Source organism: Trichocoleus sp. DQ-A3, from assembly GCF_039961975.1.
Classification (GTDB): Bacteria; Cyanobacteriota; Cyanobacteriia; order Cyanobacteriales; family FACHB-T130; genus FACHB-T130.
In genome coordinates, this window is sequence record NZ_JAMPKC010000014.1 from 57,672 (window position 1) to 115,342 (window position 57,671).

Here is a 57,671-nt window from a genome sequence, read left to right on the forward strand (position 1 = left end):
GAGGTCTGTATTTTCTTGCGGGACCAACAACGCTGGATCGAACGCGCTCGCATCGTTGACATTGAAGGAGATTTAGTCACGCTCCGCTATGAAACCGAAGAAGAAGATGAAGCTTGTTCTTGGGAAGAAATGGTTCGCCTCGAAAGCATTGGTGCTGTGACACAAAAGCTGGCTTCAGTGCCCAGAGGCAATGCTGAACCGCTTGTCTCTGACGATTGTCCGGAAGCCGAACAAATTCGTCCGCGTTTCCCCGACTCGAATCCAGACTAAGGAATTAAAAATGCAAAATCAAAAATTAGAAATGGGGGATGCTTCATTTTTAATTTTTGATTTGATTTCTTATCTTTTTCAATCTTCGAGGCTTTCTAGGTCGTCATCTGAAGGGGTTGGAGGCGGATGCGCCGGTTCAAAAACTGGACAGTATCCTTCAGGTGTCACCTTAAATCCATACAGGGGCGAGTCCTGATTCCAACAGCGCTGCCCCCGTTGGTGTAGGCAGTTGCCGCAGCACTCAACATTCATGGGGACTCTGGCGTCGCTGCTTTGGCTTAAAAGTTCTCGTTGGGATAATCCGCGCAATACCAGTTCCTCACCCTGCCATCGGGCTTCCACTAAACCAGTATCAGCAAAGTGTTGCCAACGGGGATCGGCAGCGATCGCCTCCGGTAGGGTGATGGTAACGACCGTTCCCAGTTCCGTCAGCTCCCCTTCGTAACTGGTTTCGGGTGCCGCCGGTTGCACAAACGTCTCGCCAATCGGGAGTTCTACCAGCGTCCCAGCCGGTGGAGAATGCAAGTGGTAACGGTTGTGCAACTCCTCCAACCCGGTCAAATCAGCCAGGTAGGTGGGAGAGGCATGAACAAAAATTACGTGCTGAGGACGGATATTATGAATCAGTTGGGTGGTTCCCAGCCCATCAGAATGCTGGGCAAGCAAATAGTTTTGTATCGTCAACGATGAGTAACTAGGCTCTTGGGAGAACCTGGGTTGCTGGGGCAGTAATAACACCCACGGCCCGGTGCCTGGTTGACAGTATTCTCTAAGATCGTGGTTTTCCTCAGTCAGGATAATGCATGGAGACTGACCGACAGAGGGACGTTGTTCTGGAAGCAACCGACGCACTCTGGGACGCACCCGTTCATCCCAAAATAGGGATTGATGACGGGCAAAATTTTGCACAGAGGCTGGGAGGTTAGTGAGAATATCCAAATAGGCATCGCAGCCAGCCGCCACGTTACCATCTACCCAGATATCGAGGTTGCGACCCGTGAATAAGTGGTGACTCCGCAAGAGCATCAAGAGTTCTTGCCCTAGTCCTAAAGTGGGCACGGGCATCAAGACAGAATTCGCTTGAGCGATCGCTTGATTAATTCGCTCTGCCAGCTGATTCTCTTGGTTCCGCCGGTGGGGATGACGCGCTGTGCCGTAACTGCCTTCCACGATTAGCACATCTGGCTCTAAGCCTCGCAATGCTTCTAGCGGCAACCCCTCTACCAGCCGCGAGTTTGAAAGGAAAAAATCACCTGTATAAAGTAGGGTGTAAGAGCGGTGGCGACTCGTGTAGGTCAGCAAGATGGCAGATGCGCCTGGTAAATGTCCGGCTGGGAATAATTCCGCACTCAATCCCTCTTTGAATTCGACAGGCGATCGCATCGGCAATGCCTGACACAATTGCGGCAGATTCTGCGGAGCTATCTCAGGCCAATTCAGTGGCAGCAGCTGGGTTGTCAATTCACTTGCATAGACTGGCAACTGAGGGAAGCTTTCATGCAGCGCCAGCAATCCCCTAGCGTGATCCGGATGGGCGTGGCTACACAGCACTAAATCTGCTGGAGGAATTCCCTCACCTTTGAGCGAGGAAATGTCCGCCAAACCACAGTCTAGGAGAATGCGGTGTGGCCCCATCCGTACCAGTAAGCAGACGCCTTCGTCGCCATGACCGACGCCATAGGGAAAATAGGCTAGTTCGTCATAGCCGTGAGAGGATACCGGGGGGGGTTGACTCATCATTCGATTTTCAATTTTAGATTTTGGATTTTAGATTCAATCCAAAATCATCGGAGGCTTAGAAACTCCGACCTCCGCAAACTCTAAAATCCAAAATTGACTGGCTAACAGCGATCTTAGTGAGCAGAGCCGTTTCCGTGATAGTTGTCTGAATCGTAAAATCCATTCTTAGTGCCAAAAAATAGGCACGATACGGTAAAAACAAGTGTTAAGGCTGCTAAAACTAGCTTGACATCCATGAGTTTTTATGAATTGAACGGGGTGGTTTGGTATATCTTAAGTATATTTAACGATGAATCTGATTAAAAATACCCAAATTGTAGAAGTTTCTTGGCTAGATCGCCCATCCACTGAAGTTGCACCTGATTTGGTGGGCTGCACGTTGGTGCGACAGATGCCTGATGGAGAAATCATCCGAGGGCTAATCGTGGAAACGGAAGCCTATGGCCCTGAAGATCCGGCTTGCCATGCCTATCGGCGACGAACCGAGCGCAACTGGGTGATGTTCGGGCCAGCCGGGAGAACTTATGTTTATTTAATTTACGGAATTTACTACTGCCTGAACGTGGTCACAGACCAGGACAGCATTCCCAGTGCTGTCTTGATTCGGGCTTTGCAACTAGAGTCTATACCGCCCTGGATCAAAGAGAGCGATCGCTCGAAACCCCATCGAATCGCCGCTGGGCCAGGTAAACTCTGCCGCGCCTTACAAATTGACAGCATATTAAATGCACAAGTTTTACAACCCGGTCAACCCCTGTGGCTAGAGCATCGTCAGTCACAATTTATGCCGGAACTTGTCCAAACAACTCGGATTGGTTTATCACAGGGAATCGATTTGCCGTGGCGGTGGTATCTACGCGGTTGTGCTGCTGTCTCCAAACTTTAATCGAAACTTTAAAGGGAGATGTCTTCGCCCTGCTCTGTGAAGCGGACATCTTTGATCTTCCATTGAGAATTCGCAGTGAGGGTTTTTCTGAGGCTACCGAACAGAGCAAATTGTTCGCAGCTCGAAAGGGAGACAAATTTCCGCTGGGAACCGGGTGCAATTCGCAAATCAACCGTAGCAACTCGATTGCTGGGATTTACGATGACACGATACCCAGCTAAATTAAAGTCGGCGGTGTCCCGCTCCTCCAGAACTTTGCCTACCGCTGCTTGGACGCTTTCAACCGCTGAAACGTCTACTTTTTCCGGTACTAGCGCTTCACACTGAGTATCGGGTTGATAGATGGTGACGGTGACATTGTTTTTTGAGGGAGCGGTTGTTGTTGCTTGGCTAATCGCACCCGTCAACAATTGGCTGGCATCTGACGCTTTCGTCGTAGTTTTGCTGGCTTCAATAGCATGAGCGGGAGGTAAGCCAGCTTTGTCTCTTTCGCTGTTTGTCGGTAAAGAAGCGCAACTACTCAGACTGGCGACAATCGCTCCAGTTAATAGAGGAACCCAATAATTTTTTGTACGCCTCATCGCTTTTGAAATCTGTCTTTAGATAGATTTTTTGATAGCCCCCAATGGTAAATGGCACCTTGAGGGGATAGCATAGTTTTACTGATACTGCTGAGCAATATCAGTGTAGATTTCTGCGGAATTTATGGACCGAAGTCCATTAGGTGACAGTAGTAAGCTCCTCTAGCGCCTGGGCGGGTCAGTCTCTCCCAGCGCGGGGGGAGACTAGGAGGTTTCTATGCTCACTCAGGAAGGACGTGTTGCACTGTCGGATATTGCTGACTTAAATCAGCTTAAGTCTGAGCTAAATCGCTTACCGGCGGTTGATGTAGGGGATTACATTGTCGAACTGCCCCCATCCAAGCGAGCGATCGCGTTTCGCTTGCTTAATAAAGCTCAAGCCATTGATGTCTTTGAATATCTGCCTCCGGAAGTGCAAGAAGAACTAATTGGTTCGCTGCACGATAACCAGGTGTGTCAGATTGTAGAGGCGATGCGACCGGATGACCGGGCGGAACTGTTTGACGAGCTACCCGCAGGCATTGTGAAGCGGCTGTTGCAGCAACTCAGCCTTGAAGAACGGCAGGCAACTGCCAGGATTTTGGGCTATCCCGAAGGCACGGCGGGTCGGGTAATGACGACGGAATATGTACGGCTGCGCGAAGGCTTAACGGTCGGAGAAGCCTTGAGCAAAATCCGTGTCAGTGACGAAGATAAGGAAACAATTTACTACGCCTACGTCACCGACGACAACCGCAAGCTCGTTCGGGTTGTATCGTTGCGGCAACTGTTGTTTTCGCTTCCCAATGCCCTGATTGGGGATATTGCGAGCGATCGCGTTGTCAAAACTTACACAGAAACGCCCCAAGAAGAAGTCGCGCAACTAATGAAGCGCTATGACTTGATCGCCGTGCCAGTCGTTGACCGCGAAGATAGGTTAGTGGGGATTGTCACCATTGATGACGTGGTAGACATTCTAGAAGAGGAAGCCACACAAGACATTCAGAAACTGGCGGGAGTCAGTGGCGGTGATGAAGCCGCCTTGTCGCCTCCTTTGGTGACGCTTCGTAAGCGTCTGCCTTGGCTGTTAGGGAATATTATTCTCTATGTCGGAGCCGCCAATGCGATCGCGCCTTTTCAGGGAACGATTTCATCAGTGCCCGTTTTGGCAATCATCATGCCAATTTTAGCCAATAGTAGTGGCAATGTCGGCTTTCAGGTCTTATCGGTGACTGTACGCGGACTAGGTGTAGGTGAAATAACACCACAGGATACGCTGAAACTTCTCCGTAAGGAAATTCTCGCTGGCTTGGGTACAGCCTTGTCACTGGGTTTTGCCTTGGGTGCCCTTTCTTTGATTTGGTCTCCTGTCAATGAGCGATGGGTGGGGTTGGTTGCAGGACTGGTGATGGCTATCAATGTCTTGATGGCTGCCACCCTAGGGACTTTGCTGCCAATGGGTATTAAACGGTTGAACTTAGATCCAGCACTCATTAGCGGTCCGCTGCTGACTACGACGCTAGATGCATTGGGGTTCTTGACTTTCCTGACGCTAATCTCAGCGGCTTTGAATGTAGTATCTAGATGAGCAGTCAGTTGTCTTCTGTTCGTTGTTCGTTGCTACTGACCACACCTAATGGCTACCACTACCTGGACTCGTCACCACGTTCTTTCCTTAGCTGATTTCACCCCAATTGAATACGATACTGTGTTGCAAACTGCCGCCAGTTTCCGAGAGGTACTGTCGCGACGCACGAAGAAAGTGCCTACGTTACAAGGTCAGGTGGTAGCCAATCTATTTTTTGAATCCTCTACCCGCACCCGCAGCAGTTTTGAACTAGCAGCAAAGCGTCTCTCTGCCGATACGCTGAACTTTGCCGCGGCAACGTCTTCTCTAACGAAAGGAGAGACCATTTTAGATACGGCGAAAACCTATTTAGCGATGGGTGCGGACATGATGGTGGTTCGTCATCGGGAGGCGGGGGTGCCGCAAGCGATCGCTGCCGAGATGGATCGCTTAGGTTCAAAGGTGGGCGTCCTCAATGCCGGGGATGGTCAGCACGAACACCCATCCCAAGCATTGCTGGATCTTTTCACCATCTGTACCCTGTTAGACCCAGATCACCCGCGACTTGAACTGCTCAAAGATAAAAAAATTGCCATTGTCGGCGACATTCTCCACTCGCGGGTTGCCCGGTCGAATATCTGGAGTTTAACGGCAACGGGTGCGGAGGTTCACTTAGCAGGACCCCCCACGCTTCTCCCTCAGTTGTTTGCCGCCTATGGCACTGAGGAGGGGAGCCAGGGAGCCGATCGCCCGTTACCAAGCACCCACGACCAATCCCCCATTCCCAACCGCAAGCTTTTTCTCCACTGGGATTTGGAACCCGCTTTACAAGATGCTGATTTTGTGATGACGTTGCGGCTGCAAAAGGAACGGATGACGCAGCATTTGCTGCCCAGTTTGCGAGAGTACCATCAGCGGTATGGGATAACACGCGATCGCTTGAAACTCTGCAAAGCTGACGTTAAGGTACTGCATCCAGGACCCGTCAACCGAGGCGTAGAAATTAGCTCTGACTTGATGGACGACCCCCAGTTCAGCTTAATCTCTCAGCAAGTGACTAGCGGCGTGGCTGTCCGTATGGCGCTCTTATATCTGATGGGCGGTGGCAAGGTTTAGCAGCCAGGGTTCTGCAAAATCTTGGGGTAGATCGACACAATCTGGAACAACACAATCTGGAACAACAAGTGCAAGGAGCGATCGCTTAGGGTAATGCGGGTGCTGGATCGATCAAAATAGATCCAGTTCCTTTCTCAGGATTTCAACGTGATGAATGGCGTCACCACTCTCCTAAACCTTCCCAATCAACCCTCCGCGAAAGATAGTTTTACGATTAGCTTCGCTCCCTTATCAATGGAGGAAGTCTACTCACTAGCGGACGATCCTGCCAACGGAGCCGTGGTAGTCATGAGTGGAATGGTACGCAATCAAACTGATGGGAAGCCGGTGGTTGCTTTGGAGTATCAAGCCTACGAACCGATGGCTTTGCACATATTTAGTCAAATTGCTGCCAATATCCGCCAAACCTGGCAGGATGTCAATCGAGTAGTGATTCACCATCGCATCGGACGCTTGCAGATTGGCGAAATCAGCGTGTTGGTTGCGGTTGGGTGTCCTCACCGCTCAGAAGCTTTTGAAGCCTGCCAATATGCAATTGATACCCTAAAGCACAATGCCCCCATCTGGAAAAAGGAACATTGGGCAGATGGTTCTAGCAGTTGGGTGAGTATCGGTGCCTGTGAAACCCAGCCAGAGGGGTGTTAAGTCGCCTTCTGCTGGTTCAGAAAAGAATGCCCTTGACCGATACTTTTTACAAAACTTTAAACTTTCAAGGGCTTTAGATTGCAGTTTGTAACTATTGCTTTATCCCAGGAAAATTATCCTTTAGACTGATCCCCAATTCATAATTTGGGGATAAAGGGGATAGGCTAATGCCAAATCTGAACTGGCACGAATATTTACTTTTTGTTTCTTTTGTGGGTAGTATTGCTGGACTTTTCTTACTATCCGTTGACAAACAAACTCAGGTGGATGAGCTTGAAGAAACGGAGGAAATGCTATTGACAATGAGCTTTACTTACTGGATAGTTTACTGCGTTGTTGTAGGTATCCTGAAGTTTAGCCACCCTGAGTGGGAGATTTTGTTGATGAGTTTGAAGTTAACGGCTGCTTTTTCTTACTTGTTGACCTTTACTTCTGTCCTGACTCTGCCGCTGCACCGGATGTCAGTTCGGCAAGTAGAGTAGTATAAATTTTGTCTGAATCCCTAAAATTACTATCAGACTTCCCTGTGAGCCAATAGCTAATTGTTTAATGCTCAATTAATCGAGGTTGATTCCCTCATTAAAACTGAATCGTAAAATTGAATTCACGCTTAATAGAAAATCACCCCATTTCCGAATTTTGGCAATTCAAATGGGGTGATTTTGCTTTTATGGCTTTAGCTTAATAGACGATGAAGCCTAGCGACAAGTGCCGAGATTGGTCGAGTTTGAACTGGGAAACCCGTAAGAAATCCATCCGGCAACAGGGGCTGTAATCTGAACCCAGGCACGGCGTTCGGCGTCGAAGGTGAATGCTGGAGGACTGGTTCTGAGGGTGACTCTATCTCCAAACTTAACTCCGCCAACTCTAGTACCGTTTTTGCCGGGTGCGGTACGAATAGCCATCCCTTCAGCGCCCTTGTAGGTAATGACGCGGCAAAGGCTAGTTGTAGGATTCGGTCTGGGATTCGGGCTGGGAGTTGGGTTGGGAGTCGGGGTAGGGCTGGGAGTAGGTCTAGGGGTAGGATTGACTCCAGAGCAGGTTGTGAGGTCTCTTGCTTGGACATACCCGGTTACAGGGGCACTGATGGCGATAAAACCGGCGCTGCCATTGTCTGCAAGGGTAACTTGTTCGCCAGCAGCGAGCGTTCTAATCGTTTGACTGGAGAGCGATCGCTGCGTATAGACAAAAATCCGCGCTTTCGTAGCGCGGCATTGTCCTACCAGACTTTGCGCTATTTCAAAGCTGCCCCCAGGTTGAACTGAGTTCTGTTCTGATTGTGCAATCGTGTTAGCAGTTGTGGTTGTGCTAATGGCAGGAATGGGAAAATTCAGACTTCCCACGACGCTCAAGCCTAAACTAAAGAGAGCGATAGGCTTGCCCCAGCGACTCATCTTTTTCATACGGTCAACTCCTCATCTCACCAAAAAGTTTTTGTTAGAGACTTCAGCAAAGAAAAACCGATTGACGGTAGAACCAAGTTTTTGAAGATGGCTCGGCTTCAGTTGCCCAGCATCTTTATTCAGCTTTGACGCTACCGAACATCAGGATCGTCAATCTTTTAGAAGTCTCCTCGTCAAATAGCATACAAGTAAAGATTAATCCAAATCATCGGAAAGAAGGCAGAAATGTCAAGAGTAAGAGCGATCGCTCTTTGGGCTTCACCGCACTCAGTCTCCAGAAAGCGATCGCCTTTACTCCTGAAACCACGCCGTTAACGCTACAGCAAGGGCATCGGCGGCATCATCCGGCTTGGGAATGTAGCCCAAATTTAACTCCCGCGCCACGGCTTGCTGCACTTCGGACTTATCCGCATTTCCCATGCCAGTCAGCGCTTGTTTAATTTGGGCAGGCGTAAACTCAACAAACGGAACCCCGTGCTGTGCCAACACCAACATCAGCACCCCCCGTGCTTGAGCCACCACAATCGTGTTTCCCATCCGATAAAAAAACAATTTCTCGATTGCCACCAGATGGGGTTGACACTGCTCCATCAGCGTGTGCAAATCGTCGTAAATCGTGCGGAGTCGCTCCCCCATCTCCGTCTTTGCCGAGGTCTGAATCACGCCAAAATCTAGTAAACTTACCACCTCAGACGCAGTTTCTACTTGGCGCTTCGCGCGATCGCCACCTGCCGCTGCGGCATAATCTACCTTTTGGCAGACAATTGTCCCAAATCCTAATCTGGCAAGTCCGGGGTCTAATCCTAAAATACGCTTTTCCATCTAGCCTAGCTTTGGGGATTCACTCAAGGGGGAACTGCAATCGGTTAATTGAACGCTTAGAAGCAACAAGCGGGTCTAATCACTGAGTCGTAACATCTTGATTCCTGATCCAAGCAGCAAACCATCGCAACCTATCATAAGCTGAGTTGAAAAATCCCCTCCTCTGTTTCTTAGTTTCGTATGTCACATCTGAGTGGCTTAGTGAAAATGTATTCTGATGGGCACAGCCTTAGTGTTGCTCAGTGGGTAGCAACTTCTGCCTTCCCCGTGCCAGTCCAATCAATCCGTAGAGACGATTCATCAATCGCGCCTACTTGAGTGGATTCGCCAAGCAACGTTAAAGTCGAGTCTTGCCTTTGTGTCCCCTAGGAATCCGCAATGTCAAACGTTATTTTCAAACAAGCCTTACGCACGCTCAAACAAGATTCGCATATGGTCTGGAGTTTTAAGCCTAGGACGCCCCAACGAGTCAATAGCTGGTTTAAGTGGTTAGCGCCCGGACTATTGGTAAAACGCTGGTTGCTGATCAGTGTGGGAGGCGTGCTGCTAACCAGCCTAGGTTTGGCGATTTGGGTGAAACTGACCCCAATTTTCTTATTGATTCAGTTCATTGGGAACATTCTGGAAGCGATTACCACGATTATTCCCAATTATGTTTCCGGTCCAATCGCGATTGGCTTGGGTTTATTTTTTATTTTTTTAGGACAAACCCGCTCGATGGGAGCGATTACCGAGGTACTGAAGCCTTCCCAGGATGAAGAACTGATTGATGTGCTGTTGGCGCATCGCAAACTTAACCGGGGGCCAAAAATCGTGGCAATCGGCGGTGGCACCGGACTTTCTACTTTGCTCAGAGGATTGAAGGAATACAGCGCCCACATTACGGCGATTGTAACGGTTGCAGATGATGGCGGCTCCTCTGGTCGTCTGCGGCGAGAAATTGGCGTCCTACCGCCGGGAGACATTCGCAACTGTATCGCGGCATTGGCAGACCAAGAAAAGTTATTGACCGAATTGTTTCAATATCGCTTTAAGGCTGGGGATGGTCTGAACGGTCATAGTTTTGGCAACCTATTCCTGACGGCAATGAGCGATATTACCGGAGATTTGGAGCAAGCGATCGCTGCCAGTTCTCAAGTTTTAGCTGTGCGAGGGCGGGTGCTACCGGCAACGTTGTGCGATGTTCGCCTCTGGGCTGAGTTAGAGGATGGACGCACCATTGAGGGGGAATCGAGCATTACAGAAGCCAATGGTCAGATTAAGAAAATTGGTTGCATTCCTAGCAACCCCCCCGCTTTGCCTAAAGCTTTACAGGCAATTGAGGAAGCCGATTACATTATCATCGGCCCTGGAAGCCTTTATACAAGCGTGATTCCCAATTTATTGGTGCCAGAGATTGCCGAAGCGATCGCCCAAAAACAGGTTCCCCGCATCTACGTCTGTAACATCATGACCCAACCGGGAGAAACCCAAGGTTACACGGTTGCAGACCACATTCGCGCCATTGATGCCGCTTGCGGACGACCGCTATTTAACGCCGTCTTGGTGCAGCGGAAAGTTCCCAGTGCGAATGCCCTGATTCGCTATGCTCAAGAAAGTTCCCATCCGGTTTTTCTAGATCGAGAAGCCATTGGGCTGCTGGGGCGTCGCATTGTTTTAACCAACGTGATGGATGAAGACCCAGAGACGGGTTATGTACGCCACAATCCTGAGCGGCTGGCACGGGTGTTGCTGAGGTGGTATAGTCGTGCCCAGGCAGTAGAGTTTTGAGTTTTGAGTTTTGAGTAATTTGGAGTCAATTGTCATTTTTCTTGCCGATGCCGGGGCGACGCGATCGCTTAGGATTGCTCTCAGTCAATCCCTCCGCGCTGGTAGTGTACTTTTAAGCGTTTTAAATTTTGAGTTTTGAGTAATTTGGAGTCAATTGTCATTTCTCTTGCCGATGCGGCGGCGACGCGATCGCTTGGGATTGCACTCGGTCAATCCCTCCCCGCCGGTAATGTACTTTTATTAGAAGGCGACTTGGGCGCTGGCAAAACCACGCTGGTGCAAGGCATTGGCGAGGGTTTGGGCATTACCGAGCCGATTGTGAGTCCCACCTTCACTCTGATTAACGAGTACGCACAGGGACGCCTCCCCCTGTATCACCTGGATTTATACCGCTTGCAGCCAGAAGAAGTCGAAGCGTTGAATTTAGAAACCTACTGGGAAGGATTCGAGGTGCCCCTGGGAATTGTGGCGATAGAATGGGCAGAACGGTTGCCATATCAGCCGCCCAGCTTTTTAAGCGTCCATCTAACCTACTGTGCGAATAATGGTCGCCAAGCCAACCTAATTCCAGCGGGTGGGTTTGATTTTAAGTCAATAAAATTTTAAACACAAAGGTTCGCTCTCGTTTAGAGACTGATTTATCGCGTCTTTCCTTTGCGTACCTTTGCGCTTACCTTGGCGTACCGAGAGCGTTTAATTATTCGTTAAACGTCAAAGCTTCGCCCCGCACTTCTAGATTCAGCTTCCCCCGCTCATCAACAACCTGACCGCCAACAACGGTGATAGAACAAGGCCATCCCCTCAAATTCCAGCCTTCAAAGGGACTCCAGCCGCATTTGGTGAACAATTCTTCGCGCAATACTGGACGATAATTGTCCAAATCTACCAGAACTCAATCGGCATCATAACCGGGAGCGATCGCACCTTTTTTGGGAATCTGATACGCCTTAGCGACAGCCGCAGACATCCAGTTCGCAAGGGCAACACTACAGCGTCCTTGCATGGCTGAAGTCAGCATCAGGGGCAGGGATGTCTCAACTCCAGGCATTCCAGAAGGGGTATTGGGGTATTCTCGGGCTTTTTCTTCGAGGGTATGGGGGGTGCGATCGGTGGCGATAAAATCAATGAAGCCATCGAGTAGCGCTTGCCAAAGAACTTCGTTGTCGTGGGGCGATCGCAATGGCGGATTCATCTGCGCCAGAGTGCCAATTTTCTCATAAGCACTGGTGTTCAGCAGCAAGTGTTGCGGCGTCACTTCTGCTTTCACTCAGCTCGGTTTATCTTGACGTAATAAATCGGCTTCTTGGGCTGTGGACAGATGTAAAATATGCAAGCGTCGCTGATACTTTTTAGATAAATAGAGCGCCAATTCGGTAGCTCAAAGAGCGGCTTGATTATCCTGAATTTGAGAGTGAATGGCTGGATCGTGAATTCCAGCAAATTCTTGTCGTCGCTGGTTTATCCGAGGTTGGTCTTCTGCGTGAACGGCAATTAAGCGATTTCCCTTTGCAAAAATAGACTCCATACCGTATATCCATCCACCAGTAATTGACCGTGCATCGATCCCATAAAAATTTTGATTGCAGAGGTGGGATGCGCTTCTATAAGATCCGACAGATATTCTCCGGTTGCCCCAATAAAAAAGCCATAATTAACTAAGCACTTCTGGGCACCTCGTCGCAACTTATCATCGAGAGCCGCCTGGGTAGTTGTCAGGGGGCGAGTATTGGGCATTTCCAGAAACGACGTTACCCCGCCTTTAGCACAAGCACAACTCGCCGCGAACAAATTTCTTTGTGTTCGAGTCCCGGTTCTCGGAAGTGTACCTGCGGATCGATGACTCCCGGCAACAAAGTCAGACCTTGAACGTCTATCTCTTTATCCACTAGTAGACTATCAGATGCTAGGATTTCCAGATGCTAGGATTTTAGTGCAACCCGGACAATTTCCCGACCCAAGGTTTGCACCTCCCCAACCAAAAATTCACCCGTAGGCGGGAGAATTCGAGCATTGCGAATCAACAGAGAGGGGACAGAAAACATGGTAATCAGTTGTTGATGCAGTAGTTAAGTGTGAGCGACAATTGTATGGTGCGATCGCGCTTTGTCGTAAGATGGCACTTTTCTAAACTGACCATCCAGCAACCGGGTAAACGACAGAAGCTAAATATCTGTAATATTAGCCGGATATATTTAGACAAAATTTGTACACAATATATATAGCTAATCATCCGTCTTCCTTAAAATAAATAATTACCTAGGGAATCAATTTCATTCATTTGCTTGAGTGATTAACCGTTTATGACTGACGTGCAGAATCAACAACCTGACCTCAACCCCCAACCAAAAGCCGAAAATCCTTTCATAGAGGGAATAAAAACGATTGGCTTGAGTGCCATTCTGGCCTTTGGAATTCGCTCTTTTGTGGCGGAAGCACGCTACATTCCTTCGGGTTCAATGCTGCCTACACTACAAATCAATGACCGTCTGATTATAGACAAGGTTAGTTACAACTTCCGATCTCCACAGCGGGGCGACATTGTAGTGTTTGCGCCGACCGAAGCGCTAGAAAAGCAAAACTTTCACGATGCTTTTATTAAGCGCGTGATTGGTTTACCTGGGGAAAAGATAGAGGTGAAAGGGGGACGGGTGTATGTCAACGGGAAACCCCTGTCAGAAAAATATATTGAAGAACAGCCACAGTATACCTATGGGCCGGTGACGGTGCCAGAAAACTCCTACCTGGTACTGGGTGATAATCGCAACAACAGTTACGACAGCCACTATTGGGGTTTTGTCCCCCGTGAAAAAATCATTGGTCGTGCTGTAGTGCGCTTTTGGCCCCTCCAACGTGCCGGAGAAGTGGATAGCGCTCCAGCTTATACCAAGGAATAGTAGGGAGTAGGGGCGAGTTTCACCAAGATATTTGTGCGTCACTAAACCCCTGGCTCAATCCGCCCTTACAGTTAGATATTTCTTCGGTTTGACTGACTAATTACCCATTACCCAAGTTTGTAAAACCCGACCCGTCAGCGATCGCCCTAGCCAAGGGGTATTTTCTGAGCGGGATTTTAGGGTTTGTCTGTCCGCTGTCCAGCTTAGCTGGGGATCAAATAAGACCAGTTCAGCCGGTTGACCGGGCGCGATCGCTGGCGGTTTTTGCTGCAAACACTCCGCCGGATGGGTACTTAAAACCCGCCACAGTTCTAAAGCTGACCAGTCACCAGTCGCAACAAAGGTGTGCCACAGAAGCGATAAAGCCAACTCTAGACCAATTGCGCCCGCGGGTGCTTCGGAAAAGGCGACCGTTTTCTCTTCGTAGGTGTAGGGAGTATGGTCAATGGCGATCGCGTCTAACACCCCACTCTGTATCCCCTGAATCAGCGCCGCTTGGTCTGAAGAATTGCCGAGAGGGGGTTCTAGTCGCAAGTTTGAGTCATAACTGCCTACCGCCTCCGTATTGTGCAATAAATGCATCCAGGTAGTACTGGCGGCGATTGGTAAATTCCGCGCCTTGGCATTCGCAATTAGCTCAACGCTGCGAGCAGTGGAAACGCGCATGATATGGACAGGGGTGCGAGTAGCTTCCACCACTTCCAGCAAAGCAGCCAGCGCCGATGTTTCTGCGATCGCTGGGTTTCCTGGCAACCCAAAGCGAATCGACGCCGAGCCTTCTCTCATTACCCCATTGCCGCTCAAAGCGCGATCGCAAGGCCATAACGCCACAGGTTTTCCTAACGGCTGGAGGTATTCCAACAGGCGGCGCAGCAGCGCTAGATTCTGCACTGGCTGACCGTCTGCAAAGCCTACCACCCCAGCCGCCGCCAGTTCAGCCAGAGATGTCATCTGCTGCCCTTGGATACCGAGCGTCAGCGCCCCCCAAAATTCAATTTTGGATTTTGGATGTTGGATTTTAGATTGTTGAAGGTAGGCTAAACCCCCTAGATTGTCGAGAACGGGTAGGGTATCGGGCAAGATTGCCAGTCGAGTAAAGCCCCCGGCTGCTGCCGCATCAACGAGCGAGGCTAAGGATTCCCGCTCTTCAAACCCAGGCTCACCAGAGTGGCTGTATAAATCTACTAACCCTGGCCCTACGACAAATCCACGACAATCCCGGACGGTTGTGTCAGCGGACAAGTCAGAAATTTCAGTTTCGGCTGCTTGGATATAACCGTCAGCAATCAGAATATCGGCAATCTGGTCGGTTCCAGAAACTGGGTCGATGACCCGTACTTGTTGGAGCAGTTCATTCATAATCGTTTCGAGTTTTGAGTTTTGAGTTTTGAGATAAAAAGCTTCTTCATTCAAAACTCAAAATTCATAACTCATCACTCTACAATGCACCGGCAGCCGTTTGATCGAGAACGCCCCCACCTAAGTGAGTTGTGACATTCATCGCTTGCAGCACCGGCGTACTTTCTGGCCCTTGAAGATAGTCGATGACAGTCACTGCCCCGTTCCCCTGCTTAATGCTCCAGAAATTTTCTGGATTTAAACCCAAAAGGTAGCAGAGTAAGACTTTGTTCGTGGCGTCGTGAGCGACCACCAAACCTGTTTTCGGTCGATCTCCAGAATAAGACGCGACCATGTCTTGCCAAGCTGCGATCGCTCTATCCCAAACTTGTTGCAAGTTTTCTCCTTCTGGCATCTGCACCGTCTGCGGAAACTCTCGCCACTGTTGCAGCATCCCCGGATACGACAGCTCGATTTCCTCTTCAAATTTCCCTTCCCACAGCCCGTGACCAATTTCTGCCAAAGGTGCCTGTAGTTCAATCTGGACGTTGGGGTGATATTTCAGAATAATCTCGGCTGTTTCCTTGGGACGCAGCATTGGGCTAGTCACAGCAAAGTCAATCGGTACATCTTTGAGAAATTCTGCTGCCTTCCGGGCTTGTTCTCGACCGTTATCGTTGAGGGGCACATCAATTTGCCCTTGAAAGCGTTTCTGGCGATTCCAGTCGGTTTCCCCGTGGCGTACCAGCAACAAACGGAGTCCGCGATGGCCCGGACGCGGCTTTGGCAGCACTTCTCCCACATGGGCAGTGAGATTCATCGACTCTAATTGCGCCGGTTTGCCCCAACCAGCGGCAAAATTTAGCACGCTGATGCCGCAATTCGACTGTTGAATCGAATGGTAGCGCTGTGGCGATATTCCAGTTGCCGTACTGAGCAAAGCCCGGTTGATGCCGTTATGCCCCACAATGAGAATCGTCTCTCCCGCATGGCGGGATAAAGTTTCCTGCCAGAATTGCCGCGCTTGCTCGTAGATGGCTAAGACTGGGAAGTGTTCTTTTAATCCCTCTGGCGTCGGGACGCTCATCCGAAATTCCTGGGGACGCTCATGCCAACATTGGTAATCTTCAGGAAATTTCTCCTGCACTTCCACGGAAAGCATTTTCTGCCAAAGGGGTAAATCAATTTCCATCAAGTTATCGGACGCTGTTAAGGGGGCAGGCGTCGCCAAACTGGATTGAACGATCTCTGCGGTTGCTTTCGCCCGTTGCAGGGGGCTACTGTAAATCGCATCAATTTTCAAGTTACTCAGAGTAGCGCCAAGTTGACGGGCAGTCGCGCGACCTTTTTCCGTCAAAATTGATTCATCACAGCGGCCCTGAATTCTACGCTCACTGTTATAGCTGCTCTGACCATGACGCACGAGAATGACTCGAGTATTCAGGGTGATATCCTCCGTGGAAACTAGCACTGCAAAGACAGCAGCCTACATATTCTTGTTCGCTGGCTTAGCTAGAGAAGAATTAGGTCGGCTCTGCCTCAGTTTGGTAAGGTAAAGTTCCCCTAATGCTCTAGGCGAGAAATCCACGCCCATCATCAAGAGCAAAAAGGTTCAGGAGAATTTTAACCTGTCCCGGACACGCATCTAAGATATTCCTCATAGGTGCCGTGACACTAAGAGCCTACAGGAGTTTTCATGACAATTAAGCGGTTGCTGTTGGGGTTGCTGACAATTTTGGCTTTGTTTCTGATTACCCACTCATTACTGGATAGCTGGAATCAGCCTCAGATTCAAGGTCGCCTGGAACTGTACCAAACGAATTTGTTACTCCAAGCGAGTGAGTGGCAGGGCGACAAAGCTGGTGATGCCAATTTGAAAAACGCCCGGAACGCTCTTTTAGGTGAAGACCCTTTAAGAACTGCCCAAAAGCAGTATGAGGAGGCGCGTTCGGAGGATCGAGCCACTCTGGAAAAGCTGCAAGGACAGCTCGAAAAGCTGAAATCGGAAGCCGATTTGAATCCCGATGCAGTCAGATCGCAGCCGCAATTACCAGCGTCAATCAACAAGGTAAAAAAGCTGATTGCTGAGCTTGACTTGCGGTTGGGAATTCTACAAGCTCAACAAGGACAAACAGACGCGGCGATTAAAACTTGGACGGAATTAATTAATCGGTCTAAACAGGAAGCGGCGAGCGAGTTACAGACTAAGCCAGCGGCGGTTTTGGTGGGACTTTGGAGCGAGCCACCCAGCCTGATGTTGGATGCTCAGCCGCAAATTCAAGAGCATTTAGACGGCTGGTTCCGCGATCGCGCTTTGACGAAACTCTACCAAGTACAGGAACGTCAGGAGGAACTGGCGGCACTCCAGGCACAAGAACAGGAGCGCGCTGAAGCTGCAATTGTCAAATTAGCGATTGTCGGAGCAATCCCGCTAGTGGGAGTATTGGTGGGATTAGGATTGCTGATTTTTCTGCTAGCGGGAGTGCTAATTAAGGGAAAAGAAGCCATCCTCGCTCAAAATGGCGATCTCCCTTGGACAACGCCTTGGAATGCCGAAATTATTTGGCAGGTGTTCGTCGTGGGCTTTTTCTTTATCGGTCAATTTCTGCTGCCGCTCTTTTTTAGCTTACTGCCCCTAAATCGAGCCAGCTTTGATATTCGGACACAAGCTGCTTTTGTTCTGGTGAGTTATGCAACATTGGCGTTCGAGTGTCTGCTGGTTCTGTATTTATCTATCCGCTCTTTTTTACCGTTGCCAGAAGGTTGGTTTCGATTCAATTGGCGGGGAAACTGGATTCTTTGGGGATTGGGCGGATATTTAGTCGCGCTGCCTCTAGTGATTGTGGTGTCGCTGATTAACCAAAAGCTGTGGCAGGGACAAGGGGGCAGCAATCCGATTTTACCGATTGCTCTAGAGGGGCAAGATAGTGTGGCGCTGGCGATCTTTTTCTTGACGGCGGCGGTGGCAGCACCATTGTTTGAGGAGTTCTTGTTTCGCGGTTTTCTGTTGCCGTCCCTCACCCGTTATATGCCCGTTTGGGGAGCGATCGCGCTCAGTAGTTTGTTCTTTGCGATTGTTCACCTGAATCTCTCAGAAATCTTGCCCCTGGCGACTTTGGGGATGGTTTTGGGAGTGGTTTATACGCGATCGCGCAACCTCCTTGCACCGATACTCCTCCACTCTCTCTGGAATGGTGGCACTTTGCTGAGTCTTTTCCTCTTGGGTAGTGGATCTGCGTGATGTTTCCTTCCAGTCATTGTTAAGAAGAATCAATGCTTTCCGTCTTGTGATAGATGCGTTACCCAACTGGGAACACTAAAAGCGGAAAGCAAATTTTTCAAGGGTTCACACAAATGAGGGATGGAAACTCTACTGATGCCAGCAAAAAAATCGCCGCTGGAGTCTGCGGGATTCTTATCGGGGCTTTAGGTATCCATAAGTTTGTTCTTGGCTATAACACAGAAGGCATCATCATGTTGCTGGTTAGCCTGCTTACCTGTGGAATCGGTTCGCCAATTATGGGAATTATTGGTTTGATCGAGGGAATAACTTATTTGACAAAATCTGACGAAGAATTCGTCAGCACTTACCTTGTTAGCAAGAAAGGTTGGTTTTAGATCGACCCCTGCGAGAGCGCTTGGGTAGACGCTAGCTTAACTTGAGCCATGTCTAAATTATCTCGCTCTAATCTGTCTAGCAATGCTCGACGGATTCGCTGGTTGATATTAGGAATATGTTCAGCACCTCTAGTGGGAACCTACTTTTATAACCAAGGATATAAAGTAACGTTCCTAGTTTGCCCAATTCGGCACTTTACGGGGATTCCTTGTCCTACGTGTGGCATGACTCGGTCTTTTATGGCAATTGTGCGAGGAGATTGGAGTTGCGCCTTAGCAGAACACCTGTTCGGCCCGGTTTTATTCGCTGCCTTTTTGATTGCAACAGTTCATATTACACTTGAACTAATCGCGGGACGTAAAATCGCCGTCTTGTATGTTCAAATGCTTAGGAACCGAAAGCTACAGGTGCTGAGCCTACTTCTAATTTTAAGCTACCATGCGTTGCGCTTGTATTATTTATCAAAGTCTGGAGAACTATATCTCGCCTTGGTTCATTCACCCTTAGGTCAGCTATTTTTTTGAGGAATTCATGCTTGTATAAAAAATTTTGTTTTTAGGTCAAATTATTTGCGATCGCTTGTTTGTATTTTGTCGTTTTTGCAGCGATAAATTTAACAGATAGAGCGATATTTTATTCATGTTTAAATTAAGTTCTTCTGTAAATCTTTCTCCTGACTTAATATGCTAATACGCAAACCCAAAAAACTGATTTTACCCATGTTCCTAGCTTTGTTAGGTATGGGATATTTCAGTGTAATGTCTAGCTTAGAGATTAACTTCTTCTTTAGGGGCTATGCCGCGCTCATGCCAATGCAGGCTCTAGCACTGGTCTACGTGATGTATCTTCGCTGGAGTAGCCGTTGACCGTTCGCGGGTAACTAACTTAAAAAAGATTAAGAATTTTTGCGCGATCGCCCGGACTTTCGCCTAACCTCAAAATAGAGACGCTAGAACAGTCTGGCGTTGAGGTGTCGTGGAAAGTCCCAAGATTCTCTATGCAATCCCCCCAAACCGTAGCCGCTACCCCTGCATCGCCGCTAGAGACGATCGCCCTGGATGTCACAGGCATGAAATGTGCAGGCTGCGTGAAAGCGGTAGAAAAGCAGCTAACCCAGCATCCAGGCGTCGTTTCTGCCCGCGTTAATCTGGTGACAGAAGTCGCTGTCGTAGAATGCGAAGCGGGTGCGATTGACCCGGTTGCGTTAGCCGAACAGGTGACAGAAGCCGGATTTCCGACCCAGCCTCGTCTCGCCACTAAAACAGGCGAAAAAGCAAAAGAGGCTCTGAGTCCAGCAGAACGGCACGCCCTAGAAAATCGCCAGCAGTTGAGGCAATTAGTTATTGCGGGCGTTCTGATTGTGCTGTCGGCAATGGGTCATCTTAATCAACACTTCATCTCTTTTCCCGCTTATTTTTCACCCCTGACCAACATTTGGTTTCACTGGGGATTAGCAACGGCAGCGTTACTCTTTCCCGGACGCCAGATATTAGTCGATGGGTGGCGGGGCTTGCGGCGAAATGCTCCCAATATGAACACCCTGGTGGCGCTAGGAACGCTTACAGCTTACACGGCTAGCTGCGTGGCGTTGCTATTCCCTCAGCTGGGTTGGGAATGTTTTTTTGATGAGCCGGTCATGCTGTTAGGCTTTATCCTGCTAGGGCGCACCTTGGAGCAACGGGCAAGAGGTCGTGCCGCCGCAGCCTTTCAGGCATTGTTGGCGCTCCAGCCGAAAGTTGCTCGTTTAATTGCCAATCCTACGGCTGCTGGCTCTACGCCCACAGGAAGTGCCAAGGGGAGCGACTTCGGGGGCATTGAAATCCCCGTTGAGCAAGTCCGAGTAGGTGAATGGTTGCGGGTTTTGCCGGGAGAACAGATCCCGGTCGATGCAGAAGTGGTAGCGGGTCAGACAACGGTGAATGAGTCAATGTTGACTGGGGAGCCGGTTCCGGTCATGAAGCAACCGGGAGACTCGGTGGCGGCTGGGACGCTGAATCAGTCGGGAGCGATCGCGATCAAGGCAACTCGCACCGGCAAGGATACGACTCTGGCACAAATTGTCGCCCTGGTCGAAGAAGCCCAAATCCGAAAAGCTCCCGTGCAGCTATTGGCGGATACGGTGGCGGGGTACTTCACCTACGGCGTTCTGGCAGCAGCAACCTTCACGTTTTTATTTTGGTACTTCATCGGCTCTCAACTTTGGCCTGATGTCACGATGTTGAGCGCAGTAGGGATAGAGAGCCACTCAGCGATGCACTCAGTCATGCACCATGCCAGCGGCATAGACAGGGAACCCCCACCTCTACAGCACTCAGCTTTGTTACTTAGTTTAAAGCTTGCAATTTCTGTCTCTGTCATCGCTTGCCCCTGTGCTTTAGGCTTAGCGACCCCCACGGCAATTTTGGTGGGAACGGGTCTGGGGGCAGAAAGAGGGCTGTTGATCAAAGGCGGCGACGTGCTGGAACGGGTACACCACCTGGATATCGTGGTATTTGATAAGACAGGCACTCTTACCACGGGTCATCCCGTCGTTACTGATTACTTGCCGGTGGGGAACTTCCTCCCAGAAATGCTCCTGCAACTGGCGGCGGCGGCAGAAAGTGGCACCACCCACCCCCTGGCAGAGGCAATCGGGGAAGAAGCGCACCGCCAAGAGTTAACCATCCCCCTTGCCCAAGAGTTTTATACGGAACCGGGACTAGGGGTATCGGCTTTGGTTGAAGGCGTGCGGGTTTTACTGGGGAATGCAGACTGGTTGACTCAGCAAGGAATTTCCCTCAGCGATTCCGAACAAAACCAGGCTCAACAACTGGCATCTGCGGGGAAAACGGTGGTTTATGTCGCCGCTGACGGTCAATTAGCGGGGTTGATTGGCGTCACCGATACCCTCCGAGGAGATGCGAAAGCAACGGTGTCTCGCTTGCGGCAGATGGGATTACGGGTGATGCTGCTGACTGGAGATCGACTAGAAGCGGCAAGGGCGATCGCGTCTCAGTTGGAACTTAATCCAGACTCGGATGTCTTAGCAGATGTCCGTCCAGACGCCAAAGCAGCCGCGATTGCCCAGCTACAAGCTCAGGGTCAGCACGTCGCAATGGTTGGTGATGGCATCAACGATGCCCCCGCTTTGGCACAAGCAGATGTTGGCATTTCCCTCCAAGGGGGAACCGATGTCGCCATTGAAACTGCTCAAATTGTTCTGATGCGCGATCGCCTTCTGGATGTTGTCAAGTCAATCCAGCTTTCCCGTGCGACTTTCAACAAAATCCGCCAAAATCTATTTTGGGCGTTTGCCTACAACACTATCTCCTTGCCAGTTGCTGCGGGTGTGCTGCTACCCACTTTCGGGCTTGTTCTCAGCCCATCTGCTGCCGGAGCATTAATGGCTTTTAGTTCTGTCAGCGTCGTCACTAACTCGCTTTTGCTCCGTAAATCTCTCTCTACCGATAACTGATTGAGTCCAAGCGCGTTTAATCAGTCGGATTGGTTTGTTACAAAAATCTTAAATTAAACCTGCTTTTCGATAACTGCCAACGAACAATTGACCGCTAACTCGGTGTGCCACAATATGATAGAGGAGATTATAACCCTCCAAACACATCAAGCCTGCTCCAAGGTGACGACACTGGCTTCAGGGAAGGTGGGGGTGTTACGCTGGAGTCCTGCCAACCTCCGCCAAAGCGCCTCTTGTTTTCCTCAAGATAATGCTCGGTCGAGTGTTGATATTCAGGGTGCAGGCACAGGCGCTTATCCCGCCGGTTGAGAATGGTGCCACTGTTAGTCTAAGTAACTGTTTTTCACAAACCAACCGCCCTCTCTTAAATAATTTTTCAATGGCTGTAAAACTGCATCTGAACCATATATTGATTATTGAAGATGATCAGGGACGTAAGGAGTTTCCCTTAGAAAAGCCGGAATATTGCATTGGCAGAGACCAGAAGTGCGATATCCGGTTGTACTCCCAATTTGTATCGCGTCGGCACGCAACTTTAGTGCAAAAATTGCGTGCGGATGGCTCTTACTATTATCGAATTGTCGATGGCGACAAAGGCAAGCCCAGCGCCAATGGTCTGTTGATCAATGGTCGAAAACTCCAAGCTCACGATCTCGAAGATGAAGATGAGATTGTGTTTGGGCCGCAAGTGCGGGCACGCTACTTCCACCTGAAGCGAGAATCCATTCCCACGGGACCTCCAGATGAGTGGGACATTACCCTGATTAGTCCCAATATGGTTGGCGATGGGGAAGAACCTTAATTTTCTCCATGAAAATCTCGCCTGAGAACTTCCCAGGGGGAAGCTTGTCTATCCGGCGACGCTTTCAACTAGTTGCCAATGGCGATTTTCCGCGATCGCCTGATGCACCTGATAGAACATCTGGTGGCAGTGGTTGTCCACTTGCAGGGGCAACTCTTCGTTTTTCACTACAAAATTCATCCGCACTTCTCGGTCGGTAGCGGTCGATTTATCGATGAGCACTTCCACCGTCACCAGCTTGGCAAAAGAGACGTGACCCGGTATCTCGCGAGCCATCAAGTAGTCTCCAGTGTTGTAGATAATATCGAAATTACAGGACTCCAAAACTTCTATGAGCACCTGCTGGAGACGCTCAAGGGGAACTGCAACGATAAATGAACAAGTATAACGAGCCATAAAAAATCCCCGACGTCATATCCCTCGACCCTCTTATCATACCGAACCTTCGTTTCGGGTCAGAAAGGAATGCTTGCTTCTAAGGCTAGAGCCATCACCCAGCCTTTATCAGCTTCCAGCATACCAGTCGCTCCTCCGGAAGAACTAAGTAGGGAAGTTACCAAAAGCACGGGGTGGGGTTGACTGATACTTTGGAAGAATGAAGGATGAGTGGGTTGTGGATTCATCGGTGCTGGTGAGCAACATCCCGATCTTGAGCAAGAAAAAAGAGGCTGTGATGATAAGGGTTGGGGAATGCAGGGCAAGCTGATTGTGTTTGAGGGAGTGGAAGGAAGCGGTAAAACAACTCAGATGCAGCGATCGCGCGATTGGCTTCTGGAAAGGATGAAGGCAGAATCTCCGATTTTCTCGCAGGTGGCGATCACCAGAGAGCCAGGGGGTACAGAATTGGGTAAAGCTTTGCGCCGCTTGTTGCTCGAAGGGACTCTGAATCACCCCATTCAAGACCGGACAGAACTATTGTTGTATGCAGCAGACCGCTCGCAGCACGTTGAAGAAGTGCTAAAACCAACCCTGGCGGCAGGAGGAATTATTTTGTGCGATCGTTACACCGATTCAACTATCGCCTATCAAGGTTATGGTCGGGGTCTTAGCCTATCTTTAATCGAGAAGATATGCCAAATGGCGACAGACGGACTGGAAAGCGACCTCACCCTGTGGCTAGATGTTGACGTTGAAATAGGTCTAGCACGCGCTAAAGCCAGGGGAGCAGCCGACCGAATGGAGCAAGCAGAATTGGCGTTCCACCAACGGGTACAGCAGGGGTTTAGAGCCTTAGCAGCAGTCCATCCCCAGCGGATTGTGCGGGTGGATGGCAGTGGCACTGAGGCAGAAGTCCAAGGGCAAATTCAGGCGATTTTGACTCAACGGTTTCGGCAATGGTCTCTATAAAATTAAAAATCTATAATTCCCTGGCAGTGGCGATTAAACTATCAATACAATTTTTGAGGGTTGGTTCCAGACGCCATATATCGCGTCTCCAGGGTAAATGGTACTGCTTGCAAATTTTTTTAGTTTTGCCTTTTTTTGCGGTTAAATGAACTTTTTTGCGGAACTTGTCGGACAAAACCGAGCGGTTGAGTTACTAACTCAGGCAGTGGCTCAAAATCGGATTGCTCCTGCCTATCTATTTGCGGGTCCCGAAGGCGTCGGACGCAGCATGGCGGCTCGGTGCTTTGTAGACCTTTTGTTCTGTGCTAATGTACCCGCAACTGAGCCAGACGCCCCCGAATCTCCTGTGATTAAGGAAGGAAGCAAGGGGAGTATTGCGTCTATCAAAAACCGCTTGCGGCAGGGCAATCATCCAGACTTATTTTGGGTGCAACCGACCTATCTGCATCAGGGTCAACGATTATCTGCCGCCGAAGCCGCCGAAGCGGGTGTCAAGCGCAAGGCTCCGCCGCAAATCCGGCTGGAGCAAATTCGGGAAATTACCCAATTTCTGGGACGTTCGGCGCTGGAGGCACCGCGATCGCTTGTTGTGCTGGAACAAGCAGAAACGATGGCAGAATCGGCTGCAAATGCCTTACTCAAAACCCTAGAAGAACCGGGACGAGCAACGCTGGTTTTAATCGCACCCACTCAGTCGTCGTTGTTACCGACGCTGGTATCGCGTTGTCAGCACATTCCTTTCTATGGTTTAGACTCGGCGGCAATGGAGCAGGTGTTGCGGAAGACGGGTCATGAAGAGATTTTGGAACATCCGACAGTGTTAGCGATCGCGCAAGGCAGTCCGGGAAATGCGATCGCTTCCTGGGAGCAACTCCAAACGATTCCCCAAGACTTACTTCAGGACGTTATCCATCTGCCAAAATCGTTTCGTGACGCCCTTGAACTCGCCAAACGGATTGATAAAACTCTCGATACAGAAGCCCAACTGTGGTTAGTTGATTATCTACAGCACACTTACTGGCAGCAATTCTTGAACGGTGTAATTCATAAATTGCCCCTCCAGCAACTCGAAAAAGCCCGCCAATCTCTCCTGAGTTATGCTCAACCGCGACTTGTCTGGGAAGTAACGCTATTAGAAATGATTTAAGCCACCATTTGAGAGGAAAAAATTGCTTTAACTCTCTTCAGATGAGGGCTTAAATTCAGGGGAATGGGGGCTTTTAATTTTTTCTTTTGCGTCTGGTTGCTGGCAGGCAATCATGGTTGTGATGTGTTCTTTTTCGTCATTGCGGATGGCAACGAACACATCGTAAAGATTCTCAATTTTTGGGCGACGCTCCCTTGGTGTATGAGAGATTTGAAAATCATCAAACATGTAAAGATCGCCCTCGTGGTAGTAATCAATTGCTATCTGTGGAGCTGGCTGAGTTTTGAGTTCAGCCTCATGCTCTGTTAGAAATTTATCGTAGGTGTGGTAAGCACCTTCTTCGACTAACTGATTAAAGTAGTAAGCCGATCTAGGAGCAATCATGTATACAAAAACTAGAATCCAGTAGTAAGCCAGGACGCCAATCCGAGCAATCATGCGATCGCTCCACGATTTCCCCCCACCCAATGCTTCGATGATGCGGAGATGATGCAACTCATTCCAGGACTCAGCAAAGTGAACCTTGATCCAATCAGCATAAGGCCACGCGCCGAGACTTTCATAGAGATGAAGAACCGATAAATAAGCAAAACAAGGAACGCGAGCGATCGTTTCCAAGACATAAAATCTTGCATACCATCGCTCTTGGTAAAAAGTTTTTAAAATAAATTCTAAGAAACTAACGAGTAAACGAATCATTCTCCTAGTCTGCTTTTAAAACGACTAATAATTATAAACTCATGGATTAAGTATAAATAAATGTAAAATAATTGACAAACCAAGTAACCCGATTGATGTAGTGCAGGGGGTTAGCTGATATTGAATTTTTATACCTACCTAATACTCACCTACTGAGACTGCCGGACATTTACTGTGCGGACAACACTTATTGACCAGATTGTTCCACTAATTTTTTCAGACGCAGATATGCCTCTTCTGGGGTGAGCGGTTCAGATTCGGTTTCGTTAGGAATATAGAATTGGCTGCTATCTGGAAAGTAGCGGACGACAAAACTAGGGATAAGACCTAATTTTAGAGCTTTTTTTCCAAATTGTTCTGCTGTTTCCGAAAGGGTCAATTCATCATGGAACTGAGGTTGAGTCATAATCTTTTTGTCTCCTCAATAGTGTTTATAAATATAAACTAATAGGGACGCTAAGTTACAAAAGCTCAGGCAATAGCGCCACCAAGTGTAATTTACAAACAGTCCCTTAAAAGGGAAGCTGGGAGTTTACTAAGCAGAGGGTTCGACAAGGAAGGGTTAACAAAAGCGCGATAGCGTTAGCGAAGCGAGGCGTTAGCCTAGCGCTGACTTGTCAGTTCGCCATCCGACTTAGCGTTTCCGGAGGATAATCGCTGTTTCCCTGACCGTGTAGTACCGTGTAGAAACTCCCAGAGGGAGATTGCCATTCATTTGTTGTCCTTATTAACCAAGTTAATGCCTACCCCTTCCCTGAACTTCTACCGAAGGAGTGGGCATTACGTTAAATCTCTTGGTGATCTTATATACCAACCACCGAATGGTAGATTTCGGACAGTTTTCTTAGTTGACTTCTTCCTCACACATCGTCAACACGCTTGGCTTGCAGCGTTTGATGGTGACTTCGATCCCGCCAGCTTTTTCACTTTGGATATCTTCAATATAGCCAGGGCACGCAGTTGCTGCTTCAGCGGAGTTGTGAAAGGGACCAAAATAGTAGATACAGCGAGGCTCAGTAGTGGCAATTTCCACCCACCAAGACATTCGGAGACCTTGTGCAAATCCTGTCAAGACCTCTTTGATTGTTTTGAGCAGTGCCATAGGAAGTGATAACTAAGAGAATTAGGGATTAGACAAACTAGACAGAGGCATTGAAATTCTCGTTTGAACTGAATGACAGTTCTGCCCAGCTCGATAGGATAACCTGGCAGTCGGCTCATAGTTGTACGATTCTGCTTTCATACAACTGCGTCACTGTACTCAGATGCGATCGCCAAATTGATATTTTATATCTTTTAGAAAACCTCAAAGAATATCAAACACAAAATTTGTTCTTGAATTCTAGTTTAACGGATGCAACTTGGCACAAGTGTATGCAATACAACCTTAAAGTTCAAGATATTGCTGAATAATCAATAAACCCTGACATTAGCAGCGTAACTGTTGACCATCACTAGCTTTCTGTTTTTGGGATATTTGCTCCCACGCCTAGTTCTTTTTTACTTGTCTTTAACTGCTTCCACAGAGACTTAATATCCTTGTATGCCTGTTCGGAAGAAATCTTACCTCCGGTTTGCAACGCAGATATATAAGAAATTTTTTGTGCAAATTCCTGTAAATTCGCATTAAAAGCTAGCTCCTCCGGAGTGAAACGACCCCAATAACGACTCTGGGGGTTGAGAAAGCTTAATTTATTGATATTCTCTGGCATAGTACAACCCTCTATAACTAATTTTATAGTTAATTAACAGGTAGGCTAATTAAAGATTAATTGCCTCCGTTCAATTATTTATAAATAGGTAATCAAAAACCATTACTTATTCCCATCATTCACAAAACATCTTGATTTTTACAACATTCTTTAATGTTTTAGCTTTATAAAGTCTACTGTTATTTATATCCCTAGTTTTAGCAGTCTAGGAAATACTGATATTTGGCGAACGCGATAGTGGCGAGGTAAGGTGGGAAGCTGCCAAACACAAAGCGAACTGTAATCTGGGTGGGGGAAGGTTAATCGCTGGCGTTGATTGGTATCTTCCTCTGTGGCTAATGATGAGGAAGCCTGGAAGTTTTTCAAAACGCAATGGGGCGATGACACAGATAGGGAAACTTCTTGTTTTTGCATACAAAAACTGCTAGGGCAGTTTGCCCAACTCCGTAAGAATGCACCTTTGGAACTTTACCCGTTACTGTTTTACCAAACTTCTACCACAGGGCTGGGTTGAATGTTAAATTTACCTGTGATTGGAAGCACAAAACCTATGTTTAGGAAAGATAGCGCTATCGTGGATAGAACAGTAAAGTTGTCAAAACAAGCGTAAGAGCTACAGCTTTGAGACATCTGTTTTATAAAATATAAGAGTTTTAAACGGCGATCGCGAGAATTGCCTTGCACTTCTAAGATAGAATAAACCGACTGGAAAATTATCAGGCGATCGCGCATCCAAAAAAACTTTCTATTGCAGTTTATCAGGAGGTTTTTATTGGTGTTTGTGAGCGATGACAGCTTAGGGAACTTCGCGGGGGTGCTGTTACGCGATCGCATACATAACGGTTTCAGTATTTCTAGCAGAGTTTTTAACTGTTTAGCTAAAATTGTATCGCTAATAAATAAACGAAATTATTCTCATTCAACCTGATTTTTCGCTTACACTAGAGGAATCAGCGAACCTTAAATCTATTTGCAATTCTGAATACAAAAAGCCCCTATCAGTTGCTTTCTAGGGGCTTGGTGTTGTCTGTCAGTATATCCCGTTGCAGCTTCTTGCGGCAGGATAACGATTATCTAAGGCTTAACTTTTGTGCTCTTCGCCTGCATCTATCTGAAGAAATAGATTGATGTAAAGTCAGTAAATAATTGTATTAAAAATCACAAGCAATTTTAATTAGGTTCTTTCAAAACTTGTCTTTTCATACCCCGCGTAACTGAACTCTTGATTGCGTTCGTTAACGAAGCGGTGCTTAGTGCAAAGCAACTTTGTGAAGCGATCGCAAAGCGTATGCAGAGAGTGATAGAATCTCCCTTGTGCTTTACTCACATTGCGCTCCGTTCCACACTACAGGGTGTTGTACATCAAAGATTTTCCAATCGCTAAATATTTAGTTAGAAAACCCTAATTATTTCCATAATCTCAAAAAATAAGCTTGAATATATATTAGTTAAATAAAATTTACTTTTTGCCGCTATTTGCATATTTAATTTATTCATTTAATAAATAGATAAATAGGGGGAGCAAGGATTGCCTCTTTTGGAAGGGCGCAATTAGAGAAAGGAATGTTAAAAGGAAAAAAGCAGTGAACTTGATAGAGGGTAAGAAGTTCTCAATCATGCCCTTAGTGAAGGTAAAACTATGAAAAATGAAATAAATGTGAACTTATTTGCCCAACAAATTCAGCAAATTAACTGGCGATTAGCTGAGCTGTACAAAGGGGCAACAATCGCTCCGCCTAAAGAGCCGGAGCTACTGCCAGTCGCCTTCAAGGAGTTGGGCATCGCCTCGGAAACGCTACAAGTGGCGCTAGAGGAACTACGCCAGCAGAATGAGGAACTTGTAGCCGCACGACAGGCGTTGGAAGCCGAACGCCACCGCTACCAGGATCTGTTCGAGTTAGCACCGCAAGGCTACCTGGTGACGGATGCAGAAGGGACAATCCGAGAAGCCAACCGCGCTGCTGCTAAACTGCTCAACGTGTCGCCAGAGTTTTTAGTGGGCAAACCGTTTGTCATCTTCATTCCTCAAGAAGAACGTCGAATCTTTCGTAACGAACTGACTCGGCTGCATGAGCAGCAACGAGTATATGAGTGGACAGTACGCCTACAGCCCCGTAAAGGTGAGATTTTTGACGCGGGGATAACAGTCGCCACTACTCATAATAATGGGGAAGGCAAAGCAGTCACATTGCGTTGGCTGATTCGCGATATCACTGAGCGCAAGCGGGTAGAGAAGGCGCTAGAAAAAAATAACTACGACCTCAAGCAAGATCGCCCTGTACAGGCTTACTCCAAAGGAGAAATCATTCCCCTCGACCCTCAAAACCTGTGGTTAGTGTGTCGGGGTTTGGTGAAGCTGAGTACGATGAGTGACAATTGTGAAGAGGTGCTGGTAGGGTTAGTCGGTCCTTCGATGCCTTTTGGCTCTTGTTTAACCGCCCTGTCAACCTATCAAGCAACTGCCGTCTCGGACGTGCAGATAGTTAACATTTCCCTCTCAGAGATAACAGCCTCCCCTCATCTTGCCCAGACTATTTTACCGAAAATTAATTTGCGGTTGCGGCAGACAGAATCGCTTTTGGCGATTTCTGGTCAGCGACGATTGCAAGACCGCTTGCAGAATCTATTGTTGCTGCTGAAACAGGAAGTTGGCGAACCTGTGCCGCAGGGAACTCGTTTGAGCGTTCGTCTCACCCATCAAGACCTTGCCAATGCCTGCTGCGTCACCAGAGTGACAATTACCCGTTTGTTAGGGAAGTTACAGCAAGAAGGAAAGATTTCCTTTGACTCCAAATACCACATTATCCTCAAAGAGGGAAGCTTCTAGAGTAAGCGGCTAGGGGTGAGTTATCAGTTGTTGGTTGATTAACAAGTGACAGTGGGTAGCTTGAAATCAAGTCTGAAGACTGTCTATGCCAACGGCGTCAGAGAGAGACGCTAAGCTGTGTTCCTGCAATTTTTGCAACAGACCCTCCAGAATGCGGCGTACCATCCAAGGACCTTCATAAATCCAGCCAGTGTAAACCTGGATCAGGCTAGCACCCGCCGCGATTTTCTCCCAGGCATCTTGGGCGGTGAAGATGCCGCCGACGCCGATAATGGGCAGTTGACCTTGCGTTTGCGTGAAGATAAAGCGAATGACTTCGGTAGAACGTTCTCTTAAAGGAGCACCGCTGATGCCACCAGCTTCTTCACTCACGGGTTTACCAGTTGGGGAAAGTATCTGGGTTTTTAGATGATCGCGCCGGATAGTGGTGTTAGTGGCGATGATCCCAGCCAGTTGGTAATTTTTAGCAAGTTCAATCACAGAAGCGATCGCTTCCCACTCCAAATCTGGGGCAATCTTTACCAGTAGAGGTTTTTGTCCTTGATTTTCTTGTTGCAGGGCATCTAGAATCAGACTCAGCTGATCCGAAGACTGGAGACTTCGCAATCCCGGTGTATTGGGTGAGCTAACGTTAACGACAAAGTAATCTCCCAAATCCTTCAAAAGGCGAAAACTACCCAGATAGTCAGCAGCCGCAGCCTCTAGTGACGTTATCTTAGATTTACCTAGATTAATTCCTAGGGGAATGTTGAAGGTTGAAGGTTGAAGGTTGGAATTTTCAGCTTTTAACTTTCCACTCCAGCTTTCCAACCTTTGCGCCATTGCCGCTGCCCCTTGGTTATTAAATCCCATCCGGTTGAGGGCGGCTTTGTCCATCGGCAAGCGAAACAAGCGAGGACGGGGATTTCCCGGTTGCGCGTGTAAGGTTACGGTACCGAGTTCCGCAAAGCCGAAGCCGAGACTAGGCCAAATCCCAGCCGCGACGCCATCCTTATCAAATCCAGCGGCTAGACCCACTGGATTGGGGAACTTTATCTTCCACAGAGTTTGTTCTAAGCGAGCATCTCTCTTGGCGTAAGATTGCTGTAATTGTGCAACAATCCAGCTTTTGGGGGAATGAGAAGGCGAACCGGCAAGAGCGCTGAACAGATGGAGCGTTTGTTGATGCAGCCATTCTGGATCGGCTTTCAATCCGGAAAATAATGCCGGACGAATTGCGAGTTGATAGATATCCATAATTTAATCATTCGTCGTTAATCATTAGTCATTGGTAAAAAAAAAACAAAAATAACTAATAATTGACAACCGACTATCCTCAAGTAAGGGCATTCTAGATATTACAAGCTTTGCAAGAGACACCCACGAACAAAGTTCATACCAAAAACATGAAAGTCTCTTTCCCGCACGCCCGACTTCCGAGTTTTAAGACACTCACCGATGAGCAAAGTTTCACAACGAACAAGCTGAAAATCTTTCTTTTTGAGACGCTCTGGTTTGTTCGGGCAATCCGGGAGTAGAGCGCCGCTACGCTAACAGTCCTACTTTCAAGTGAGAAATCTGACAAGCGACAAGCGATCGCAATGAGTCGGGTCGCGGTTGAATAACATGGATCAACACCACACTCCAGACCAAAGTCCAGCGGACTACGAAAACCAACTTGTTGCCTTGGGGCGCGTCCTTCAGACCATGCGGGAAGAGGAGAATGTTGACGTTCTCATCGAAACCACCCTGAATTATCTCGCCTCCGAGTTTGACTATCGCCTGATTTGGATTGGCCTCTACGATCGCTTAGATCACCGTTTATTTGGCAAAGGCGGCGTCACTCCCACCGGCGACACAAAATTTCTTAAAAGTAAGTTTACCCTAAGTCCCGGCGACCTTCTGGAGCAGGTAGTCATCCAGCAGCGCTCCTTAGGCGTCCCAAATCTCAGCGAAGAAGTGCGGGCTGGAGAATGGCGTCGAGCAGCTCAACAATTTGGAATTCAGGGTGCGTTTTTTTATCCTTTGCGCTGCAAAGACCGTTGTTTTGGTGTCGTGCTACTAGGATCGTCCTTGTGGGGTGCCACTCCTCGACCGGGAGAAAAAGCCCAGATGTCAATGCTATTTGGGGGATTAGCTGCTGCCCTGTACCAGATTGAACTTGACTGGCAGCACTCCTCGACCAAGCGCCCCGACCAGCCACTATTTCAGGTGCTAGACCAGATGGCGCGGATGCCTGCGATGGATCAACGCCTAGAGGCTGTGGTAGCCATGACGCAGCAATTTATTGGACCAACTCGCACCAGCGTCTACTGGTATTCCCCAGAGCGACGCTACTTTTGGCACCGAGTTGGCAACCGCCAGACATCTAGGGGACTCGCTTCCTCAGCCGCCAGTGCTGCTGCTGGTCTTACCGTCCAAGAAGTCAGCGAATTTTATCTAGCTCTGAATGAAAATCGGCTGATTGCCATTGGCGCGGGTAGAAGCCCCCTAAAAGCCGAAGTAACCGGGCGCTTGCTCTCCAGGTTGCGGGCACGCTCCCTTTTGGCTGCGCCGATTCGGGTAAAGCAGGAACTGGTGGGCTTTCTGGCAGTGGAAGGCAATGAAGCTCGCATCTGGGAAGAAGCGGAAAAAAACTACATTCGTGCGGCTGCTCAGTTGATTTCCCTAGGGGCAGGAAGTGAGGAGATAGAAGGAACGCTTGAGCGTACCCAACAGGATGCCCAACTGGTAGCAGAGTGTGCCCGTATCCTCGCCGACAACACAAACGCTGAGAAAGCCTTAGATGAGTGTGCCCAACTGCTCTTGAAGCGGCTGGGGGCAGAACGTTTTTTGGTACTGCAACAACCCAGAAGTGGTCAGGGGTCATGGTTCGGGAATGGGGAACAAGACTCATTGCCCATTCCCCCAGGTTCAACTGAACACTCAAAACAGAAAGCTGAAAATTATTCGGTTGTTTACCAGCGCCAGCCACTGAATAGAAGACCCCTAACAACTTCCCTCAGCGCTGTTACAGGTGCTGACCGGCAGCTAATCGAGGAAAGTCCTGAAGCCGTGGCGATTGAAGATTGGGAACAAGACTCGCGACTGGGTCGCTGGCGGGAGAGCTTGGCGGGTTTAGGCGTGCGATCGCTTTTAGTCTGCCGGATGTCCAGTCGCGACACCTCTGAGCTTGACCCAGACCCGAAAGAGAACTTACCCCTTGTTGTCATTGGTCATAACACTCCCCGAACTTGGAACCAAACCGAGCGCCAATTACTAGGCATCGTCAGCCAACAATTAAGTTTGGCAGTCCGCACCTTGGATATGAGAACCTCCACCCAACTCTCAGAGTCAGCCCAATCCTTCTTCCAGGCTGGCTTGAAGATTCTCTTATCGGCACCGCTAGACCCCGCCGGGTTCGATCGGGCTTGGGTGGAATTCCTCTCTGAGATGCTGCAATCTCCTCTAGCGCTCTTGCTTACTTGGGGAGGCACTCGGAAAGATTCTCGGATTGAAAACGCCAAGGTAGCGGCGGCGGTGATGGCAAACTCGCGGTTTGCCCTTCCCCCCGACCTTTCGGTTCCACTCAACGATGCATTGATTCAGGAAGCTCTAACGACTGAGGGTCTTCTAGAAAAGCGGGGCACGCAAATCCCCAGTAGATCCCGGCAATGGCTGAGCAGCGCCAGTATCGGCTGCTTGCTGGTCATGGCTCTCCCCCAGGATGAAGGCGGAAGGATGAAGGAGGAAACAACTCCCCTTCATCCTTCCGGTGGTCTGGTTGTGCTGGCAGACAGCCCCCAGCGTCAGTGGCCCGAACACTTACTTCCGGTTGTGGAAACCTTGATAGGACAGTTCGCTCGGATTCGCCAGTACACCTTGGAAAACGCCGCTCTCTATGGGCAAGTCAGAAACCTAGAACAGCTGAACTGGTATAAACATCGTTGCATGGCAAGCTTGCATTCCTCTGCCGCCGATCGACTTAACCGCCTGAATCAACTTGTAGGGGGGGGGTTATCAGATATCCCTGCGGGAGAACAAACCAATCGTGCAGACAGTTCTGTACCTCCTAAAGGGCATCCTCCAGATAAATCTTTAGCGCGTATGCACTCCTCACAACTCATCCGCGAACTAGGGAATATCCTTGGGGAGTTCGCCCCGCTCGTGGAGGAGGAGCAGTGGCAACTGAAGCGCCGACTGACAAAGGTGCCGTTAGTGAATGTGTTGAAGCGATCGCTCTGGTTCGTTCAACCTCTATACCATCAGCGCCAGATTCAAGTATCCATCGGAGGAGTGGGTAGCAACCTTCACGTATATAGCGACCTGCTTAAGCTGGAATGCGTCCTCTCCGAACTGTTAGCGATCGCAGCTCGTAAGGCAACCGCAAACAGCCGGATTCATCTCAAGGCTGAAGTCAAAATTCCCCAAGAGGACAGCGCTTCCCTTGTGGAATTGTTAATGACCGATTCGGAACGTTTTGATTTGACAACACCCGTAGGAGCAGCTTTCCATCTCGAACCGACCTTGAAGATTTGCCAACGCTTCGTGCGCTCTTTTGGCGGCGAGCTTCAGTTTTACCAGATGGAAGGACACCGCTACTTAACTCGGTTGTTACTACCAATGGTCAATTAAAAATTAAAAATTGAATGCCCAATTTTTAATTTTTAATTCTTTTACACCGCTTGCGGCTGAACCTGCGGCTGGAACTGGAACAACGAATACACGACATTACGGCGGATATCCGTCATCATGTCTAGAAACATCTCATACCCTTCCTGCTTGTACTCAATCAGAGGGTCTTTTTGACCGTAGCCGCGCAAACCTACCGACTCGCGCAAGGCGTCCATTGCTTGTAGGTGTTCCCGCCAAAGGGTATCAATTTGCTGCAAGATAAAAAACCGCTCGGCTTGGCGCATCAAACCAGGCTGAATTTGATCAACAGTCGATTCTTTGAGGTCGTAGGCTTTTCGCACTTCTTCTTGCAAGAAAGTTTTGATTTCCCCAACGCTCATGTCTTCTAGATGGGACGGCTCCAAATCTGCCAACAGATTGACAAATTCCTTCACCTTGGCGACAAGGCTGTTTAAATCCCATTCTTCCGAAGGTAATTCTGGATTGACGTAAGCCTCCACAATGTCATCCATTGTCCGCTCGGCATACTGAATCACCTGTTCTTTCAAATCCAGCCCTTCTAAGACGCGGCGGCGTTCGGCATAAATAGCGCGACGCTGGTTGTTCATCACCTCGTCGTACTCAAATACCTGCTTCCGGATGTCGTAGTAGTAGGTTTCGACTTTTTTCTGCGCCCCTTCCAGACTCCGGGTTAGCATCCCGGATTCAATGGGCATATCCTCCTCTACCCGCAATCGATCCATCAATCCTGCCACGCGATCGCCACCAAAAATCCGCAACAGGTTGTCTTCCAAACTCAAGAAAAACTTCGTCGAGCCTGGGTCTCCTTGCCGTCCGGCGCGACCCCGCAACTGGTTGTCAATCCGGCGCGACTCGTGGCGTTCTGTGCCGATAACGTGCAAACCGCCCAACTGGATCACTTCTTCGTGTTCGGCGCTCGTAAATTGTTCGTACTCTTTGTGAATTAAGTTGTAAACCTCCCGCAGCCTTTGGATGACCGCGTCATCCGTCGGTGCTTTTTCTGAGGCAACGGCTAGCTTATCCTCTGCCTCCAACTCTGGCAGGCTCCGCTCTCCATATTGCTGTACGGCAAAATCTACCGCACTTTTCAGCTTTTGTTCCGTATCCTTGGATAACTGAGTCGGGAAAATTTGCGGGCTAACCTTCCAGCTTTTCACCTTCTTACCGGGAGTAAACCCCTGCGCGGGGGCACGTCCTGGCGCTCCTGCAACCTGGCTTAAGGCAAAACTATCTTCTTCTTCCGGCTGCACAATCTTGGGCATCAAGTATTCCCGCAGCTTCAGGCGTGCCATATAGTCCGCATTCCCGCCCAAAATGATGTCGGTTCCGCGACCCGCCATGTTCGTCGCAATCGTCACTTTCCCTTTGCGACCGGCTTGAGCGACAATTTCCGACTCCCGCTCTACATTTTCCGGTTTGGCATTCAGCAGGTTGTGCGGCACTTCTCGCTCGCTCAACAGAGTTGACAGGAGTTCTGATTTTTCTACGCTGGTTGTTCCCACAAGGACGGGTCGCCCAACTTTGTGCATTTCCGCACACTCTTCAGCGATCGCCCGCCACTTTCCTGCCTCTACCTTGTAGACCACATCGGGCATATCTCCCCGTCCGCTCGGTCTATTAGTGGGAATTTGCGTAACTTCCAGTTTGTAGATTTTTTCAAATTCGGCTTCTTCTGTCTTTGCCGTTCCGGTCATCCCGCCGAGCTTTTCATACAGCAAGAAGAAATTTTGATAAGTAATCGTCGCGAGTGTTTGCGTTTCATTCTGAATTTCTACCCGCTCTTTCGCCTCAATCGCTTGGTGGAGTCCGTCACTCCAGCGACGACCGGGGAGTACCCGCCCCGTAAACTCATCCACAATCACGACTTCCCCGTCGCGGACGATATAATTTACATCTTTTTTAAACAGCTCTTTTGCCTTAATCGCATTAAAGATATAGTGCGCCCAAGGATCGTTGGGGTCGTACAAATCCTTGACTTCTAGCAGCTGTTCTGCTCTGGCAAACCCTTCATCGGTCATCAGAACGTTACGAGCTTTTTCATCTACCTCGTAATGCCCTTGCTTATTCCCGTCGCTCTCAACTTCCTTTTCCAGGGCCGACGCGATCGCTGCCGCCTTCATGTACTTCTCAGTTGGACGCTCGACTTGCCCGGAAATAATCAACGGCGTCCGCGCCTCGTCAATCAACACCGAGTCTACTTCGTCGATGATGCAATAGTTCGGGGGACGCTGTACCACATCCGCCATTGAGGTTGCCATGTTGTCGCGCAGGTAATCAAAACCTAGTTCGCTGTTCGTGGCGTAAGTAATATCGCAGGCGTAATTTTTCTGGCGTTCGCTTGGCCCCATTCCCGATTGAATCAGCCCTACGCTCAAGCCCAAGAACCGATGCACCTGACCCATCCACTCGGCATCGCGCCTCGCCAGGTAGTCATTGACCGTGACTACGTGGACTCCCTTGCCAGTCAGGGCGTTGAGGTAAGCCGGTAGGGTTGATACCAGGGTTTTTCCTTCCCCAGTTTTCATTTCGGCGATTTGACCTTTGTGCAGAACAATCCCACCGAGCATCTGCACGTCAAAGTGGCGCATTCCCAAAACTCTCCGCCCTGCTTCCCGCACGACTGCAAAAGCTTCTGGGAGCAACTCATCCAACAGTTCTTGGCGTTCCCGCGCTGTCTTAGTTTTCTCCAGTCGCTGTTTAAATTCTGCGGTTTTGCCCGTCAGTTGTTCGTCGGACAGCGCTTGGATTTCTTCCTCCAAGAGGTTGATATCTACAACATAAGGTTGGTATTTTTTGAGCTTGCGTGCGTTGGGGTCGCCCAGTAATTTTTTAAACATAGCAGCAAAAGGAAACTTTAGAAGGATGAAGGATGTTAGCGATTCGCTGTCGCGTATAGCGGTGCTTTCTTCGCAGGATGAAGGATGAAGGATGAACTTAGGAGTCAGAAGTCAGAAGTCAGCGGAGAAGTCCTACTTGATTCATCTTTCTGCCTAGCGGTTTTATGCCTCCAACGACCTTCGGCATTTATCAATCATCGTATCATTTCCACTTAGGCTGAGATGGTACGGGCATCCCGTCTAACTTTAGGGTGAATTTTCCCATTCAGCAGTCAGATCCCGGAAGTTGTATTGATTAGCGCCAGGGTGACAGGTGACGCAACTAGAGAGTTTTACGGGCTGGGGCAGTTCGACGCGAGGATGAAGTGCTTTTAAATAGCGAGATTCTGTAACCCGATAGGGCACGGTTTCTTTTTCTAGTTGGGGACGAGAGTAAGTCCTCACGTAATCCCAAATCAGTAAAAGTGAGGGAGTGATGATGCGCGGCAACTGCGTCCCGTAATGTTGGTGCGTTTCTTGCAGCAGATTTTTCCAGGTTTCCATCGGCAGAACGGCTGGGGGGACGGCAATGTGACAGGTGGAACAGTTATCCACGTAAAGTTGCTGTCCCAATTCGAGGCGACTGATAACCGGATCGACGGTGCCCATTATTTCTGTCGCTGTGTTGGCAGTGGTTGGGGACATTTGGGCAATGGGGACTTTGCTCTGAACGTCCATCGCCATTGCCATTCCCCATCCCAGGATGATGCTCCAGACTAAGAGCAGCAAAAACAAAGTAAAAAGCGATCGCTTGCGGATGCCCTTAGGCGCGGCTTCTCGCCCAGGGAAAGAGCGGGAGCGGGTTTTTGACCGGACAAGCTTTGGCATAACGGATGCTTGGGTAATGGGTAATGGGTCGTGGGTTGTGGTTTGTGAGTTACACCGACTACCTGCTACCTACTACCTACTACCAAAAGACAACTGACAAGGGACAAAAGTCTATGGAATCGGAATCGAGCGCAGCAGACGCTCCACAATCGTCTTAGCACGGCGACCGCCCGATGGAATGAGACGATGGGAAAGGACGTGAGGTGCCAGGAACTTCACATCATCGGGAATAGCATAATCCCGCCCTTCCAAAAAAGCCAGTGCTTGGGTACTTCGCTGCAAGGCAACGGTACCGCGAGGACTGGCACCGAGCGTAATTTCTTCATCTTCCCTCGTCGCCCGCACCAAGTCGAGAATGTACTGTTGCAAAGACGCCTCTACCTTCACGCCGCCACACAGACGCCGTAACTCCAGCACGTCTTCCAGGGAAATACAGGGCTGTAAATCTTCTACCCTAACGCCTTCAGCGAGCCGTTGCAGCATTTGGAGTTCTTCTTGCTCGCTGGGATAGCCCAAAGTTAAGGAAACTGTGAAGCGATCCATTTGGGCTTCTGGCAACGGAAACGTGCCTTGATACTCAATTGGGTTCTGAGTTGCGATCGCAAAAAACGGATTGGGTACGGTGCGAGAAACCCCATCAACGGTGACTTGTCGCTCTTCCATCACTTCTAATAAAGCAGATTGGGTGCGGGGGGTGGCACGGTTAATTTCGTCTGCCAGCAGCACGTTTGCAAACACGGGTCCCGGCAGAAATTCAAACTCGCGTCCGGCGGGATTCCAGATATTCGTGCCGGTGATATCAGTGGGCAAAAGATCCGGAGTACATTGAATGCGTTGAAACTTTCCGTCAATCGAGCGTGCCAGCGATTTAGCCAACAGGGTTTTACCAACGCCAGGGACATCTTCCAACAGGGCGTGACCACCGGAAAGGAGGGCTACTAGCACTAAGCGAATGGCATCTGCTTTGCCGACAACTGTGCGACCCAGATTTTGCGTCAGCTGCTCAATACGTTGTCTCATAGTCGTTATTTTTTCGTCATTCGTCAGTAGTGAATTCGTCCATTGTCCGTCGTCTGTTGCCTGTTGTCTGCGAACAGTAACAATGACTGATGACGACTGAGGATGGATGAATAAGACCGCTTAGCAATTCACGCTTAAAAAGTAAAAAGGCTCTTGCTGCCTCGCAGTCTGCCTGTATTTGTATCTCACCTCACTCTATTGCAGTCCTCAGTCCTCAACCCTCACTCTTTGGCTCCTCACTCTTCGACTCCTCAGTCCTCAGTCCTCAGTCCTAAATAAGGCTCTTGCTGCCTCGCAGTCTACCTGTATTTGCGTCTTAAGCGCGTCCAGGGAAGCAAATTTTTGTTCGGGGCGCAAAAACTGTTCCAAGCTCACAGTTAAGGTCTTTCCATATAAATCTCCGACCCAATCTAACAGGTGAACTTCTACGGTGGAGGTGGTACCGTCTACCGTGGGGCGATTGCCAATATTCATCACGCCGATGCCCTCTATTGGCAAGGAACAACCATCCGCCGCTACTTTGGCTTCCCCATTCCCTGTTTCTGTTTGCCCGGTGGCTTCCGAACCATCCTCGGTTTCGCTATAAACTCTGACACAATAAACGCCCTGTCGGGGTAAAAACTTTTCTGAAGGAAGTTGTAGGTTGGCGGTAGGAAATCCGATGGTTCTGCCTAGTTGTTGTCCTTTCACGACTAATCCAGTGAGCGTGTAAGGACGCCCTAATAACCGATTTGCCTGCTGTAAGTCTCCTTCCTGGAGTGCTTGACGGATGACTGAACTGCTAATCCGTTCGCCTTCACAGGTTTGCAAAGGCACTAAGGTGACAGGAATGCCATAAGAGTGCGCGATCGCTTTTAAGTCCGCCCCCGTACCCGCTCTTTGGCACCCAAAGCGAAAATCCTCTCCGACACTCACACTTTGCGCTCTGAGTTGTCCCACCAAAATCTTTTCTACAAACTGCTGCGGACTCAAAGCAGCCAGTTCCCTGTCAAAAGGCAACAGCACCAGCTGTTCCACACCCAATGCCTCTAGTTGTCGTACTTTTTCGGGTCGGGGTGTTAGCAGTCCTCGGCGTTGACCTGTAAAAAACTCTCGCGGATGCGGATTAAACGTCACCACTGTAGCGATGGGATATTCGTTGGAACTGAGAATTTTCGTCTCAGGCGACCGTCCCGTGTCCTCACTTTGGCTTTGCCAATGGTATTCTAACCGCCGATGCAGGGACGATGGAGGAAGCGTTGGTACACCCGGAACGTCAGAAGCCTTCAAAATTGGTTTGACGACCTGTTGATGCCCGCGATGCACACCATCAAAGTTTCCCAAGGCAACAGCGGTTGGTTTTAGAGCAGTGTCAGGAGAAGAAGTTACCCACACGCTTTACATTTTTACATAATTTAGTCGTTCGTCATTAGTCATAAAGGATTAGCCAATGACCAATTTAGGCAGAAACGCCCGCTTCTTGGACAGCGATCGCATTTGGCAGATGATTCTGTGGCACTAGCTGAATTGACAAGCCTTCCCGCGCCATTATCGCTTCGGGAAACTCTTGCGCCACCTGTTCGCCAACCCGATCGAGAAAATCATCATTGTGCAGCGGATCGTGGTGGAAAATTACCAGTTTTTTCACATTCGCGGCACGAGCTACTTTCACGGCTTCCTGCCAGGTCGAATGTCCCCAACCTACTTTAGAAGATTTGGGTGAGTCGTATTCCTCATCCGTGTAGGTAGCATCATAAATTAGGACATCTGCATTCCGAGCCAGCCACAAAACTTTTTCATCCATGCGAGTCGGGGAGTGTTCTGTATCGGTTACGTAGGCGGCAGCGCAACCCCGCCAGTTAACGCGGTATCCCACAGCTTCCCCAGGATGGTTTAACAGGGCATTTTCGACTGTAATTTCTCCAATTTGTACCTTTTGCCCGATTGGCAAATCGTAGAATTTCAAATCGGCTCCCATGATTTGTAAAGGCACGGGAAAATTTGGGTGGAGCATTTGGTCGCGCAGGCGCTGCTCAATCGTCGAACCGTTCGGAGCAACCGTTCCATGAATATGAAACCGATTCCCCTTAATAAAAGCAGGAACAAAGAAAGGAAACCCTTGAATGTGGTCCCAGTGGGAGTGGGTGAAGAACATATAAGCTTCCACCGGCATTTGAGATAGCAGGGATTGCCCTAATACTCGTAGGCCAGTGCCGCCATCGAAAATCAGGCGTTCACCACCCACTCTCATCTCAACACAAGGCGTATTGCCTCCATACCGGACTGTCTCCGGCCCCGGACAGGCGATACTTCCTCTTACTCCCCAAAAGTGAATTGTGAATAGGTTTTGCATGCTAGACATGGGTGTTGCCTGTAGGATTCCGATCGCGGGTCATCAAAAAGGTTTTACTGATTGTGCATATAGTTTGATGCCAGAAGCCTGCACGAGATTGGGACCGTGCCTGCTTGAGGAAAGTCCAGCCAATCTCAAAAAGCCTTGGTTGCCAAACCAGGCTCAACAATTCAGCGGCTGACGTACTAGAGAGTGATCCGGCAGAAGACCCTATTCTTCTATTTGAGTATGACTCAAAACTGCTCCCTGGCATAATTACAGATGCCGCTTTTGCAAGCGTTTTTTACGGAAACTTTTTAAGTTACGCTATTGCCTCTGGTAGGACACGCATCCAAACTAGGAGGACGCTAGCTTTTGGATTAATTTAAAAAGCTTAGCAGTTTAGTTGTAAAAACGTCTGGCACTTGTGCAACAGTAATCTGTGATCTAGCTCACCTTCAAAATATAAACAAGTCGCTAGAGGATAAAACTTGCCTTGTGTAGACAGATGAAGTTGCACACCTGGAGAGCAAAATTTCCTAAGAGGAGCGGATTACCTCTCCCTCTCTATATGGATCTTACCAAGTCTGAGTCTAGATTGCCTGCCGCTTAGTTAAGTGAAACTTTTTTAGTAAGAGTTGATTGAGAATCACAACGCTCTCCTGAACTCGTTGCCCACATATAGATTGAGGGGGATTGAGGGCGTTCTTTGGGAATGCAGCTCATCTATATCAGAATCTGAATCAGAGCAAAATATAAAGCCATCAAAAAAGCGCTTTTTGTGACGGGCACTCTGGCACTCAGGTGCTTTCATCAGTCACCTCCTCCACTTCTGGCATCACTGATTATCTAGCGTGCGCCTAGAATATCTGGTTCAACAACCTTCGTCAGCTCGGTATACACAGCCATATTAAGCAAGGAAAGATATCTACCCGCTACCAGCCTCTGCCAGGTCTTGTAAACTCTGAATCATTGTATTTATTGCTTGCCTAGTACCGAGGGGCACCCAGCTGACTACTACGATTGCCTTTAACAAGATTGCTCAAGTCGGTAGCAAGACAATAGCCCTTCTCCGTTGAGTACACGCTGGAGAGGCGAACAATTATTTGTCCGAACATCAGCCTTGCAGGGAATACCAGCGAGAACCGCTATAACTGCGCTGTCTCATCCCACTTTAGATTTTGGATTTCAGGTTTTGAATGGCACAAGTCTTGACAGCAAGGACTTTCAGCAATTTACTTGTGGCGACATTCAGGTGAAATGGTCTCAAAACTTGCTTGAAGCGTTGTTTATTTTAGCTAAACCGAATCTATGTATAGCAGTAATACCACTTCAGGGCTTCGCATACTTACCCTTGAGAAGGCTGTTTACCCTCGGTAAATACTCAAAGCAAGCAGGATTGATTTAGCTAATCGCGAAATCAATCCGTATTGATATCAGTGCCAAAAAGAATTTACTTATGATTTTGGCGGTAAAGTAACCTGCCTAAAATATTCAACCTCGTGTTTCGACTCGGTAAATACTGAAAATGGCTTTTATAGGATTTGTATCACCCAAATAAGTGCGTAGTTCTGCTGAAGACGTTACACCTATAAATGTGAAACACTTAATATTGAAGCTCGATATTTTGCGGTAATTGCAAAAGTTGAAACCTTGCGATTACTGCCCAGAATGATTGACTGGAAAGAATTTCAAGGCGCAAGCATCAGTTTTAATCGTACTGGCTTTTATAGGTAAATGCCTAGAGAAATGCTCGGACATCAGCAAAAAAATACTCATAATTTGAGTTTAAATGAAGATACGAAGAAGTTTTAAAAAATCGATAGACAATCAAAAGAATACTCTCTACAGTAGAAGTAACAATAAATTAAACATGATTGATTTTCAGGAAAATCAGGGGAAATCTACAAGTTCAAGGCATTTCATTGATGTTTAAACATCCTGTGATATACAACCTTGCACTGTAGTGCAAAGATCGCAGATTCCATAGCGCAACTTCAGTTCACTCTTAAATTGGTAAAGGTTTTAATTACGATGAAAAGGACAATCCCAACTCTACTTAGTTATTCCTTCGTGGCTGCTGGTGTTGCGATCGCATCTTCTGCATTTTCCCCAGCCCATGCTGCCTCTATGACTTTTAGCGCCTCTCCCTTCACAGGTTCTGCGGCGAAGGTCAACTTTACTTTGGATGACACCGCAGCAGGCGCAGGCAAAGTTCAGTTTACAATTGGTGTTGACACGAAGGTATCGTTTGCCGACCTACGTGGAGTCTTCTTCAACATTCTTGATAACTCGCTCCTAAGCGGTCTGAGCGTAGTTGGTCAGAACCAAACAGGTAAAAACGAATTAATAACCACGACTGCCTATAACACCAGCGGCAACCTTAGCACTGTTGGTCAAGCTAATTTGAATGGCGATGGAGGCAATCACTCATTTGAATTTGGTATAGAAATTGGTGACACAGGTTTGAAGGGCGGTAAGGACGACTTTCAAACGGCCGTTTTTACCCTGTCCCATGCCACAACAGCTTTAACCCTTGCTCAGTTTTATGGTCAGGACTTCGGAGTGCGCGTGATGAGCGTAGGCACCGGAAATAGTCGTGAGGGAAGCAGCAAACTAATCGCAACCGCTCCCCCAGCACCCGCGCCAGCACCAGCACCCGCGCCAGCACCCGCGCCAGCACCCGCGCCAGCACCCGCGCCAGCACCCGCGCCAGCACCCGCGCCAGCACCCGCGCCAGCTCCGGCACCAGCCCCGGCACCTGCTCCAGCTCCGGCCCCAGCTCCGGCACCAGCCCCAGCACCTGCTCCAGCTCCGGCCCCAGCACCTGCTCCAGCTCCGGCCCCAGCTCCGGCACCAGCTCCAGCACCTGCTCCAGCTCCGGCCCCAGCTCCAGCTCCGGCACCTGCTCCAGCTCCGGCCCCAGCTCCAGCTCCAGCCCCAGCACCAACACCAGGTGGCACCACTGGCGTCGATTACAGCAATGGCGGTACGGGGATTGACTACGGTTCCGGCTCTAACGGCACCGGCGGCGGCACTAAGAGTAACCCTAGACCAGTACCCGAACCCAGTACAGTGGGCGCACTCATGCTGACAAGTTTTGCAGCCATGCGGTTTGGCAAAAGACGGAAGACAAACGCACAGTAGCGTTAAGAGCTAGTTAAGCGACTGTTTTACCTTCTGTAGAGATACATATTTCAAAAAGAGCTTCTCACTTACGATACGGTGAGAAGCTTTTGCTCAGGGTGAATTTACTTCAAGCCAAAAATCTCAATGCGATAGGTATGTGAAAGTAGGAAAACTTATGGAAACATCTGTTGAAGTCAAAGAGATAAAAGTCAAACTTCTCTTGGCAGGGGGACATCAATACACTGTCTTTCTAAAGTCAGACGCCCCTATGCTAGAAAATCTGTTAAAAACTGTTGTGGCTCGCTCTTATAAGCAAGAAGATGGTTTTTATGGGTTGTTCCAGATTCCGATTGATGAGGGTCGCGCTTCTCTGTGTTTTCCAAGCGAACATCTGGTTGGTGTAGTTACTGAACCCTCTGTTTTTGTGATGCAAGAGGAACTTAAACCTCAACCAACGGATGTTTTAGCTTCTCCCTACGTGCAAATTGACAATTTTCTGACTCAAGAGGAACACAAACAACTACTCGACTATGTGTTTAAAAAAGAGCCAGCCTTTGTACCTACCAGCATTTCAACCGATGCGACTGATTATCGTCGGTCTATGGCTCTCTACTCTTTCCCTGAGTTTTCAGAACGGATAGTCAATCGCCTGCGAGCAATTTTACCGGATATATTTAGTAAATTAGGGATTCCATCATTTCCTGTATCTCAAATTGAGTCACAATTAACCTCTCACAATGATGGAAATTACTACAAAGTTCACAATGATAATGGTAGTCCTGATACTGCTACCAGAGAATTAACCTATGTTTACTACTTTTACCGAGAACCCAAAGCTTTCTCTGGTGGAGAGCTACTAATTTATGACAGCAAGATTGAAAATAACTTTTACGTGAAGGCTGATTCCTTTAAAACAGTTGAGCCTCGTAATAATAGCATTGTGCTTTTTCTCAGTCGTTATATGCATGAAGTATTACCTGTGCAATGTCCCTCAAAAGCCTTCGCAGATAGTCGCTTTACGATTAACGGATGGGTTCGACGTTGATATTTTTGCGCCTTCAGCTAGATTTTCTTTCTCTAGCTTCAGCGCTAAGCAATATTCAATGGCTATTTTCCCTTAAGGATTGATTTTTGGGAAACTTCCACAAGAAGCTCTCCGCTTTGATTAAGCGGGGAGCTTTTTAGGATGGAGCGGGACTTCCGGTACGGGACGTGCTAACTAAGCAAGCCAAGATTTTCAGTAAACTTTACTCGGAAAACAAAATATAGATGGGTTTGACTAGACTAAGATCAAGAAAAATTACTTAATATTTGAGGACAAGATGGCTCCTAAAGTGGAAATTTATACCTGGAGCAGCTGCCCCTTCTGCATCCGTGCCAAGGCTTTGCTCGATAAAAAAGGGGTTGATTATATCGAATACTGCATTGATGGGGATGAGGCGGCACGGGCGGAGATGGCAAAACGTTCAAGTGGGCGGCGTTCCGTACCTCAAGTTTTTATCAACGATCGGCATATTGGGGGGTGCGATGATACCTATGCGCTAGAAGCTCAAGGTAAGCTCGATCCACTCCTGCAATCAGCATAGTCATTTGTCCTGAGTGGCTGTTTGCGGACAACGGACAGCGAACAACGGGCAGCGAACAGCGGACAATGGACAAAAGACAAAAAGCTGATAGCTAACATGAAACTTGCTTTTATTATTGACCCCATCGAACGCCTAGATCCCGGTCACGATACCAGTGTGGCGCTGATGGAAGCAGCACAAGCACTGGGACACGAAGTTTGGATTACTCAGGCGAATTTATTGAGTGTGGGGGATGGCAAGGCTTGGGCGTTGCTTGAGCCGGTGCAACTGACGCCGGTGCAACTGGTGGAAGGACGCTGGGTGGCGGAGTCGCGATGGTTTTCTGTCGGCGATCGCGTTTTACAACCGCTGGAAGGAATGGACGCGGTTTTCATGCGAACAGATCCGCCAGTGACCGTTCCTTACCTCTACGCCACCTACATTCTGGACTATATCGATCCAACGAAAACCTTGGTCATCAACGCCCCCAATGGGTTGCGGGCGGCAAATGAGAAGATGTACGCACTCCAGTTTAAGGAGGCGATTCCGGAAACGATTGTCAGTGCGGATAAGCAGGTGATCCGGCAGTTTTTGGAGGCCAAAGGGGCAGCAATCCTGAAGCCGTTAGGAAATAAGGCAGGGGAAGGGATTTTATTTTTAGATCCGAGCGATCGCAACTTTAATTCCCTGATAGAACTCAGTACTCTTCAAGCACGAGTTCCCGTGATGGTGCAAACTTACTTACCCGCCGCAAAAGAGGGGGACAAGCGAATTATTTTGCTCAATGGCGAACCAATTGGAGCCGTGAATCGCATTCCTACGGGTAAAGAATTTCGTGGCAATATGGCAGTCGGGGGGAGAGTCGCTCAGACGGAAATTACCCAACGAGAGCGCGAAATCTGCGCCCAACTGGCTCCTACACTGCGCCAGGATGGTTTAATTTTTGTCGGGATTGATGTGATTGGCGGCTACCTCACGGAAGTGAATGTCACCAGTCCTACTGGCATCCGAGAAATCGATCGACTTGATGGCACCCGTCTCGGCTATCAAGTGATTGAATGGGTGGAAAAGTTTAGATCGGAAAACCCTGCATGACATTCAGCAATTCAGCCCAAGCATCGAACCCGATTGGCGTAGCAGTGGTGGGGACTGGATTTGGTCAGAAAATCCACATCCCCGGATTCCAGGCACACCCGCGTACTCAGGTGGTTGCCGTTTACAATCGGGATTTGAATAAAGCGATCGCTCTCGCTTCTGCCCAGAATATCCCCCACGCTTGCGACACCCTAGAAAAAATCGTCGCTTTGCCAGATGTCGCCGCTGTCAGTATTTCAACGCCACCCTTTTTGCACTATGAAATGGCGAAGACGGTGTTGCAAGCTGGGAAGCATCTATTATTAGAAAAACCCACAGCCCTGTCAGCGACTGAGGCACGTCAGTTGTATCAGTTGGCGAGAGAAAACGGCGCGATCGCTACCCTCGATTTTGAATTTCGCTTTGTCCCCGCATGGCAGCGATTTGCGGAACTTTTAGCAGAAGGGTATGTGGGGCAACAGCGCCTGATCAAGATTGATTGGCTGGTGTCGAGTCGTGCCGATGCCACGCGCCCGTGGAACTGGTATTCTCGGAAAGACCAGGGAGGAGGAGCATTGGGAGCCGTCGGTTCTCACGCTTTTGATTACATTAGCTGGTTGTTTGCACCTGTGCGGCGACTGTGTGCCCAGCTGATTACAGGAATTCCTTCTCGTCCAGACTCGAACACGGGTGAAATGAAGCCGGTGGATGCGGATGATACGTGTATGCTGATGCTGGAACTGGCGGATGGGACGCCTTGCCAACTGTGTATCAGTTCGGTTGTCTATGCATCCCGGACACACGGGATCGAAGTTTATGGCGATCGCGGTACGTTAGTCTTGGGCAGTGAAAATCAGAAAGATTACGTACATGGTTTTCGCCTCTGGGCGGCACCTGCGGGTAAACCTCTTGCTGAGGTAGAAATTCCGCATCGGCTGGCGTTTCCCCAAACCTATACGGATGGGCGTCTGGCACCCTTTATCCGAGTTGTAGACAACTGGGTGCAGGCAATTGACGCCGGGAAAGCGATCGCGCCATCGCTGCGAGAGGGAGTTTATTCCCAGCTGTTGATGGATTTAGCCCATGAATCCCATCAGACGGGTTGCTGGGTGGATGTGCCAAGTTTGGACACTTTCCTTGCCAGTCGCTCATAGCGACAGTCAACGTAGGAGATTAAGCTTCAAATACAGTTAAGTTAAAGTTTTGAGGCAACCTATTTGCACCCCCTTCGCCTCCTGAAAAAGGAGATTTTTTTCTCATCGCCCCCAATTTATCAGCGGGTTGGGGGATCTTCTTTCAAATACTGATTTATCTAAACGTATTTAACCCGAACCGGATCGCGTTGCAACTTTGCCATTTGCCTCGCGGCTGAGTTAGATTAAAACATCTTTTCAACCGCTTTTCCTCAGGGTGGGCAGCAATGTTACCTGTCGCAGTTTTCGTCTGTCTTGGCTGGATCGTGTCTGTTTGTATACACGAGTTTGGTCATGCGGTAGTTGCTTATTGGGGCGGGGATACCTCAGTTAAAGATAAGGGGTATTTGACCCTGAATCCCCTCAAATATACCGATCCAACTTTGAGTTTGGTTCTGCCCGTCGTCTTTCTTCTCATCGGTGGGATTGCCTTACCGGGTGCCGCAGTTTACATCAATCAAAGCCAATTACGCAATCGTTGGTGGAAAAGTGCTGTCTCCGCAGCGGGTCCCATCGCTAGTGTAATCGTGACTTTATTGCTCACGATTCCCTTTTGGCTGGGTTGGGTGACGCCATTCAGCGAACACTGGATTGGACCAGCTTTAGCATTCCTAATTATTCTACAAATTTCCGTTATTCAGTTCAACTTTCTGCCAATTCCGCCGCTTGATGGTTATGGCATTATCGAGCCGTGGTTGCCGAATCAAACTCAAATTAAACTGAGAAAGCTGAGCAAATATGGAATTATTGCCCTCTTCATTCTGCTCTCATTCGTAAAACCGTTAAATCTGCTTTTTTGGAAATCAGCTTTTACAATTGGGGCACTGCTTGGTGTTCCAATGGAATTGGTATTGAAGGGATACGCATCTTTCAACGCTGATTCCGGCATTTTGTTATTAGCGGCGATTGGTGTTTTTTTGCTAATTCGTAGAGTCATGAATCCGCATCATGCTTGTTATGAAAAAGGCAATCAGCTACTTAAATCTCAACGGTACGAAGAAGCGATCGCTTCCTATGACAAAGCCATTAAACTAAAACATGATTTTTGGGAAGCGTGGCACCATCGAGCCTGGGCGTTAGGAAGCCTACAACGGTATAAAGAAGCGATCGCTTCCTACGAGCAAGCAATTGTCCTCAAACCAGATAACCCCGCTATCTGGACTGACTGGAGTGGGGCACTCGCTGCATTGCAACGATACGAAGAAGCGATCGCCTGTTGTGACAGAGCCATCGAAATCAATCCTCACTACCCTTATGCTTGGTATAACAAAGCTTGCTTCTGTGCCCTACAAGGCAAAGCTTCTTTAGCGCTTGATTCTCTAGAACAGGCAATTAATCTCGATCCCAATACATTTAAAACTTATGCCAAAAATGAATCAAGTTTTTATCGAATTCGGCAACATGAGCGGTTCAAAAAAATGATTGGTGAATTGTAGCTAGTAGGATAATAGCCATTGCCTACCTTGCTGCTAACTAATGAGCCGCTAAAAATGATCTGGCATCCACGGTTCGGGACTGGCAAAGAGCAGCATGGCGGTCGATAAAGAATCGGCATCCCCTTCAATTTTCCCAATCGTTTGTAACTGATGAGCTGTCAGTAACCCTGTGAATAAAGGTGATAAGCCTCGCACATCTAACCGTAATTCACCGCGTCCGCCTCTTGTCACTTCACCGCGTCCGCCGGAAACTGCCAAAACAAATTTTCCATTGTTATCGGGCAATACATTATCTTGAATTTCAAGATGCAATTCGGCTTCTAACCCAATCGGATAGCCGCGCATTGATAGTGCTTTTGGCACATCAACGACTCGCACCAACCATCGTTCTAAATGGGCAATTTTGTAAGTTTGTTCTGTGAGTAAAGACAAAAGCGGGTCTCCTGCCTGACCTTGCCAAATCACCTTGTCTGCGAGAGAACGGTGATCGGCAAAGAAAGTCCACAAACGACGTGCTGCTGCTGGTGTTAATGCCACCATGTCTCTGACTTCAAGGTGATAGCTTGTGTCGCCCCTCTTTTGGCTGAAAATGACGTAACCTTCTGGTTTGTCTTCAAAGCCAATTCGGTAGGCGTAAATCACGTCTTCTGGGGACTCGACAATGCCTTGCCAAATGGCTTGGTGGCGATCCAAGTTGCCACTGGAAGCGATCGCTCGTTGACGGTAGAGTTCGTGAAATTCGTGGTGAGTCGCTTCCACGCGCTGCATCGGCAAAGTGCGATCTTTGAGCAGAATCGTCTCTGTCGGCACCGTCAAACGGCAATAGTTCCCAGCTTGTTCGTAACCTACTTTTCGATAAAGGGCGCTGGTAGAGGCGTAGAGCGTCGATAGGGGAATTCCCTTAGCGTGACACTCCTTAACAATATTAGTCATCAGCGCCGCCGCTACCCCTGTGCCTCGATACTCTGGCGCAATGCCCACGGCGGCAATTCCGGCGATTGGTACGCGAGAAGATCCGAACCACTGACCCATGTGGAGAATGCCTAAGCCCCCAGCCGCCTGCCCTCCTTGGCGGATGACGCGGAAGTTCTCCAACCCAATCCGATTTAAATACATCTGCCAGCTATCTGGCGGTGAATTGAAGCACTGGGTTAAGCTTTGCCCAAGCTGTTTAGCTTCTTCAGGGTTAGAAATCGTGCCGAATTCAAAGTTAGTTGTCATATTAGGCTGCTAATTGCTAATTAATTTTTTACGATCAGCCATCATTATCTGCGTCTGTGAAATCGAAGCGAACCGAAGGTCGTCCTTGGAGGACATCGCGTTCTGGATGAACTGCCTGAAACTTCATCCTATTCTCTGCCACGATGGGATTGAACTCACGCGCCACCACCTCCCGATAGGTAGAATCGTGACATCAGGGTTGCATCGCCACCGCCATACCAATGCCTATTTCTCGTGTGCCTGCTAGCGATCGCAGTGAAATAGTCGCCGTGTTTGCTGGTTTCGTAATCGCACCGTGCCCAATAAAAAGTATCAAAACTGTAGCCGTCAGAAGCATTAAAGCTAAGAAAATTTGGCGTTTCATGCTTGAATTCTACAGAGAAAATTGAGGGGCACATTTATCATAGACTCAACCAGATGTTGCATCTTCTACCTATGAGCTGTTGCCTCAACCCCGATTGTCAGAATCCTCTAAATCCTGATACGACAAAGTTTTGCCGAAGTTGCGGGGCAAAACTCATGCCGTTGCTGAGAGGACACTATCGCATTATCCAGCTTATTTCCAATGAGGGAGGATTTGGTAGAACTTATCTGGCAGAAGACATAGACAAGATGAATGAACTCTGCGTCGTCAAGCAATTTAGGCCCCAAGTGCAGGGAACTGCGGCACTCAACAAGTCTATTCAACTGTTTAAACAAGAAGCAAAACGTCTGCAAGAGATGGGACATCATCCGCAGATTCCCACGCTCTATGGCTACTTTGAAGAAGGAAATTATTTATATTTAGTGCAGCAGTTTATCGATGGGCAGGATTTATTGCAGGAGTTGGAACAACAGGGTGCTTTTAGTGAAAGCCAGATTCGAGAGATGTTACTAGATATCCTACCTGTTCTCAAATTCGTTCACGAGCAAAAGATAATTCACCGAGATATCAAACCCGAAAATATTATGCGTCGCCGCTTAACAAACGGAGGAAAGCAAGAGTTGGTACTGATTGATTTTGGTGCAGCTAAGCAGTTGACAGCAAAGGGTGCAACTCAACGAGGCACTAAAATTGGTTCTTTCGGATATACTTCCTATGAACAAATGCAGGGAGGTGAAGTTTCTCCAGCAAGCGATTTATTTAGTTTAGGTGTAACTTGTTTCCATTTACTCAGTAATTATAATCCCCATTCATTATTTCTTGACTACGGTTATGATTGGGTTGGTCAATGGCAGAAGTACCTAAAGCATTCAATTAGTAAAAATTTAGGTAATGTATTAGATAAGCTATTGCAAAAAAATATTGATTTTCGCTATCACTCGGTAGACGAGATTATTCAAGATTTGATGTATAAGCCGCCAAATGTAACGCCTACAGTATTCGCATCGCCTAAAACCAATAAATCTTTTAAAAGCACAGCACTACCTAGTACACTGGTTGTTAAAAACAACTTCAATAATCAATTTTTAGCAGGTGGTGCTACCTTACTATTAGCATTAGTTGGATATGGTTATTTTAACTATTTCAATCTAAATTATTATGCAATTAGCAACCAAATATTAAGCCCAGGTTCACAAAACTTTAGCGAGAAATTTGCTTTTACAAATACTTTAAGGGGTCATTTAAAGTCGGTGGCGTCTGTCGCCATCAGTCCAAATGGAGAGATGCTAGCTAGTGGGAGTTTAGATAACACGATTAAATTGTGGAATTTGAACACAGGGCAGGAAATTTCTACTTTGAAGGGGCATTCAAAGTCAGTGGGTACTGTTGCTATCAGTCCAGATGGACAAATGCTGGCTAGTGGCAGTTGGGACAACACAATTGGATTGTGGAACCTTAAAAAAACAGATAAAGTTCGCACGTTAGCAGGGCATTCGAGCCAGGTTGTTTCTGCCGTATTCAGTCCAAATGGAGAAATTCTAGCGAGTAGTAGTTTGGATAATACGATTAAATTGTGGGATTTAAAAACGGGGCAAGAAATTAACACGTTCACCGGGCATTCCAACTGGGTTATGTCTATTGCCTTTAGCCCAGATGGACAGACGCTGGCGAGTGGTAGTTGGGATAATACGGTTAAATTGTGGAATGTAAAAACAGGGGATAAAATTCGCACCCTGACTGGACATTCAAACCATGTTAATTCTGTTGCCTTTAGCCCGGATGGACAGATGCTAGCGAGTGGCAGTTGGGATAATACGGTTAAATTGTGGAATGTAAATACTGGGCAAGAAATTCGCACGCTGCATGGGCATTCAAAAGCGGTTTATTCTGTCAGATTTAGTCCAGATATGCAAATGCTTGCCAGTGGTGGGATGGACAATACGATTAAATTGTGGAATCCGAATACTGGCAGGGAACGCTACAGCCTTGAGGGGCATTTTAACAACGTTGTTTCCCTCGCTTTCAGCGGCGATGGACGGACTCTAGCGAGTGGAAGTCAGGACTTTAATGTCAAAATTTGGCGGATAGAGTAGCAATTTGGGATTTTAGATTTTGGCTTGGGAAAGGTAGCGATCGCGCTTAAGATTTCTGATACCGCATCCCTGGCAATTGCGACACTAACCCCATCAGTTCTAACTGCAACAGCGCACTGGAGACTAAGTTCGCTGACTTACCCGTTTGCTGCACAATTAAATCAAAAGCCGTCGGCTCTGAGGAAATTGCTTGCCAAATTTGTTTGAGTTCTGGTTCTAAATCTGGTATAGGAGGCTGATTAAATAAGTCTAGCTGTTGCACTGGATCGAGTTTTGGAATCGCTCCCAGCATCTCTAATAAATGATTTTCATCCAGAAAAGGTGTCGCTCCCTTGCTAATTAATTTTAGACAGCCCAGCGACTGCCGATCGTCCAACCTTGCAGGCAAAGCATAGACATCTCGACAGAATTCATTCGCATAATCGGCAGTAATTAATGAACCGGATCGGGTAGGCGCTTCCATCACCAGCACCGCACGACTCAAACCGGCGATAATCCGATTGCGAGGGGGAAAGTGTTCGCGCTTCGGTTGGGTGCCAGCAGGATACTCACTCAGCGCTAACCCGCGATCGCATATCTGTTCGTATAGGGACTTGTTGCGCCAAGGATAGACGACATCCACGCCAGTCCCAAAAACTGCTAGCGTCCGTCCCCCAGCTTCTATACAGACGCGATGCGCTTCTGTATCAATGCCATCTGCCATGCCGGAAACAATTGTGAAGCCGCTTTTCGTCAAAGCAGCGGTAATTTTGCCAGTCCAGCGCTTGCCATACTCAGAGGGTTGGCGAGTTCCGACAATGCCAATCGTTGGCGTAATCCCATGATTCTCTTGGAGTTGCACTTTGCCGCGATAATACAGCACTGGCGGCGGAGTAGGCGTCTCTAGGAGTAAACGGGGATAATCAGCATCCGCTGGCGTCCAGAAACAGGGATTTTTTACCAAGTGTTCTTCTAAAAATTGTTGGGGATGGAGGCGCGATCCCGAAGGGTATGCGCGGAGCGCTGCTCGCTTCTCTACCACCCCCTCAATTGTTTGACGCCCAAACCCCTCCACCTCCCTCAAGGCGGCTGGATTAGCTTTCCAGGCTTCACTGAGCGTGCCAAAATGCTGGTGCAAGCGCCTGAGCAAAATTGGGCCAATTCCAGGGATTTGCGACCATGCTAGCCAGAAGGCACGTTCTTCCATAACAGTTAAATGATTGACCGTGTACACACAGCAGACCTCTCCCAAAACCCCTCTCCGAGGCTGATAGGGGCTTTGAAGATGGCTTCCCTTCCCTTTTAGGGAAGGGGCTGGGGGTTAGGTTTGGGAATGCTTTAAACAAAATAAGTCACTTAGGTTTACACCGTAGCCTAAGAGGAGCAACTGCGGGGTAGGGCGAAGCATTTGGATAACGAGTTGCACGTTTTTGCTCTCAAGTTATCGCCCAAATGCTTCGCCCCTACAGGTTTTTGGACTTATCGGTAAAGCCTAGCCTCGTAGGAGAGGGGTTGGGGGAGGGGTGCTTCTATGGCGTTTAATCGCTTTCCTCAAGCCTTCGCCGAATGCTGTTGTTTGAGATAGACAAACACCGACTTATCACCAATATCCGGTGGAATTTCTTGGACAACCTTACGCAAAGCAAAGACGACAAATAGAATTGCCCAAACTGCCAATAATCCCCGTTCTACTGACACTGGCAATACACCAGTCAGGTGTCCCAACAGCAACATTGGCACCAAAGGCGTGAGAACTTTAGTTTCCAGGCGGTTGAAACAAAAGGCTTCTTTGAAATAAATCCCCGTTAATGCCGCAAAGGTGAAGCCAACTCCAAATAGGGTTGCTGGGTGATTGTAGACAAATAAGGCGAGAGGTTCGCTACTTTGCAGTGCCAACACCGTCGCCGATAAAACACCAATTGCCCAAAACGCTTGAAGGAGTCGGTGTAGCGGTTCTAGGTAAATATGGATGGTCAATAAACTGACGCCCAACCCCAGACAGAAACAAGCGTACAGGGGGGTGAGGAGTGACAATCCTATGTTTGTCTTTAGCACCAGGAAGCTACCGAAAGCAAAGCTTAAAGCCGCTACCATTAAGCCACTACGGTAAACGATCACGCCAGTGCGATCGCTCTCGGTTATCGTAAATTCTCCAAACTGACCTTGATAAACTGCCGAATCTGACGCATTTAACTGAGTCATAAAACCTATCCGAAAATTGCTATAGAATATCAGCGATGCGGATGTATAAATCCCGATTAGGAATTGAATTAATCCAGAAGAAGAAGCACCTCATCTCCCCAGTCTAGTTGCAGTTGCGACTGAGCATTGCCTCCGTTGACGGCAATTTCGACCCAACCGTGACTGCCAATTAAAGCGATCGCCTGTAGGTGTTGGCTGTCGCTATAAGTCTGGCCACTGGGTAGCGTAAACTTTCCCACAACCACAGACCAGATTTTTCCTTGGACGAAGGTTCCTGGAATATTTGTAATTAAGTTGCCAAAGCGATCGATATACTGAATGCAACCCGCGATACCAGCTTCTGTCTGGGTACATTCACGGATGGGCAGTTGAACTAAGCTTGCTGAATCGATAGCGTTTCCCAGGTGTTCTAGCGGAACGCCACTGGCAAGATGGGCACCCACGGGAGCAAAAATATCTCGACCGTGAAACGTTGAACTGGGTTCGGTGGTGCGCCAGTAGTCGGGGTTCGTGAGTTCGACGGCGGCAATTTCGGGTAGGGACGGGGAAACCCCAGGACTACTCAGAATGCCACTAAACAGCCCGTTATCTGGTCCCACCAAGAAACCGGCGGCAAATTTAACAGCGATCGCTCTGCGGCTACTCCCCACTCCCGGATCGACAACAGCAATATGCACTGTCCCTTTTGGGAAATAAGGGTAGGCATTCATTAAACAAAATCTTGCGGCTGTAAGATTCTGAGGGGGAATCTCATGAGTGAGATCCACCACCGTCAGCGTCGGGTTGATTTGGGCGATCGCGCCTTTCATCACCCCTACATAAACATCACTTAAGCCAAAATCGCTCGTCAGAGTAACGATCCGGTTGTCATACATCTTTGTTAAGAAGGATTCTTTGTGCCAAGCGCGGGTGCGATGCTGTTGATGCGACCAGAACGCGCGATGGTTTGAACGTCTTTTTTGAACGTTTTCAGAGTCTAGCTTACCTTCAGCAAGGGCGATCGCTCCCAGACCCTAATTCGTTCCACAGCCTCAACCCTTGACGCTAGCTAACAAACTATGAATATTCTGTAACAAAAACTACCATTTTTTGGAAATTTAGGCTATATTAGAAAAGTAGCAGATACCTCAAGTCGCTTAAAAAAAATG

51 protein-coding genes and 2 pseudogenes (1 of these 53 only partly in view) are annotated in these 57,671 nt (G+C 48.5%); 27 read left to right on the plus strand and 26 right to left on the minus strand.

Translation table 11 applies throughout. The features are described from left to right. On the plus strand, nucleotides 1-270 hold the 3' portion of the coding sequence (locus NDI44_RS19020) for a DUF6679 family protein (protein WP_190414032.1). Its footprint begins 42 nt before the window's first position; the window shows 270 of its 312 coding nt (coding positions 43-312); the start codon falls outside the window, past its left edge; it ends in the stop codon at nucleotides 268-270. 78 nt (nucleotides 271-348) lie between these two features. Here the strand turns inward: NDI44_RS19020 and NDI44_RS19025 are convergent, their stop codons facing one another. Next, the gene (locus NDI44_RS19025; protein WP_242037114.1) at nucleotides 349-2,010 is read right to left on the minus strand and encodes an MBL fold metallo-hydrolase; all 1,662 of its coding nucleotides are present in this window, start codon (nucleotides 2,008-2,010) and stop codon (nucleotides 349-351) included. Between the two features lie 289 nt (nucleotides 2,011-2,299). Here NDI44_RS19025 and NDI44_RS19030 point away from each other — a divergent pair, with 289 nt between their 5' ends. After that, nucleotides 2,300-2,896, plus strand: coding sequence for a DNA-3-methyladenine glycosylase (locus tag NDI44_RS19030; RefSeq protein WP_190414034.1), 597 nt, complete (start codon nucleotides 2,300-2,302; stop codon nucleotides 2,894-2,896). 8 nt (nucleotides 2,897-2,904) lie between these two features. Here NDI44_RS19030 and NDI44_RS19035 read toward each other — a convergent pair whose 3' ends face one another. Beyond that, a complete protein-coding gene (locus NDI44_RS19035; protein ID WP_190414036.1) occupies nucleotides 2,905-3,477 on the minus strand; it encodes a sporulation/spore germination protein in 573 nt (190 codons plus the stop codon). Nucleotides 3,478-3,694: 217 nt separating this feature from the next. On the opposite strand from NDI44_RS19035, the gene mgtE reads away from it, so the two are divergent. The 4 genes from mgtE to NDI44_RS19055 all read left to right on the plus strand — a co-directional run bounded on the left by mgtE (nucleotide 3,695) and on the right by NDI44_RS19055 (nucleotide 7,266). Next, entirely contained in the window at nucleotides 3,695-5,044 is a 1,350-nt protein-coding gene (gene mgtE, locus NDI44_RS19040; RefSeq protein WP_190414038.1) for a magnesium transporter, read from the plus strand. A 48-nt stretch (nucleotides 5,045-5,092) separates the two neighbouring features. Continuing rightward, the gene (locus NDI44_RS19045; protein ID WP_190414040.1) at nucleotides 5,093-6,139 is read left to right on the plus strand and encodes an aspartate carbamoyltransferase catalytic subunit; all 1,047 of its coding nucleotides are present in this window, start codon (nucleotides 5,093-5,095) and stop codon (nucleotides 6,137-6,139) included. 150 nt (nucleotides 6,140-6,289) lie between these two features. Continuing rightward, on the plus strand, nucleotides 6,290-6,784 hold the full coding sequence (locus tag NDI44_RS19050) for a molybdenum cofactor biosynthesis protein MoaE (RefSeq protein WP_190414042.1): 495 nt from the start codon (nucleotides 6,290-6,292) through the stop codon (nucleotides 6,782-6,784). A gap of 167 nt (nucleotides 6,785-6,951) precedes the next feature. Next, on the plus strand, nucleotides 6,952-7,266 hold the full coding sequence (locus NDI44_RS19055; RefSeq protein WP_190414044.1) for a hypothetical protein: 315 nt from the start codon (nucleotides 6,952-6,954) through the stop codon (nucleotides 7,264-7,266). 216 nt (nucleotides 7,267-7,482) lie between these two features. Here NDI44_RS19055 and NDI44_RS19060 read toward each other — a convergent pair whose 3' ends face one another. Then, on the minus strand, nucleotides 7,483-8,187 hold the full coding sequence (locus NDI44_RS19060) for an SH3 domain-containing protein (RefSeq protein WP_190414045.1): 705 nt from the start codon (nucleotides 8,185-8,187) through the stop codon (nucleotides 7,483-7,485). Between the two features lie 291 nt (nucleotides 8,188-8,478). Then, nucleotides 8,479-9,009, minus strand: coding sequence for a crossover junction endodeoxyribonuclease RuvC (ruvC, locus tag NDI44_RS19065; RefSeq protein ID WP_190414048.1), 531 nt, complete (start codon nucleotides 9,007-9,009; stop codon nucleotides 8,479-8,481). Between the two features lie 378 nt (nucleotides 9,010-9,387). Between ruvC and NDI44_RS19070 the strand changes: the two genes are divergently transcribed. Together NDI44_RS19070 and tsaE are read left to right on the plus strand one after the other, a co-directional pair. After that, nucleotides 9,388-10,779: a gluconeogenesis factor YvcK family protein gene (locus NDI44_RS19070; protein WP_190414050.1), complete on the plus strand. Its 1,392-nt coding sequence runs from the start codon at nucleotides 9,388-9,390 to the stop codon at nucleotides 10,777-10,779. 153 nt (nucleotides 10,780-10,932) lie between these two features. Beyond that, nucleotides 10,933-11,385, plus strand: a complete 453-nt coding sequence (gene tsaE, locus NDI44_RS19075; RefSeq protein ID WP_190414157.1) for a tRNA (adenosine(37)-N6)-threonylcarbamoyltransferase complex ATPase subunit type 1 TsaE — start codon at nucleotides 10,933-10,935, stop codon at nucleotides 11,383-11,385. 91 nt (nucleotides 11,386-11,476) lie between these two features. Here tsaE and NDI44_RS19080 read toward each other — a convergent pair. Next, nucleotides 11,477-12,821 (minus strand): annotated as a pseudogene (locus NDI44_RS19080) (dihydroorotase). 258 nt (nucleotides 12,822-13,079) lie between these two features. Here NDI44_RS19080 and lepB point away from each other — a divergent pair. Continuing rightward, nucleotides 13,080-13,673 (plus strand): signal peptidase I, encoded by a 594-nt coding sequence (gene lepB, locus NDI44_RS19085; protein ID WP_190414052.1) that lies wholly within the window; start codon nucleotides 13,080-13,082, stop codon nucleotides 13,671-13,673. Between the two features lie 96 nt (nucleotides 13,674-13,769). On the opposite strand, the gene NDI44_RS19090 is transcribed toward lepB, so the two are convergent. Then, a complete protein-coding gene (locus NDI44_RS19090) occupies nucleotides 13,770-15,035 on the minus strand; it encodes a dihydroorotase (RefSeq protein ID WP_190414159.1) in 1,266 nt (421 codons plus the stop codon). A 76-nt stretch (nucleotides 15,036-15,111) separates the two neighbouring features. Next, nucleotides 15,112-16,455, minus strand: a complete 1,344-nt coding sequence (locus tag NDI44_RS19095; protein ID WP_190414162.1) for a histidine phosphatase family protein — start codon at nucleotides 16,453-16,455, stop codon at nucleotides 15,112-15,114. Between the two features lie 252 nt (nucleotides 16,456-16,707). On the opposite strand from NDI44_RS19095, the gene NDI44_RS19100 reads away from it, so the two are divergent. From NDI44_RS19100 to NDI44_RS19125, 6 genes are all read left to right on the plus strand, one after another. Continuing rightward, entirely contained in the window at nucleotides 16,708-18,252 is a 1,545-nt protein-coding gene (locus NDI44_RS19100; protein WP_190414054.1) for a CPBP family glutamic-type intramembrane protease, read from the plus strand. A 113-nt stretch (nucleotides 18,253-18,365) separates the two neighbouring features. Next, the gene (locus tag NDI44_RS19105) at nucleotides 18,366-18,629 is read left to right on the plus strand and encodes a TM2 domain-containing protein (RefSeq protein ID WP_190414164.1); all 264 of its coding nucleotides are present in this window, start codon (nucleotides 18,366-18,368) and stop codon (nucleotides 18,627-18,629) included. Nucleotides 18,630-18,677: 48 nt separating this feature from the next. Beyond that, nucleotides 18,678-19,154: a DUF2752 domain-containing protein gene (locus NDI44_RS19110; RefSeq protein WP_199304890.1), complete on the plus strand. Its 477-nt coding sequence runs from the start codon at nucleotides 18,678-18,680 to the stop codon at nucleotides 19,152-19,154. A gap of 473 nt (nucleotides 19,155-19,627) precedes the next feature. Next, nucleotides 19,628-22,084, plus strand: coding sequence for a heavy metal translocating P-type ATPase (locus tag NDI44_RS19115; protein WP_190414055.1), 2,457 nt, complete (start codon nucleotides 19,628-19,630; stop codon nucleotides 22,082-22,084). Between the two features lie 114 nt (nucleotides 22,085-22,198). Beyond that, nucleotides 22,199-22,393: a hypothetical protein gene (locus tag NDI44_RS19120; protein WP_190414057.1), complete on the plus strand. Its 195-nt coding sequence runs from the start codon at nucleotides 22,199-22,201 to the stop codon at nucleotides 22,391-22,393. A gap of 70 nt (nucleotides 22,394-22,463) precedes the next feature. Beyond that, the gene (locus NDI44_RS19125) at nucleotides 22,464-22,886 is read left to right on the plus strand and encodes an FHA domain-containing protein (RefSeq protein WP_190414059.1); all 423 of its coding nucleotides are present in this window, start codon (nucleotides 22,464-22,466) and stop codon (nucleotides 22,884-22,886) included. A 48-nt stretch (nucleotides 22,887-22,934) separates the two neighbouring features. On the opposite strand, the gene NDI44_RS19130 is transcribed toward NDI44_RS19125, so the two are convergent. Both NDI44_RS19130 and NDI44_RS19135 read right to left on the minus strand, forming a co-directional pair. Continuing rightward, nucleotides 22,935-23,282, minus strand: coding sequence for a hypothetical protein (locus NDI44_RS19130; RefSeq protein ID WP_190414060.1), 348 nt, complete (start codon nucleotides 23,280-23,282; stop codon nucleotides 22,935-22,937). Nucleotides 23,283-23,341: 59 nt separating this feature from the next. Further along, nucleotides 23,342-23,509, minus strand: coding sequence for a hypothetical protein (locus NDI44_RS19135; RefSeq protein ID WP_190414062.1), 168 nt, complete (start codon nucleotides 23,507-23,509; stop codon nucleotides 23,342-23,344). 67 nt (nucleotides 23,510-23,576) lie between these two features. Between NDI44_RS19135 and tmk the strand changes: the two genes are divergently transcribed. Both tmk and NDI44_RS19145 read left to right on the plus strand, forming a co-directional pair. After that, on the plus strand, nucleotides 23,577-24,233 hold the full coding sequence (gene tmk, locus NDI44_RS19140; protein WP_190414168.1) for a dTMP kinase: 657 nt from the start codon (nucleotides 23,577-23,579) through the stop codon (nucleotides 24,231-24,233). A gap of 145 nt (nucleotides 24,234-24,378) precedes the next feature. After that, a complete protein-coding gene (locus NDI44_RS19145; RefSeq protein WP_190414064.1) occupies nucleotides 24,379-25,380 on the plus strand; it encodes a DNA polymerase III subunit delta' in 1,002 nt (333 codons plus the stop codon). Nucleotides 25,381-25,407: 27 nt separating this feature from the next. On the opposite strand, the gene NDI44_RS19150 is transcribed toward NDI44_RS19145, so the two are convergent. The 3 genes from NDI44_RS19150 to NDI44_RS19160 form a co-directional block, all read right to left on the minus strand. Beyond that, on the minus strand, nucleotides 25,408-26,079 hold the full coding sequence (locus NDI44_RS19150) for an alternative oxidase (RefSeq protein ID WP_190414066.1): 672 nt from the start codon (nucleotides 26,077-26,079) through the stop codon (nucleotides 25,408-25,410). 187 nt (nucleotides 26,080-26,266) lie between these two features. Next, complete coding sequence (locus NDI44_RS19155; RefSeq protein ID WP_190414068.1) at nucleotides 26,267-26,485, minus strand: hypothetical protein; 219 nt, start codon at nucleotides 26,483-26,485, stop codon at nucleotides 26,267-26,269. A gap of 438 nt (nucleotides 26,486-26,923) precedes the next feature. Then, entirely contained in the window at nucleotides 26,924-27,181 is a 258-nt protein-coding gene (locus tag NDI44_RS19160; protein ID WP_190414070.1) for a DUF1816 domain-containing protein, read from the minus strand. A 50-nt stretch (nucleotides 27,182-27,231) separates the two neighbouring features. On the opposite strand from NDI44_RS19160, the gene NDI44_RS19165 reads away from it, so the two are divergent. Further along, nucleotides 27,232-27,492, plus strand: a complete 261-nt coding sequence (locus NDI44_RS19165; protein WP_190414072.1) for a hypothetical protein — start codon at nucleotides 27,232-27,234, stop codon at nucleotides 27,490-27,492. Between the two features lie 41 nt (nucleotides 27,493-27,533). Here the strand turns inward: NDI44_RS19165 and NDI44_RS19170 are convergent, their stop codons facing one another. Both NDI44_RS19170 and NDI44_RS19175 read right to left on the minus strand, forming a co-directional pair. After that, nucleotides 27,534-27,791: a hypothetical protein gene (locus tag NDI44_RS19170; RefSeq protein ID WP_190414073.1), complete on the minus strand. Its 258-nt coding sequence runs from the start codon at nucleotides 27,789-27,791 to the stop codon at nucleotides 27,534-27,536. 183 nt (nucleotides 27,792-27,974) lie between these two features. After that, on the minus strand, nucleotides 27,975-28,205 hold the full coding sequence (locus NDI44_RS19175) for a hypothetical protein (protein WP_190414075.1): 231 nt from the start codon (nucleotides 28,203-28,205) through the stop codon (nucleotides 27,975-27,977). 1,225 nt (nucleotides 28,206-29,430) lie between these two features. Between NDI44_RS19175 and NDI44_RS19180 the strand changes: the two genes are divergently transcribed. Continuing rightward, nucleotides 29,431-30,618 (plus strand): PAS domain S-box protein, encoded by a 1,188-nt coding sequence (locus NDI44_RS19180; protein WP_199292331.1) that lies wholly within the window; start codon nucleotides 29,431-29,433, stop codon nucleotides 30,616-30,618. 66 nt (nucleotides 30,619-30,684) lie between these two features. Here NDI44_RS19180 and NDI44_RS19185 read toward each other — a convergent pair whose 3' ends face one another. After that, the gene (locus NDI44_RS19185) at nucleotides 30,685-31,854 is read right to left on the minus strand and encodes a quinone-dependent dihydroorotate dehydrogenase (RefSeq protein ID WP_190414077.1); all 1,170 of its coding nucleotides are present in this window, start codon (nucleotides 31,852-31,854) and stop codon (nucleotides 30,685-30,687) included. A 369-nt stretch (nucleotides 31,855-32,223) separates the two neighbouring features. Here NDI44_RS19185 and NDI44_RS19190 point away from each other — a divergent pair, with 369 nt between their 5' ends. Further along, on the plus strand, nucleotides 32,224-35,211 hold the full coding sequence (locus tag NDI44_RS19190) for a GAF domain-containing protein (protein ID WP_190414079.1): 2,988 nt from the start codon (nucleotides 32,224-32,226) through the stop codon (nucleotides 35,209-35,211). A gap of 41 nt (nucleotides 35,212-35,252) precedes the next feature. Here NDI44_RS19190 and secA read toward each other — a convergent pair whose 3' ends face one another. From secA to NDI44_RS19215, 5 genes are all read right to left on the minus strand, one after another. Next, nucleotides 35,253-38,069 (minus strand): preprotein translocase subunit SecA, encoded by a 2,817-nt coding sequence (gene secA / locus NDI44_RS19195; RefSeq protein WP_190414081.1) that lies wholly within the window; start codon nucleotides 38,067-38,069, stop codon nucleotides 35,253-35,255. Between the two features lie 246 nt (nucleotides 38,070-38,315). After that, on the minus strand, nucleotides 38,316-38,936 hold the full coding sequence (locus NDI44_RS19200) for a diheme cytochrome C (protein WP_190414083.1): 621 nt from the start codon (nucleotides 38,934-38,936) through the stop codon (nucleotides 38,316-38,318). A 111-nt stretch (nucleotides 38,937-39,047) separates the two neighbouring features. Then, nucleotides 39,048-39,956 carry a MoxR family ATPase gene (locus NDI44_RS19205; protein WP_190414084.1) on the minus strand — a complete coding sequence of 303 codons (909 nt, stop codon included), beginning with the start codon at nucleotides 39,954-39,956 and terminating at the stop codon, nucleotides 39,048-39,050. 258 nt (nucleotides 39,957-40,214) lie between these two features. Then, nucleotides 40,215-41,330: a bifunctional riboflavin kinase/FAD synthetase gene (locus NDI44_RS19210; protein WP_190414086.1), complete on the minus strand. Its 1,116-nt coding sequence runs from the start codon at nucleotides 41,328-41,330 to the stop codon at nucleotides 40,215-40,217. A 64-nt stretch (nucleotides 41,331-41,394) separates the two neighbouring features. Then, nucleotides 41,395-42,297: an MBL fold metallo-hydrolase gene (locus NDI44_RS19215; protein WP_190414088.1), complete on the minus strand. Its 903-nt coding sequence runs from the start codon at nucleotides 42,295-42,297 to the stop codon at nucleotides 41,395-41,397. A 2,004-nt stretch (nucleotides 42,298-44,301) separates the two neighbouring features. On the opposite strand from NDI44_RS19215, the gene NDI44_RS19220 reads away from it, so the two are divergent. The 6 genes from NDI44_RS19220 (at nucleotide 44,302) to NDI44_RS19245 (ending at nucleotide 50,664) form a co-directional block, all read left to right on the plus strand. Further along, nucleotides 44,302-45,414: a PEP-CTERM sorting domain-containing protein gene (locus NDI44_RS19220; protein WP_190414092.1), complete on the plus strand. Its 1,113-nt coding sequence runs from the start codon at nucleotides 44,302-44,304 to the stop codon at nucleotides 45,412-45,414. Between the two features lie 157 nt (nucleotides 45,415-45,571). Then, nucleotides 45,572-46,441 carry a 2OG-Fe(II) oxygenase gene (locus tag NDI44_RS19225; protein ID WP_190414094.1) on the plus strand — a complete coding sequence of 290 codons (870 nt, stop codon included), beginning with the start codon at nucleotides 45,572-45,574 and terminating at the stop codon, nucleotides 46,439-46,441. Nucleotides 46,442-46,718: 277 nt separating this feature from the next. Beyond that, nucleotides 46,719-46,982, plus strand: a complete 264-nt coding sequence (grxC, locus tag NDI44_RS19230; RefSeq protein ID WP_190414096.1) for a glutaredoxin 3 — start codon at nucleotides 46,719-46,721, stop codon at nucleotides 46,980-46,982. 96 nt (nucleotides 46,983-47,078) lie between these two features. Then, nucleotides 47,079-48,056, plus strand: a complete 978-nt coding sequence (gshB, locus tag NDI44_RS19235; protein ID WP_190414172.1) for a glutathione synthase — start codon at nucleotides 47,079-47,081, stop codon at nucleotides 48,054-48,056. Next, complete coding sequence (locus NDI44_RS19240; protein WP_190414098.1) at nucleotides 48,053-49,189, plus strand: Gfo/Idh/MocA family oxidoreductase; 1,137 nt, start codon at nucleotides 48,053-48,055, stop codon at nucleotides 49,187-49,189. Before gshB ends, NDI44_RS19240 begins: the two co-directional genes overlap by 4 nt. Before the next feature lie 266 nt (nucleotides 49,190-49,455). Continuing rightward, nucleotides 49,456-50,664 carry a tetratricopeptide repeat protein gene (locus tag NDI44_RS19245; RefSeq protein WP_190414099.1) on the plus strand — a complete coding sequence of 403 codons (1,209 nt, stop codon included), beginning with the start codon at nucleotides 49,456-49,458 and terminating at the stop codon, nucleotides 50,662-50,664. Nucleotides 50,665-50,712: 48 nt separating this feature from the next. Here the strand turns inward: NDI44_RS19245 and NDI44_RS19250 are convergent, their stop codons facing one another. From NDI44_RS19250 to NDI44_RS19260, 3 genes and pseudogenes are all read right to left on the minus strand, one after another. Further along, nucleotides 50,713-51,885 carry a GNAT family N-acetyltransferase gene (locus NDI44_RS19250; protein WP_190414101.1) on the minus strand — a complete coding sequence of 391 codons (1,173 nt, stop codon included), beginning with the start codon at nucleotides 51,883-51,885 and terminating at the stop codon, nucleotides 50,713-50,715. Nucleotides 51,886-51,919: 34 nt separating this feature from the next. After that, nucleotides 51,920-52,057 (minus strand): annotated as a pseudogene (locus tag NDI44_RS19255) (endo-1,4-beta-xylanase); the annotation flags it as partial. Between the two features lie 21 nt (nucleotides 52,058-52,078). Next, on the minus strand, nucleotides 52,079-52,249 hold the full coding sequence (locus NDI44_RS19260; RefSeq protein WP_190414106.1) for a hypothetical protein: 171 nt from the start codon (nucleotides 52,247-52,249) through the stop codon (nucleotides 52,079-52,081). A 71-nt stretch (nucleotides 52,250-52,320) separates the two neighbouring features. Here NDI44_RS19260 and NDI44_RS19265 point away from each other — a divergent pair, with 71 nt between their 5' ends. Next, nucleotides 52,321-54,342: a serine/threonine-protein kinase gene (locus NDI44_RS19265; RefSeq protein ID WP_190414108.1), complete on the plus strand. Its 2,022-nt coding sequence runs from the start codon at nucleotides 52,321-52,323 to the stop codon at nucleotides 54,340-54,342. 46 nt (nucleotides 54,343-54,388) lie between these two features. Here the strand turns inward: NDI44_RS19265 and dprA are convergent, their stop codons facing one another. The 3 genes from dprA to NDI44_RS19280 all read right to left on the minus strand — a co-directional run bounded on the left by dprA (nucleotide 54,389) and on the right by NDI44_RS19280 (nucleotide 57,398). Continuing rightward, a complete protein-coding gene (gene dprA / locus NDI44_RS19270; RefSeq protein WP_190414174.1) occupies nucleotides 54,389-55,528 on the minus strand; it encodes a DNA-processing protein DprA in 1,140 nt (379 codons plus the stop codon). Nucleotides 55,529-55,872: 344 nt separating this feature from the next. Continuing rightward, nucleotides 55,873-56,523, minus strand: coding sequence for a DUF2301 domain-containing membrane protein (locus tag NDI44_RS19275; RefSeq protein ID WP_190414110.1), 651 nt, complete (start codon nucleotides 56,521-56,523; stop codon nucleotides 55,873-55,875). Between the two features lie 68 nt (nucleotides 56,524-56,591). After that, complete coding sequence (locus NDI44_RS19280) at nucleotides 56,592-57,398, minus strand: SAM-dependent chlorinase/fluorinase (RefSeq protein ID WP_190414112.1); 807 nt, start codon at nucleotides 57,396-57,398, stop codon at nucleotides 56,592-56,594. Between the last annotated feature and the right edge of the window lie 273 nt (nucleotides 57,399-57,671).

Bases quoted from the DNA above. Each gene is read 5' to 3' on its own strand.
- NDI44_RS19025 (WP_242037114.1), bottom strand. From the start codon at position 2,010: ATGATGAGTCAACCCCCCCCGGTATCCTCTCACGGCTATGACGAACTA.
- NDI44_RS19030 (WP_190414034.1), top strand. From the start codon at position 2,300: ATGAATCTGATTAAAAATACCCAAATTGTAGAAGTTTCTTGGCTAGAT.
- NDI44_RS19035 (WP_190414036.1), bottom strand. From the start codon at position 3,477: ATGAGGCGTACAAAAAATTATTGGGTTCCTCTATTAACTGGAGCGATT.
- mgtE (WP_190414038.1), top strand. From the start codon at position 3,695: ATGCTCACTCAGGAAGGACGTGTTGCACTGTCGGATATTGCTGACTTA.
- NDI44_RS19045 (WP_190414040.1), top strand. From the start codon at position 5,093: ATGGCTACCACTACCTGGACTCGTCACCACGTTCTTTCCTTAGCTGAT.
- NDI44_RS19050 (WP_190414042.1), top strand. From the start codon at position 6,290: ATGAATGGCGTCACCACTCTCCTAAACCTTCCCAATCAACCCTCCGCG.
- NDI44_RS19055 (WP_190414044.1), top strand. From the start codon at position 6,952: ATGCCAAATCTGAACTGGCACGAATATTTACTTTTTGTTTCTTTTGTG.
- NDI44_RS19060 (WP_190414045.1), bottom strand. From the start codon at position 8,187: ATGAAAAAGATGAGTCGCTGGGGCAAGCCTATCGCTCTCTTTAGTTTA.
- ruvC (WP_190414048.1), bottom strand. From the start codon at position 9,009: ATGGAAAAGCGTATTTTAGGATTAGACCCCGGACTTGCCAGATTAGGA.
- NDI44_RS19070 (WP_190414050.1), top strand. From the start codon at position 9,388: ATGTCAAACGTTATTTTCAAACAAGCCTTACGCACGCTCAAACAAGAT.
- lepB (WP_190414052.1), top strand. From the start codon at position 13,080: ATGACTGACGTGCAGAATCAACAACCTGACCTCAACCCCCAACCAAAA.
- NDI44_RS19100 (WP_190414054.1), top strand. From the start codon at position 16,708: ATGACAATTAAGCGGTTGCTGTTGGGGTTGCTGACAATTTTGGCTTTG.
- NDI44_RS19105 (WP_190414164.1), top strand. From the start codon at position 18,366: ATGAGGGATGGAAACTCTACTGATGCCAGCAAAAAAATCGCCGCTGGA.
- NDI44_RS19110 (WP_199304890.1), top strand. From the start codon at position 18,678: ATGTCTAAATTATCTCGCTCTAATCTGTCTAGCAATGCTCGACGGATT.
- NDI44_RS19115 (WP_190414055.1), top strand. From the start codon at position 19,628: ATGCAATCCCCCCAAACCGTAGCCGCTACCCCTGCATCGCCGCTAGAG.
- NDI44_RS19120 (WP_190414057.1), top strand. From the start codon at position 22,199: ATGATAGAGGAGATTATAACCCTCCAAACACATCAAGCCTGCTCCAAG.
- NDI44_RS19125 (WP_190414059.1), top strand. From the start codon at position 22,464: ATGGCTGTAAAACTGCATCTGAACCATATATTGATTATTGAAGATGAT.
- NDI44_RS19130 (WP_190414060.1), bottom strand. From the start codon at position 23,282: ATGGCTCGTTATACTTGTTCATTTATCGTTGCAGTTCCCCTTGAGCGT.
- NDI44_RS19135 (WP_190414062.1), bottom strand. From the start codon at position 23,509: ATGAATCCACAACCCACTCATCCTTCATTCTTCCAAAGTATCAGTCAA.
- tmk (WP_190414168.1), top strand. From the start codon at position 23,577: ATGCAGGGCAAGCTGATTGTGTTTGAGGGAGTGGAAGGAAGCGGTAAA.
- NDI44_RS19145 (WP_190414064.1), top strand. From the start codon at position 24,379: ATGAACTTTTTTGCGGAACTTGTCGGACAAAACCGAGCGGTTGAGTTA.
- NDI44_RS19150 (WP_190414066.1), bottom strand. From the start codon at position 26,079: ATGATTCGTTTACTCGTTAGTTTCTTAGAATTTATTTTAAAAACTTTT.
- NDI44_RS19155 (WP_190414068.1), bottom strand. From the start codon at position 26,485: ATGACTCAACCTCAGTTCCATGATGAATTGACCCTTTCGGAAACAGCA.
- NDI44_RS19160 (WP_190414070.1), bottom strand. From the start codon at position 27,181: ATGGCACTGCTCAAAACAATCAAAGAGGTCTTGACAGGATTTGCACAA.
- NDI44_RS19170 (WP_190414073.1), bottom strand. From the start codon at position 27,791: ATGCCAGAGAATATCAATAAATTAAGCTTTCTCAACCCCCAGAGTCGT.
- NDI44_RS19175 (WP_190414075.1), bottom strand. From the start codon at position 28,205: ATGCAAAAACAAGAAGTTTCCCTATCTGTGTCATCGCCCCATTGCGTT.
- NDI44_RS19180 (WP_199292331.1), top strand. From the start codon at position 29,431: ATGAAAAATGAAATAAATGTGAACTTATTTGCCCAACAAATTCAGCAA.
- NDI44_RS19185 (WP_190414077.1), bottom strand. From the start codon at position 31,854: ATGGATATCTATCAACTCGCAATTCGTCCGGCATTATTTTCCGGATTG.
- NDI44_RS19190 (WP_190414079.1), top strand. From the start codon at position 32,224: ATGGATCAACACCACACTCCAGACCAAAGTCCAGCGGACTACGAAAAC.
- secA (WP_190414081.1), bottom strand. From the start codon at position 38,069: ATGTTTAAAAAATTACTGGGCGACCCCAACGCACGCAAGCTCAAAAAA.
- NDI44_RS19200 (WP_190414083.1), bottom strand. From the start codon at position 38,936: ATGCCAAAGCTTGTCCGGTCAAAAACCCGCTCCCGCTCTTTCCCTGGG.
- NDI44_RS19205 (WP_190414084.1), bottom strand. From the start codon at position 39,956: ATGAGACAACGTATTGAGCAGCTGACGCAAAATCTGGGTCGCACAGTT.
- NDI44_RS19215 (WP_190414088.1), bottom strand. From the start codon at position 42,297: ATGTCTAGCATGCAAAACCTATTCACAATTCACTTTTGGGGAGTAAGA.
- NDI44_RS19220 (WP_190414092.1), top strand. From the start codon at position 44,302: ATGAAAAGGACAATCCCAACTCTACTTAGTTATTCCTTCGTGGCTGCT.
- NDI44_RS19225 (WP_190414094.1), top strand. From the start codon at position 45,572: ATGGAAACATCTGTTGAAGTCAAAGAGATAAAAGTCAAACTTCTCTTG.
- grxC (WP_190414096.1), top strand. From the start codon at position 46,719: ATGGCTCCTAAAGTGGAAATTTATACCTGGAGCAGCTGCCCCTTCTGC.
- gshB (WP_190414172.1), top strand. From the start codon at position 47,079: ATGAAACTTGCTTTTATTATTGACCCCATCGAACGCCTAGATCCCGGT.
- NDI44_RS19240 (WP_190414098.1), top strand. From the start codon at position 48,053: ATGACATTCAGCAATTCAGCCCAAGCATCGAACCCGATTGGCGTAGCA.
- NDI44_RS19245 (WP_190414099.1), top strand. From the start codon at position 49,456: ATGTTACCTGTCGCAGTTTTCGTCTGTCTTGGCTGGATCGTGTCTGTT.
- NDI44_RS19250 (WP_190414101.1), bottom strand. From the start codon at position 51,885: ATGACAACTAACTTTGAATTCGGCACGATTTCTAACCCTGAAGAAGCT.
- NDI44_RS19260 (WP_190414106.1), bottom strand. From the start codon at position 52,249: ATGAAACGCCAAATTTTCTTAGCTTTAATGCTTCTGACGGCTACAGTT.
- NDI44_RS19265 (WP_190414108.1), top strand. From the start codon at position 52,321: ATGAGCTGTTGCCTCAACCCCGATTGTCAGAATCCTCTAAATCCTGAT.
- dprA (WP_190414174.1), bottom strand. From the start codon at position 55,528: ATGGAAGAACGTGCCTTCTGGCTAGCATGGTCGCAAATCCCTGGAATT.
- NDI44_RS19275 (WP_190414110.1), bottom strand. From the start codon at position 56,523: ATGACTCAGTTAAATGCGTCAGATTCGGCAGTTTATCAAGGTCAGTTT.
- NDI44_RS19280 (WP_190414112.1), bottom strand. From the start codon at position 57,398: ATGTATGACAACCGGATCGTTACTCTGACGAGCGATTTTGGCTTAAGT.